We start from the raw sequence: 57,671 nt of genomic DNA, 5'->3' as shown, positions 1-57,671 counted from the left end.
CTAAAATCTAAAATTGTATGAATCATCAATCTTGGTTGACACTACTAAAAAAACACCGCGCGATCGCCGTCATTCGTTCCTCCGAAAAAGAACTCGCTCGGCAGATGGCATCATCGGTAGCAGCAGGCGGAATCCAATTTATTGAAATTACTTGGAATACCCACAAAGCTGCTGAATTAATTGCCGAACTCCGATCCGAATTCCCAACTTTTAGTATTGGAACCGGCACTTTATTAAACTTAGAACAGTTGCAGCAAGCAATAGACTGCGGCGCTCAATTTCTGTTTACTCCGCACACCGATGTAGCGATGATTAAAACAGCAGTTGACGCCGGAGTGCCGATCGTCCCAGGTGCTTTTTCTCCCACGGAAATTGTAACCGCGTGGCAAGCAGGCGCTACCTGCGTTAAAGTGTTTCCGATATCGGCTTTGGGAGGCGCGGCTTACCTGAAAAGCCTGCAAGGCCCCCTGGGAAACATTCCTTTAATTCCCACTGGCGGGGTGACGCTGGAAAATGCGAAAGTATTTATTGACGCCGGGGCGATCGCCGTTGGTTTAGCCGGAGAGTTATTTCCTAAACACTTAGTGGAAAATGGAGATTGGCGGGCGATCGTCCAAATTGCACGAGATATTACCCAAAACTTAACAACTTGTTAAGCCCTGTTTCCCAATCCAACATTTCAAATCTACAATCTAAAATAGGACAAGCCCATCTAAAATCTAAAATCTAAAATCTAAAATAGTACGAGGTGTAAGGAATGAACAGGATTATTAACTCAACTTACTTCCGTCGCGCTGGAACTTTCTGTGCCGGCTGCGCCCTCACTTTTGCTACATTCTGCGGCGGTTCAATGACCGCATTTGCCAGCGAACAGCACAACACAATTGCCAATAAAATTATGCAGTTGCAGCAATCCAGCGAACGCTGGATTGAAATAGATTTGTCAAGACAAAGGTTAATAGCTTGGGAAGGAAATACACCCGTTTACGCGGTGATTATTTCCAGCGGCAAATCAGCGACTCCCACCCGCACGGGAACCTTTGCCGTTGAAACCAAACACCGCGTTACGAGAATGACTGGGCCGGACTACGACGTGCCCGACGTTCCCTATACAATGTATTACGACGGAGGCATGGCAATTCACGGCGCTTACTGGCACAATTTGTTTGGCAATCCCGTTACTCATGGCTGCACCAATGTAGCTGTCAATCACGCTAAATGGCTATTTGAATGGGCCTCGGTGGGAACACCCGTGGTGGTGCACAAATCTCAGGTTTAGGGAATTGGGAATTGGGCATCGGGCATGGGGCATAGTCGAACATTATTAGAACTTATGCACCGGTGGTCAGAAACCGGGTTTTTTTGCGAAATACTGCGTTACAGCCCTAGATTCGGTCAAACACTCGGTTTCTTCGATCGGAGTTCATCAGTTCGGGTTTTTTTAGCTTGCTTACTTCATTACTGCCTTCAAGCACAATCCCAATTATATAAAACCTCACTAAAATCTAATTCTCTGAGTGCTGATTCATCAATAAAAAAGTTACCTACACCAGTGTCTCCCCACATGATATCTACTGTCTCATTGCAATCGGTATCCATTTGCAATAAAAGAATGTCTAGCTTGTGTTTTTGCTCGGAGTTACTACGATATTTTCTTACGTCCTCTTGTGTAAAATCAGGATAACCACCTATTTTATGACCAACGGATTGCGATATTTCTAGGTACTCATCCCAAATTTCCTGGTTCATAAATAACTCATGGATTTCCCCGCCTAAAAGTTCGGTAAATTGGTAGTCATTGGTACTAATCGGCGCATATTTTTTAGTAAATTGCAAGTTGCAGCAGCCATGCACGGGAAAATATTCTGGTTCCGGCAAAAAATCATAATTGGTAATAATGTTTTCAACTTGGAAGTCGGGCTGAGGAAAATAGATTATTTTGAATTTGTCTTCGATTGTATGATTATCTGCATTAGCAGAATTGTCCAAATTTAAACCATATAGGTCATCGTCAGCTATATAGAACTGCAAAATTCCCCGATCGGGAAAACCATCTAAAGGCGGTATTTCATCAAAGTTGAGTTGCGCTAGCAAAAATAAATATTTACCGTCAGGAGTTTTTGGATACTCAAAGCTTTTAGGTAAATAAGGCAATCCCCCAAATTTACTCTGCCACCAATTAACCTCATCATTATTCTGGGTTTGAATTTCGATGTAAGGTTTAATGGTAGCTTCGATTCTGCAGCGATAGTTTTCTAGTTCGGGAGAGAGTGGAAATTCTAGTTTGTAGTTCATCTGCTTTTAACAATTTTTTTTTTAACGCAATCAGTAGGGTGCACCGAAGCGCACCTTACCTGTAAAACCTATTCCTAACTTAGCTGCACCACGGGTTTATCCTCTAACAAAGTTTCATTTGTCAGCAAATCTTCCACGGTAATTCGCAAAAACCTTTGTTCGTCAACGCGGAACAAAACTTTTATGCGATCGCTCCCTGGATACCCAGGCGGCGTCAATTGAGCGATACTGCGGGCTCCTTCTTTATCATTTAGAGGCTGTACCGATGTTTGACCCGCGAGTTGGCGAGTAATTAGCCTGTCGCCGTCAAAATATATCTCCGTGCCGCCAGTTTCCGCTCCCAATTCGCCGATAATTAATTCTATACTTGGCTGATTTTCTAAAGAAGCCCCCAAGACTAATTCTACCGGTTCGCTCATCGGATAAGACTGGCCCGATTTAATTAAACTGTGCCAACTGTGGCAATTGTCGCGGCGGTTCCAGTAGCGAATGCCGTAACTGTGATAGAGAAAATCTTTGATTTCTATGCCTTGACTCAGTTGCAGAGCACCTTGCGCGATCGCCTCAAAGGGTTTGTCGCAGCGAATTTTTGCCGACTCGAAATATTGCTGCACCCAACTCTGAACAGCGGGAATTTGGACAGTACCGCCAACTAGCAAAACTGCGTCGATGTCGCCAATTTCTAAGCCTTGGCGCCGCGCTTGCTGCAATACTTGATTCATGCACTCGTCTAGTTTGTCAAAAAACTGATGTTCCGCGAGGATAGATTCAAAACGAGTTCGGTCTAATTCTAATTCGTAAATCTCAAAATTTTCGTCATCAAAATAAACCTCAACTGCCTGATTCACTAAAGATAACTGAATCTTTAACCGTTCTGCCAATCTCGTTGTAATGGGAGATTTTGCCAGCCCTTTTGTTTGCACAAAATAGTCAACTAGCCAATTATCAATATCAGAACCGCCTAAATTTTGTCCGGCTTTAGCCAAAACCCGGGCAACTTTTGTTTTTTGCGCTGAAGATTCAGCTAATAGCTTTTCGCCCCACTTAAGAATAAAACCGAGGGGCTTTTTGTTGGAGGAAGCGTCCAAACGCACCAAAGAAAGATCGAGTGTGCCGCCTCCGAAATCAATGACTAACAGATTTTCGCGATCGGCTAAACCGTAACCCAAAGCAGCCGCCGTAGGTTCGTCCAACATCCGCACCTGTTCTACTTCCAGAGATTGAGACACTTTGCCCAACCAATGGCGGTAAGCTTCAAAACTATCTACAGGCACTGTAAAAATCAAAGAATCTACGGGCAAAGGCACTTCGCGAATTGAGTTTACAATTTGGCTCAAATACCACTCGCCTACTTGTTCAAAAGTAATTAGTTGCCCGTCAATTTCCGGCACAAAACCCTGAACAGAAGTGCCAATTCCCCGCTTAAAATTGCGAAAAAACCGAGAATCTCCACTCAAATCCAGGCCTTTGTCGCGGACTTGCTGACCGAGTATGACTTTACTTTGAGCAGCGTCCTCAACGTAGAGTAAACTGGGAATTAGGGGCGGATTTTGAGCCGAGATTGCCGACAATCCCGGTAATTTTAAAGTTTCGGGCTGCTGGAGGGCTTGATTCCAGCGAGCGACGACGGTGTTGCTAGTTCCAAAGTCAATTGCGATCGTCATTCAGCCAAAATACACAGCTACTAGGGATTAGATTATAATATGGTATTTGGAGCGGCAAAGACCAACATAATATTATGACTCAATCCACTTTCTTTGAAACCGAGAACGAAGAGCCTGTACAGGGAATTACTGAAATTGCAGTATGCGGCTACAAGTCTATTTACGAAGAGTGCCAGATTGAAGTGCGATCGCTGACAATTCTAGCCGGTGCCAACAGTTCTGGTAAGTCTAGCATCATGCAGCCACTATTGCTGATGAAGCAAACGCTAGAAGCCCCTTACGACCCCGGTGGTTTAAAACTTGACGGGCCTAATGTTAAATTTACATCAGCAGAACAGGTATTGTCTAAACTTTCTCCAGAAAAATACAGGGATGAGTTTTCTCTCAGGCTGAATATAGACACAGATAATTTTTTTATCAGCTTATTCAGAAAGCAGCCCAAGCACGGGCTTAAAGTTGTTAAAGCGACTTACTGTATTCCTAATTTCGATGGTGAAAATATTACTATTTTTCCAGGAATGCAGCATCAAGAATTGCTGAAAATTATTTCCGAATATCTGGCTGAAACTTACAATTTATTGTTAGATTATAACTCCTACGAAGAACCGCCATTATTGAGTGTGAGTAATGTCCGATGTTTTCTAGATTTGCAATTTGGCGACAGTCAGTTTGATTCACCCTATTCGGCGAATTTCCCCAAACATATTCGCCGCATCGTCCACGTTCCGGGGTTGAGAGGCAATCCAGGACGCACCTACAATACCGCAGGAGTTGGCAGTGAATTTCCGGGTCTTTTTGAAAATTATGTTGCTAGTATAGTTAATTACTGGCAAGAAACAAAAGACGATCGACTGATAAAATTGGGTCAAGCTTTAGAGTTATTAGAACTTAACTGGAAAGTTGAAGCCAGACAGATTAATGACGTACAAATTGAACTGCTAGTAGGTCGTTTATCCCGCAGCGGGAGTGCAAGCGATACTGTTAGTATTGCTGATGTTGGCTTGGGAGTATCGCAAACTTTGCCTGTTTTAGTTGCCTTGCTAGTAGCAGAACCAGGACAATTAGTTTATCTAGAACAGCCGGAAATTCACTTGCATCCTCGCGCTCAAGTTGCTTTAGCACAAATCTTAGTGGATGCTGCAAATAGAGGTGTGCGAGTAGTTCTAGAAACTCACAGCGAATTGCTGCTTTTAGCAGTTCAATCGTTAGTTGCCGAGGGTAAAATACTACCGGATTTAGTAAAACTTCACTGGTTTAAACGGCGCGACGAGGGTGTTACAGAAGTCAGCAGTGCCGATTTAGACGAGACGGGAGCTTTTGGAGATTGGCCTGAAGATTTGGGCGATGTTTCTTTGCATCTAGAAAACCGCTATTTGGATGCAGCAGAAGCTGTTTTGTGGAAGCGTTAACATGGCAGATAAAGTTTCTAAACGCCTGGTAATAGATGCTTCTGTTGCGCGTGCTGCTGGTGGAGAAGATGCAACCTATCCCATATCGGTTTACTGTCGGGATTTTCTCGAAGCTGTCTTGGATCTTTCTCACCGAGTTGTGATGACTCCAGATATTAGAGATGAGTGGAACAAACATCAATCAAAATCTGCTCGTATATGGCTGCGCCGGATGGTGGCCAAGAAGAAATTATGTCCCTGCGATATCGCGGTAGATAATGATTTGTGGTGTCAAGTAGAAGCAATAGCCGAGAGCGATAAAGAGCGGGAAGTAATGGTTAAAGATTTGCGGTTGGTGGAAGCTGCGATCGCTACCGATCGCACAGTAATTTCACTTGATGACACAGTGAGACAAAGTTTTGCTAAAGTAGCAGTAGATGTCGATCTGCTTAAAGATATTATATGGGTAAACCCAGGCAAAATAGCAGAAAAACCCCTTGATTGGCTGCAAAATGGTGCTGAACCTGAAAGAGAACGATCGCTCGGATTTCAGAAAGCACACAACTGAGTAGATTTAGAGTAATTCCAAGTTAGTAGGATCGTCCGTGCGATCGCCATTTTACCAATTTTTCGTTGCCACAAAGGCGCGCCACTTTAATAAGCGGCACAAAACTCATACCATTTTACATTTTAGATTAAAAAATTGGGAATGACTAACTGCATAAGGGTTGGGACTTTGGGCCTACAGTTGCATTGTTTATTGAAAGTGGTATAACCTGTCCGCCGCCGCCAAGCTTTTACCTTTGATATTAATCCTATTTTTAAAGGAAGCCTGCAAAATGCTGGATATGGGCGATCGCAAAACAGCACTATTGGCTCTAACACTACTTGTCCCTGCGGCTAGTATGGGTATCATAGCAGCCTTGTATATTGCCCCTGGAAGCTGGGGACAAACACTGTCTGTCTTTTGTCAAGTTTGGTTGCTAGTTTTTCCGATCGCGTGGTCTGTTTTTGTCGATCGCAAAAAGCTCAGTTTATCCCTGCCCAAGCCCCAAGAATTGCTGGCTGGAGCTATTTGGGGAATATTCATGTTTGCGGTAATTCTGGGTATCTATAGCCTTTTTGGCCAGCACTGGATCGATCCTGTAGTTGCTAAAGAAAAATCGTACCAATTAGGTATTAGCAGCCCTACTATTTACTTGATTGTAGAAGCATATTTTGTGCTAGTTAACTCACTGATAGAAGAATTTACTTGGCGGTGGTTTGTGTGCAACAAGTGCCAGATTCTCATACCGGGCACAAAAGCAATATTTCTGAGTTCGCTATTTTTCACCCTCCACCACATTTTTGTAATAGCAGCTTACAGCGACTGGCAGGCTGTGATATTAGGTTCCTTAGCTGTCTTCACTGCCGGGATAATTTGGTCGCACTCTTATGTGACTTACCGTTCGCTTTGGTCGAGTTATATCAGCCACGCGATCGCAGATTTGGCCTTGGCAATTATTGGTTGGCAAATCCTCTTTAACTAGCTGCTTTTTCAGCGACTATCATCGGCAATTATACAGTAAAAATTGACACTTTTCCCAACTCGTTCTCCCGACTAATATCTCCCCCCATCATCTGACAGAATTTCTGGGCGATTGCCCATCCCAAACCCGTACCGCCGTATCGGCGAGTAGTAGACTCGTCCGCTTGCCTAAAAGCTTGAAATACTCTCTCAATTTGCTCTGTATTCATTCCAATTCCAGTATCGCTGACTGTGAAACTAATCCATTCTTCAGCAGCCGGAATATCCGAACTGGGTTCTTGACTGATGCTGTGCAATAATCTAACCTTCATATCTTCCCAAAGGAAGATGCTTTCCGTTCAGGCATCTGCTTTGAATTCTAGATTTGGTTTTGCTTGCGATCGCATAATTTTAGCTGCATAAAAACAGGCCAACCTATCGCTACCAGCATCGGCGGCCGGGCCCCCAAAAGCACACCGATTGTCATCTGGAATTGCCAACTTAGGAAAAATGATGCTTTCATAACATCAAATTTTTTGTAGGCGAACTCGTTTCCTACATACCACGAAGCTGCTGCTACTGCTTAGGAGTCAAGGTTTGCACGATATAGGCCGATCCCCCTTGAGTATTCCTTTGATCTTTATAGGGTCATTTGATAAGTTGCTGCTCAAGTTTTGTTACGGTAATTACTTAGACCGGAATTGGGCAGGAACGCTACATATACTCTGCCCGGCAGTGGCAGTTTCTTGTGGCAAATTTTTCAGGCGATCGCCTTTTATTAACACATTTAAAACTCAGGCAGCTAATTAAATTTATATCGGTGAAACTCTATGTTCTGTAGCACGATTGGGCAACCTATTTTTTCAAACAGTGGACGCATCAACCAGGTTTTTTCAGGAACATACGACAAGTGAGGGCGAGGGATATCGCTTGAAAAACAGGGTTTCTCCCCTCTTTCGCGCGTCCCCGACGCTGATTCGGGCGATCGCGCCCCTGCAGGTATCTGAGAAAACCACCATCTCTGAATCTTGAAAAAATAGGATAGTGTATCAAGCAATACCGACAGCACAGTTACCAAAAAATCACAGCCACTGATTGGTATTTAGATTTCTTAGTTCAATGGGGCAATCAACATTCTCAAGGTAAGAATTCCCCTCTTGAATCGAGTATAAAATGTTGCCAAAGGCGATGTCAATCTACTGCATATTGTTGTTAATGCTACCTTTATTCCCCACATTAAAAGTTGGCTGATATTCGGTTTCCCGTACATCCCTGTCTGTTGGATAGTAAATGATGTTATCTTTAACAGAGGGTGTTGTCTAGCTTGGTGTTTGTCGCGAACAAAGCTCCTATTTGATGAAGGATCTATCTTCAGGAGGAAAGTTCGCTGCTCGGCAACTTATCCCTATAGGAACTGTTTGGCGATCACATCAATCGTTATTATCAATGCAATGACAGTGAAGTTTTGGCAGATAGATGTTGGGGTGTTGCGAACAGTCGATCGGTTGGATTCTATGTAAACACCAGGAAAGCGGTAATTAATATTCACCCGCCCCTCTTTCCTTTTGGGCTCTAACATCAGCGCTGGTAGCAGCGCCGAAAGCGAGTTAAAGTCGTCAGCGGGACTTAAAAATGAAAATCACCTTTGTTCTTCCTACTCTGTCTCTGACTGGTGGAATACGAGTAATATCTATTTTCGCCGAACTTTTGAGAAAGCGAGGACACTCCGTGTTCGTTATCTCTGTACCCCGTCCCCAGCCGAGTATGCGCCAGCAAGTCAAGTCGCTGTTGCGGGGAGGGGGTTGGATTTCCCCACCTGAAAACGAACCCTCATTTTTCGATAACTTAGGTGTAGAACACAAAATTACCGATCGCTACCGCCCCGTAGAAGACAAAGATGTACCTGACGCTGACGTAGTAGTTGCCACCTGGTGGGAAACCGCCGAGTGGGTAGCCAAACTCTCTCCCAGCAAAGGAGCAAAAGCTTATTTTATCCAGCACCACGAAGTTTTTGACTATCTACCTCAAGGTAGAGTAGAAGCAACCTGGAGGCTGCCGATGCACAAAATTACGATTTCTGAGTGGTTAGTTGAGCTAGCTCGGACTAAATATGGCGATGACAAAGTTTCCTTAGCTCCTCCTACCGTGGACACCAAGCAATTTTACGCCTGTCCTCGCAACAAACAATCGGTTCCTACAGTTGGCCTACTGTACTCTACAGTCTACTGGAAAGGAACTGACATCGCCCTCAAAGCTTTTTCCCTAGCGGCAGAAAAGATCCCCAACCTGCGTTTGGTTGCCTTCGGTACACAGGCCCCATCCCCGGAATTCCCCCTACCGGCCCATGCCGAGTATGTAATTCAACCCGACCAAGACAAAATCAAAGACTATTACAGCAAATGCGATGCTTGGCTGCTGGCGAGTCGCTCAGAAGGCTTTGGCTTGCCAATTATCGAAGCGATGGCGTGCCGCACTCCCGTCATCAGTACCCCAGCAGGCGCTGCTCCTGAAATTTTGAGCGGCGGTACTGGCATACTTGTAAGACCAGAAGATCCCGAAGAAATGGCAAAAGCCATAGAGCGTATCTGTCAGATGCCAAATTCCAAGTGGCAAGCCATGTCCGAAGCCGCCTATGCCAAGGTGAACAATTATACTTGGGATGATGCCACGGCTCATTTTGAAGCGGCATTGAAAGTGGCTATAGACAAATCTAAACAGCGCGAGTTTGACATAGTTTCCTGTTCTCCCTACCTGGACCCAGTGCCGCAACCAATTCCGGTTGGTTAGATGCTAGCTGCAGCCATTGGAAATTCTGCGCTAGCTGCTCGCTGTGGCGCTGGATTCTCAGCATAAACTCAATATCGTTTGGTGGGGTGCTTCTGCCACAACTAAAATCGCCCGTGTCCTGTTTTCTACCCAGCAGTCTAGAGACGAATTCTGACCCCAGCGACGAGGGAATACTGGTTATAAATTGCTCGGCCAAAATCTGAACCAGAGGGCAAGGGAGGTTTTAAGGCTGGCTCCGTTACAGGTTAAACTTGTCTTGTCATCAAACATCTCCCGATTTGTAATTGGGAAAAGTCCCTGACGACAAAGTAAGATCGCCTCGACTATCAAGTGACGATCGCCTCCAGCAGAGATCCGCACCCCGCAGAAAAGCCAAACAGAGGCTGGTAAGTGCGAACTTTTTGTTATGGAGGAGTTTTAACCAGTATCAATCTTCAGCATCTACTCATGAAAATTACTTTTGTCCTTCCTACCCTTGGTCTTACAGGTGGCATGAGAGTTTTATCTATCTACACAAAAATTCTTCAAAAGCGAGGGCACAAAATACTGATCGTCTCCACGCCCCCGCGGCAACCGACTTGGCTCCAACAATTGCGCTCGCTGCTCAGAGGTAGGGGTTGGGAGTCCGCTCCAAAGACAGAACACTCTCACTTTGACAAGGTGGATGTCGAACACCGAGTTCTCGAAACCTACCGTCCAATTACCGACCTGGACGTACCTGATGCCGATATTGTCATGGCTACTTGGTGGGAAACTGCCGAGTGGGTGGCAAAACTCTCTCCGAGCAAAGGAACGAAAGTATATTTTCTCCAACACTACGAGGCTTTTGACTACATACCAAAAGGTCGAGTAGAGGCAACTTGGCGGCTGCCGATGCACAAAATCGCTGTGGCCCAGTGGCTGGCCGACATAGCTCGGAATGAATACGGCGATTTGTCTGTATCTCTCGTCCCTCCCACCGTGGACACCAAACAGTTTTACGACCCCCAGTCGCGAGCGAAGCAGCCGCGAGGCAAGCAATTAGTTCCCACAGTCGGGATGTACTATACTACAACTCCTTGGAAAGGCTGCGATCTTGCCCTGAAAGCTTTCTCTATAGCTGCTAAAAAAATTCCCAACCTTCGTTTAGTTGCCTTTGGTTCCGGCCATACTCCTCCTCCCAATTTGCTGCCGCCTGGCACTGAGTATAATAAGAAACCGACTCAAGACCAACTAAAAGAATTTTACAGCAAATGTGATGCTTGGCTGTTTTCCAGCAGATCCGAAGGCGTCGGCTTGCCAATTTTAGAAGCTATGGCTTGTGGCACTCCAGTCATCGGCACTCCTGCTGGTGCGGCTCCGGAACTACTTGCTGGCGGGGGTGGCATACTTGTCAAGCCAGAAGACCCAGAGGATATGGCAAAAGCGATCGAGCAGATTTGTCAGTTGTCTGATGCCGAATGGCGCGCCATGTCCAAGACTGCTTTGCAGACGGTGATAAATTATACTTGGGAGGATGCAACTAATCTCTTCGAGGCGGCACTATACACTGCTTTGGAACGTCCAGCACAATTAACGAACAAGACGTAAAATGGAGGTTGATTTAAAAGATTGGGATAGGGCGATCGTTTAAGCGAGAATTTTGATCCGGCAATTTGAGTTGTCTTTCTACAATTTTACTGCCAAAAAAGACCTATGGTTGCATTAATCCCACTTGCTATGTTCGGCTTTATTCCAGTCGTTTTTTACCTGTTTGTGAGGTTTCCGGCTCAGCGGGCAGTAATTATAAGTTTTGTGGTAGCGTGGCTGTTTTTGCCGCAAGCTTCTTATCCCATCCCCTCATTGCCACCGTATACCAAAATCTCTGCAGCTTGCTACGGCATTTTGCTGGGGACTCTTATCTACGATACTGCGCGCCTCACCTCTTTTAAGCCCGGTTGGCTGGACGTGCCAATGGTAATTTACTGTTTGTGTCCAATTTTTTCACAAGTTAGTAATGGTGGCAGCCCGATTTCTCCGACTATCAACCAAATCGTTACTTGGGGTCTGCCTTATTTTTTAGGACGCTTGTATGTGGGTAATTTAGACGGGCTGCGACAATTGGCGATTGGGATTTTTGCAGGTGGGTTAGCCTACATACCTTTTACTTTAATTGAAGGTGTTAAGGGTCCACTTCTGCACCAAATGGTTTACGGCGTCAATGCCTTTAATGACTGGGGTCAAGCAAGGCGTTTGGGGGGGTGGAGACCGGTAGTATTTATGCAGCACGGTTTGATGGTCGGCCTGTGGATGATGACAGCCGCCTTAATCGCAGTTTGGCTTTGGCAAACTGGGGTGCTCAAAAAGTTTATGGGCCGCAACATCAAGACTTTAGCAATTATATTAACTATCGCTTTTTTATTGTGCCGTTCTACTGGCGCCTACAGTTTATTTGGAATAGCGTTGCTCATATTATTCTCGGCCAAGTGGTTTCGCACCTCTTTGCCCCTGCTATTCATAATTGGATATATAGTGTTTTATCTGTACATAGCTGCATCGGGTCAATTTTCGAGCAAAGACGTGATTGATTTCATCACTCAAATATTTGGCGAAGAACGAGCCGGATCTCTGAAGTTTAGATTTGACATGGAAGAGATATTGGGGGAAAAAGCGCGGCAAAGATTTATTTTTGGCTGGGGGGATTCCGGCGGAAACCGCGTGTACGACGGGTACGGTAAAGATATCTCGGTCACCGACAGCTTATGGATTATTGCATTTGGCGTCAACGGTGCAGTCGGTTTAGTTAGTTTATTTTCTTCATTGTTACTTCCTGTTATCGTCTTTTGCGTGTTCAAGTATCCCGCCAGAACCTGGTCTAATCCCAAAGTAGCCCCCGCTGCCGCCCTGGGAGTAGCCTTAACTATGTACGTGTTTGACTGTGTTTTGAACGCTATGACTAACCCGATTTTTGCGCTGATTGCTGGAGGAATATCCGGTCTGGTCTTAAAAGCTCCAGAAAGTCTTAAGGCCAAGAAAACCAGTTCGCCACCAAGAAGACAGTCGCTGGTTCACCAAAAATCAGGATGATTTTCAGGAATGCGATCGCGGCTTCGCTCAAAGCTTGAAAATATCTTGCGTTCCCGGTAGACAAAAACTACAAAATCTACCATTTTTGCATGAAATCAAGTTCGGAAGTTGCGATATATTTCTAACTAGGCTAAAATTTAAATCTCATAAACTATTTTTTACCTTCATTGGCCGTGCTTCAACAAGTATGAGCACGGGATGGCTTTTTTATTGAAACTGTGTTGCGAGTTGTAAACTTAAAAAGGGGCTTTATACACTTTTTCTAAAACGAGCTGATTCTTTACATAATCTTTAAAAATCCTGACTAGACAGGTAGGGTCTAGGAGGATATACTGAGAAAAGTATGTTTACTGAAGCGCCCAAGTAGCTAAAACACGAAACTGTATTGTGGGTTATAATAGTTTGAGTTGTAGTTTAATATAAAGCGGGAAGGGCATCATAAATGAAAACAGTTAATTTATTGAATGTCTCGATAGATAACTTGTCAATAACAGAGTTGTTTGAAAAACTCGACTGCGAAGGTGGGGTCGTATTTACACCCAATGTAGACCACTTGATTAAGTTGCAGTATGACCGCGACTTCTATGAAGCTTACAATACATCTACTTATAGAGTCTGCGACAGTCAAATATTGATGTATGCCTCCAAGTTTTTGGGTACTCCTCTCAAAGAAAAGATTTCTGGTTCGGATTTGTTTCCGGCATTTTATATGTATCACAAAGATAACGAGAAGATTAAAATATTTTTGCTAGGAGCTGCTGAAGGTATTGCTAGGAAAGCTCAGGAAAAAATTAACCAAAAAATTGGTAGAGAAATAGTGGTTGAAGCACTTTCTCCTTCTTTTGGCTTTGAAAAAAATGAGGAAGAATGTGAAACAATAATTGACGCGATCAATAAATCAGGAGCGACTGTTCTGGCTATCGGAGTGGGAGCGCCCAAGCAAGAGAAGTGGCTGGTTAAATACAGGAGCAAATTAACACACGTCAAAATTTTCTTAGCCGTAGGTGCAACCATTGATTTTGAAGCTGGTTGCAAAGCCAGAGCTCCCAAATGGATGAGCGAAGTCGGCATAGAATGGGCGTACAGACTGTTAAGTGAACCGAGAAGGTTGTGGAAAAGATATTTGATTGAAGGTCTGCCTTTTTTCCGATTAATCTTAGAACAAAAATTAGGGTTTTATAAAATGCCTTTCATGGAGAGCAAAACCAGCCAGCTCGAATGGAAAGGTGGCTCCTAAAATGGTGAGCCACAAATCTCTAGCGTAAATTAAGCTGAGTATCGGAGAAAGTGGGTTTGACTTCAAGGTAAGACTGATGCAATCTCTGGAGAGTCCGATCGCACTTTCTCTCAAAATAATTCCTTTTTGCTTTCAAGTCCAGGTAAAATCGGAAAGAAACCTTTTGTGGAAAATCCTAATTAGGGATGCAACCGATGAATCTGCCTTCTTTCTTGTGGTTGTGGAAAATAGCGGCTTGGTCAATGGGTGTTTCCCTGTTGGCTTACCTGTTGCTGGCCGTTACTGGAACGTGGATGTTTGCCGCTAGGAGTACCAAAAAACAGCGCCCAAAATGGCTGCGTCCCTTTCATTTAGCCACTGGTGCGGGGATGGCGACTTTGGTAATTTTACTGCTGGGAATTGGTGTAGTCGGTACGCTAGGATACTACGGCAATTTGGGTCACTCGGCTCATTTACCGGCGGGGTTAGCTGTTGTGGCTTTGGTGTTGGTTTCTGTTGGAAGCGGGCTGCAAATTGGCCCTAAACGTCCTTGGGCACGTCCCCTCCACATCGGCACTAATTTGGCCTTGTTTGGGGGATTTGTGACTGTGTTGCTCACAGGATGGACGATCGTACAAAAGTATTTGCCGAAAGTTTGAAACCTGTCTATTTGACCTCAAACTATACCAAATGTGCAAGGGAAAACATATATTTAAGGTGCGCCGCAGCGCACCCTAGGTTTAATTTTTTTGCGTGAGTCCGCTTTTTGTGATGAATTCTAAAATATGCTGCGCGGTAATCTGTGGCTTTTCTAAGTGGGGAACGTGCCCGCAGTCGGGTATCCAAATTAGTTGAGAATTGGCGATCGCCCTTGCAAACTTTTCCGCATCCGCCGTCCCCAAAATCCGGTCTTGTTTTCCCCACAGAATCAGCGTCTGCTGCTGAATTTGCGATAATTTTCCCCCAAAACCACCGTAACCGCCGCTTTTGGTAAACGCAATTAAAGCTTGATTCCAGTTGGGCATTTCCAAGTGCAAAGCAGCACAAGTTTGAGCGTCTAGAGAAGCCAAATTTTTATCGAAATAAGCATTGACGCTAATTCGCTGGCGAATTTTGGGATTGCGTAAAAATGAAGTTGCCAGATATCCTAAAGGAGGAATTAAAAATTTTCCCTTATTAGAACTGATGGCAAAACCTGCGCTATCTATTAACACTAATTGTTTTACAGCTTCGGGATAATTGAGAGTGAAATCAATTGCTGCTGCACCTCCCATTGAAGCACCGACTAAGATTACAGGCTGCGAAATTAGCGTTTTCCAAAAATAGTAAAGGTGACTTTCAATTGCCCTCGCGCTGAATGCCAAACCTGCTGCTCTTTCTGTAAAGCCAAAACCCAACAAATCAACCGCCCAAGTTTCATTTTCGGCAGCCAGCAGCGGCAACAGGCGGCGGAATTCAAACAAGGAACTGTCGAAGCCGTGAAGTAGCAAAATCGGTGTGTTGCCGCTGCCTTGGCGCACGTAGGTTGTGGCAATTGGCCCAGAAGATAGGGGAGTTGTAATTGCCTCCCGTTGAATGCTTTGGGCTAAGGCAATTGAGGTAGATTCTGTGAGTTGTGCGATCGACTTTGGCAGAAAACTTGCTGGCATAATTCTTGATAAATTGTGAATCGGTAGGGGCGATGCCACTCTGTCCGCCCTAACATTTAAGTATATATGCTTGCTCGATCGCTATTTTAAGAGTTGGGGCGAGTCATTAAAATTCGATCGATATATCGATATTTAGTATCGCGCCGTCCCACCAATGGCTGATTCTGTTTCTGGTAACTATATTTGAGAATAGTTGCTAATAAACAATTTTTCAGATAAGATGCTTAAGAGCAGTAAGTTTTACCATCGCGCAATTTAACCGCAAATTGGCATCTAACCTAAGAGAGATTTCAACTCTAGATCGCAAAAAAAGCATCAAATTTCCGATCGCGGGGAACAACTGTATCCGAAATCTTCCCAGAAAACAAGTAGCCTGACAACCCAAGTTTGGCGATGCGTGCACTGCGGTGTAAAATTTATTGAGAATTTATCTCAATTGTTTCCTGGGAGTAACGCCAAACAACTTGCTGCTAAAACCGATCGACTGTGAGAAGAACCATGAAACAAAACCAAGAATACAGCGAACAGAAGCAAGAGTCAAACCCCAGACAGTTCGCGGGTTTCACCTTTTACGGCGAGACACCAGAAGTCTCTGGAAGCGAGTCTGGCAGCACCGAAACTCAGCCTGCGGTGGCGGGTGGTAAATCATTCCCCCTAGCAATGGCAAGCATCGGTGAGAAATTGCGGATTGTCAAACTCAAAGGTTCAGAAGGCACGGTGCGCCGTCTGATTGCTATGGGATTAGTCCCCGGAATCGAAGTTCAAATCATCAGCAATTCTGGCGGTTCTGTAATTGTGGCGATTGGCGACAACCGCATCGGTTTGGGGGCAGGTATGGCACAGAAAATTCTGTACACGAATCTTGTCTAGGGCAATTATCAAAAAATTGCATCAACAGCAATCTTATTGGATTTGTGAAAAAGATTTTCTTTTTTTTACCGCAGAGGGCGCAGAGGGCACAGAGAAAGACAAAAGAGAGATGTTGACACATTCTGAAAAAGTTGCTACCTTCAGGCCTTTAATTTAGTTTGTACCAATTTAGAGTCCATTAAAACAAAAGATGAGCGAGAAAAAACAATTAGGGGATTTAGCTGTTGGTGCAATCTGCCGCGTCATTGGCTATGAGAAAACAGCCAGAGGTTATAAAGGCAAAATGTTAGCAATGGGATTGACGCCGGGAACTGAATTTACTGTTAGTCGCTATGCACCTTTGGGGGATCCCGTAGAAATCCTAGTGCGCGGTTTCAAACTCAGTTTACGCAAAGATGAAGCCAAAACCCTATTTGTAGAAGAGGTTAAATAATGACTAAGCAAATTATTGGATTGGTGGGCAATCCTAACTGCGGCAAAACTACTTTGTTTAATGCCCTGACCGGTGCTAACCAAAGAGTAGGGAATTGGCCAGGAGTAACTGTCGAACGCAAAGAGGGAAAATACACTCACGATGGTTTAGCAATTACGATTGTTGACTTACCGGGAGTTTATTCTCTTGATGCGGAAGATGGAGATACTGGACTCGATGAATTGGTAGCGCGAGATTATTTGCTATCTGGGGAATCTGACTTAATTATTAATATTGTTGATGCTTCTAATTTAGAGCGCAATTTGTATCTCACTACCCAAATTTTGGAGATGCGCGTACCGACAATTTTGGCGCTGAACATGATGGATGTTGCCAAAGAACGGGATTTCAAAATCAAGGTCAATAAACTTGCAGAACGCCTCGGCTGTACGGTAGTGCCGATGAGTGCTTCCTCGAATGACGGAGTGCCTCTGTTGCGTGATGCGATTAATCGGGCGCTGTCTCAGCCGATCGTACCATCTGCCTATGTCGCTTATCCGGCTGCCATCGAAGATGCGATCGCCCAACTCATCCCGCACATCGAAAAACACAGCCCAAATCGCACCGTAGATGCCCGCTGGACAGCCCTGAAGCTGTTAGAATATCAGGATGAAGTCGCCCCGGAACTCGCCAGTACAGAACTCGAAAAAATCGTCGTTCCGCACCGCCGCCGAGTCCATGAAACCCTCGATGACGACCTCGATATTATCATCGCCGACAGCCGTTACACCTTCATCCGCAACCTAACCCAAGGCGTCACCGAATGTTCTAGAGAAGTCAAAACCAACGTTTCCGACAAAATTGACCAAATTGTTCTCAACCGTTTCTTAGGCATTCCCGTATTCTTAGCGGTAATGTACCTAATGTTCACCATTTCGATTAACGTTGGTGCAGTGTTTATCGACTTTTTTGACATAGCCTTGGGGACAATTTTTGTAGATGGTTTCGCTAAACTTTTAGAAAGTATCAGCGCACCAGGATGGTTGATTGGACTTCTCGCAAAAGGTGCTGGTGGTGGAATTCAAACCACATCTACATTTATCCCCCAAATTGGGATGATGTTCTTGTGTTTGTCTGTTTTAGAAGACTCCGGCTACATGGCGCGGGCTGCCTTCGTGATGGACAGATTGATGCGATTTGTCGGACTTCCTGGTAAATCCTTTGTGCCGATGATAGTCGGTTTCGGCTGCAATATCCCCGGAATTATGGCGACGCGGACATTGGAAAATAAGCGCGATCGCACAATGACGATTATGATGAATCCATTCATGTCTTGTAGTGCCAGATTAGCAGTTTACGCCCTATTTTGCGGCGCATTCTTCCAAGTCGGCGGTCAAAACATGGTATTAGGACTTTACCTAATCGGAATTCTAGCCGCTGTTCTCACCGGACTAATCCTCAAGAATACCATCCTCCAAGGAGAAGCCGCGCCTTTTGTTATGGAATTGCCGCCCTACCACATTCCCAAGCTCAAAGGAGTGTTACTGCGGACTTGGGACAGACTGAAAGCTTTTATCACAAAGGCCGGAATTGCGATCGTAATCATGGTGGTTATACTAGGATTCATGAGCTCAGTGGGCACCGACGGTTCCTTCGCCAAAGACAACAGCAAAGACTCAATTCTTAGTGCAGTCGGCCACGCGGCAACACCTGTATTTACACCAATGGGAATCACCCAAGAAAACTTGCCCGCCACCGTCGGTTTGCTAACAGGAATATTTGCCAAAGAAGTAATGGTTGGAACCTTAGATTCCTTGTACACCCAACTAGCAGACGAACAAAAAGCAGCAAGTGGAGAACCGGAGAAAGAAGAAGAATTTAGTTTCTGGGGAAATATCGGCCAAGCATTTTTTAGCATACCAGAGAATCTTACAAAACTTCCCGGTCAACTTTTCGATCCCCTCGGCTTAAATTCTACTAATATTACCGACCAAAAACAAGCGGAAGAAGACCAAGGTATCTCTGGTAGCACCTACGGACAAATGTCCCAGCGGTTCGCTTCCAATCAAGCAGCTTTTGCTTATTTGCTTTTTGTATTGCTGTACTTTCCCTGCGTCTCCGCAACGGCTGCGCTTTACCGCGAAACTAACTTGGGATGGACTGTATTCGCAGGCTTATGGACTACTGGTTTAGGTTACTGGATTGCAGTCCTATATTATCAAGTCGCGACATATGCAGAGCATCCAGAATCTTCAGTTATTTGGGTAGTGAGACTGGTAATAGCTATGGCGCTGACACTTGCGGGATTAAAAATGATCGGTGCAATACGCCCCAAGCGACGCGCAGCAATCAGTAGTTAGTTGACTGTTGACTGTTGACTGTTAACTGTTAACTACGTTTAAGAATCAAACAAAGGAGAAAAGCCATGATTTTAAGCGAAATCCAAAAATTTATTGCTGACAACAAAAGAGCCTCTATCGCGGATCTAAAAATCCACTTTCGCATGGATGGTGATGCTTTGCGCGGAATGTTAAATCGCCTAATTCGCAAAGGCAGAATTAGCAAAATTCCAGAAGCAAAAAAATGCGGCGGGTGTGGCAGTTGCGCCGACGATGCAACGGAGATTTATGTATGGGTAAATCCTGGCGAGTCGGTGTCAGCAAAAGAGCCAGTTTCTGCAACTTGCCATTAACAAATCAGGAGATGGCAGTGCCGTCTCCCTACAATTAATCACGGTATTACTCGTTACTAGGCAGAGCCTAGTAACGCATCTCCGGAGGCTCTGCCTCCAATTTTCCTGCTAGGATAGTGAGGCAGAGCCTCTAGATATTGATTCCCAGGCAGAGCCTGGGAACCAGTTAAAAAATCATAAAACATAGATGCACTAACTGATATTAAATTGATCAAGCCCTATTAACTCTGGCACAAACAAGCGGCTTCTTGGGTGCGGGCTTTAATCGGCAAATAAATCACAAACTCTGCTCCCTGCCCTATTTCCGAATTCACTTCTATTTTCCCTTGATGCTTCTCGATTATCTGGTAGGAAATTGACAGCCCTAAACCAGTTCCTTTACCCACAGGTTTAGTGGTAAAAAATGGGTCAAATAGCCTATTAATTGCATCCGGGTCAATCCCATTACCGTTATCTCTAATCTTCACCACAACTTGATTTACTCCTGCTATTTCTGTGAGGATTTCAATCTCCTTGTTTCGCAGATTTGGATTGCTCAACAGTGCATCAGCAGCATTGGCTATGATATTCATGAATACCTGGTTTTACTGCGACGGATAGCACTCTACCAAGGGCAATTTCCCATAATTTTTAATTACTTTAATCGCTGTTTTGATTTTGCTGTTTAAAATTAATAGAGTGCTGTCAATTCCTTCATGGATATCGACTGGTTTCATTTCAGCTTCATCTAACCTAGAGAAGTTTCGCAGGGACAAAACAATTTGCTGAATTCGCTCAGTACCCATTTTCATCGAAGATAGTAACTTCGACAAATCTTCTGATAAAAAGTCGAGTTCAATTTCCTCGATGCAGTCTTGAATCGGCGCGCTTGCATTCGGAAATTCCTGCTGGTAAAGTCCTACAAGCCTGAGCAAGTCTTGAGTATATTGGTTAGCGTGAGAGAGGTTGCCATAAATAAAGTTAACTGGGTTGTTAATTTCGTGAGCAATACCAGCCATCATCAACCCCAAACTGGACATTTTTTCGGCTTGAATTAGTTGAGATTGGGCATTTTTTAAATCGTGAAGCGTTTGTTGCAGTTGGTGCAATTGTAGGTTTAGTGTACGATCGCGATTTTCTACTTGTTCTATCATACAGTTGAAAGCTTCCGCAAGTTGACCTACCTCATCAGAGGAAGGAATGGGTACTCTACCAGAAAAGTATTCATTGCTTGCCATCCAATTCACATTTTGAGTTAAATCTAGAATTGGTTTTCCGATGATTCGGCTAACTACAGCACCAACAATCGTGGCTAGAATTACCCCTGCCCAAAAGAAACTATCTAGCCGTTGAGATAAAGTTAATTGCGTTTGCTGCACTGTCGCCATTGGGCTAAACACACCTAGAGCTATGCTATCGCCTATTTCGGAGATTTCTACCGTTTTCATTATGTAAGACAGGCGCTCAATATCTATTTTAGTAGTCGATGTCTGTGGTGTAGTTTTTTTCCAAGATTTAGAGCGAATTTGGGGAAAATTAGTAGCAATTAATTCTCCTGATTTAAAGATTGCGAAGTAGTTTTTACTCTTAGTATCAATGTTGATTTTCTGCAATTGTTCGTCTGTCACTAAGTCACCGACGAGTACAGCACCAATTATCCTATTCTTGCTTCTAATCGGTGCAAATCCTACTAGCAATGCTTGCGCTTTGCCATCAATGCTGACAAAATTTGATTTTTCTAAGCCTTTAAGTGCTGAATTTATCGTTGCGCTATTGATTAACTTCTTATCTATGAGCGAATCTTCTCGCAACTCTGCTACCATTTCGCCCCGCCCGTCTACTACTTTGACTAAATCTAGTTTAAATGTGGTTTTTAGAGATAATATATCTTGACGCAAGATGTCTGTGTTTTTCTTTTCTATAGCGCGAATAAGTTCGGCTTCTTCTGATAGCAGTTTGGCTTGCATTATCAATTGAGTCGATCGACTTTTGAAGTCTCGCACGGCTAAAAATGCTTGGTTTTCAACTTGATCGCGCACTCCTTTTTCGAGAGTGTTGGCAAATCCGATTTTGACTGTGTGTATGACTAATAACAATAGAGTGACGGATACACTTAGAAACGGCACGATAATTTTGAGGCTCAGCGGTACTCGAAAGTACGGCGGGATCTTGATTGAGCTGTTGTCGCCCTCGATCGCACTCCTTATATTTTTCATAATTATTAAGAAGAAGACTCATTAATATATCATAATACATTAACCGTAAATTTTCATTGCGGGAAGCTGCTAGTGCTGCAAAGTCTTGATATATAAAGAGTTGAATCTGTAGTAGATTTTGGCAGGCTGGCGAGTAGACTGCTTTTAGCACCCCAAAACTTGTTAGTTATTTATCTCAATAGTGGCGCGAATCTAGAACCTCAAATCTAAAATCGGTTGGCGGCTGTGTAGAGACAGCCAAAAGTTTAGTATTTCTTCCCCAACTTGTTCTGGATAGAAGTGATGAAAAAAATGTCTACCATCTTTACATTCCCAAAGTCGATCGCCCTTTTTCAGAAACTTAAGCCAGGGGCGCATGACAATAGGAGATACTACAAAGTCCGTCTTGCTACTGCATAACAACAAAGGTACTTCTACACCCCCATCGGATAAATTAGTCGTACTAAATAACGAGTGAGGCGAAGGCGAAAGTGCTAAATCTTCTTCAAAATATGATACAAATCTTTGATTGATATACTGATTTTGTTCTCCCAACATATCGCCAACCATTTGAGTTAAAATTTGTTCGCGACTCCAGGAAAAAGCTGAAAGATGTGTATAGTAATGAGCTTGCCAATTAATAGTGGATGGCAAGCCGACAGCTAAAAGTCCCAAAGAGCTGACTTTGTGAGGATAGCGGCGGGCATACATTAAACCAATTAGTCCGCTGGTACTGTGACCGATTAGATGAATTGGGCTATTCAGCGCTTTCAAATAGTGATGTAGTAGCTCAACGGCGACATCTAAAGAACAAGCTTCATCTTCCGTTTGTTCGTATTTCCATATTTGTATTGGTACTGACTGATTTAAGTAGTTAATGAGAGAAATATCGAAGAATTGCAAACTCGGACTGGCACTTAGCCATAGCACATCATCTGAAGTATATCTCATCACTTTTAAGTTAGAAAATGGAGCTATTAATAATTTTAACTGGTTCCCAGACTCTTCTTGGGAACCGATGTCCAAAGGCTTTGCATCGCGGAGTAAAATTGGAGGCAGATCCTGGTAACGAGTAATTGCAAAACCTGCCCACCATTAATCCTAGATCCCAAATTCTGTCTTGAGTTGAGATACCCAAGATTTTACCCGTGCTTCCGTCAGATCGGATTGGTTGTCTTCATCGATCGCAAGACCAAAAAATTTGCCATTAACTACCGCTTTAGATTCATTAAAATCATAGCCGTCTACCGGCCAATAGCCAACAGTTTCGCCGCCCTGTTCCGTGATTTTCTCAGCCAAAACCCCCATTGCATCCATAAAATTATCCGGGTAGCCCTCTTGGTCGCCAGTTCCCAAATAAGCCACCTTTTTGCCGCTAAAATCAATATCATCAAGTTCTGGGAAAAAGCCTTCCCAGTCGCTTTGCAGTTCGCCGATATTCCAGGTTGGACAGGCGATAATCAGACATTCGTATTCAGCAAAATCATCATTTTCAATGCTGCCTATCTCGTGCAAAGTCACGATATCGCCACCAAATTCATCCCGAATCATTTCAGCCACAGACTCAGTTTTGCCAGTTGTAGTTCCGTAGAAAAGACCAATTGATTTCGACATTGTTACTCCGAAGCTAAAAGTTGACAGGGTTTGAGATTTCTTTTTTTTGAGTCAGGATTTGGCATTTCCTGCCTGCAATTCATGCAAAAACAGTAGACGCGATTGTGGCGCACCTGAGAAATCAGGGAGTCAAGACAGCAAGGACACTGTTTTTTCATTGGGTTAAATTTGAAAATTCATCAACCAAGCTGACTCGCTCATGTCGGGGTCTGCTTCGCAGTCAATTAGTAACAGATTCAGCGTCGTTTGTACTTTTAGACTGCGCGGGATCCCTGCGGGTACAAACACAAATACTCCGGGTTTTAAAGTGACTGTTCGATCGCACACCGTGAGAGTTCCCCCTCCTTCTAAGACGGCGAGGGTTACATCTTTGGAGTTATCGAGGTCAGGTATTTCGGAATTTTTACCCAAACTCATCAGTTTTTGGCTGTCGGCGGGTTGTCCGTCGCTGATTCGATCGGCGGATGCGGAAACTATTGCTGCTGTCACGGTGATTGACCTCCAGGTACTGTTAACTTCCGGCACTTATTGCAATTAATATTCAATAAGCTACCATGCAATTTAGATAAATTGTCAAGAGTAAATCATTAAGATTTGTTACATAATGCTGTCATACTAGGTTTACACTCAGCACAAGCAGCCCCAAATTCACACGGAGCGCTGTTTGTGGACGCTAAGACAGCGCGACGCAAGGGCTTAACTTAAAAAATAGTTAGTAATTATTTGCAATTAATTCTTTAAATTACATTTGTAGCACGATCGCCAATATAGCAATTCTCAATTGCCCGCAATACAGTAAGGATAGGGCGCAGTGCCTACGGAATATGTGTATTGCACTCAACAGGATAAGGTGTACCGCTGCGTGCGTACCCTAAAAAATGCAATAGAGGCGGGTTTGAGCCGGATTTGTCGATCGCCCAAATCCGTCTCAAACTCGCCCCTAATGACAACAGTTAACAGTCAACAATCAACAATCAACAATTAACCGACTAATTCTTCGCCCCTACGCCCACATACATAATCGAAGTATCCTCATTAATTTGGATTTTAAACAACCCAGATTTTTTGTAATCAACATAATTACCGAAATTCGAGGTTAATGTTTGAGATGCTTGTTTCATCACACCAGCATCTGGAAATAGCTGCTTCCCACTCATCAAATTTCCCCAAAAACCATTCATCTGGGCTAAAAGAGCGCCAATCTCGCCAAACATATCAAAACCTTTAATTTCGATATTACCAAAACCAGTATCGCCCATCACCACAGACAGTTCCTCCGGCGTAATAAACTTGTCCCAATCGTGAACACCGCGCCTAATTTCCTGCAAGATATTTTCCATCAGCCCAATCATCACAACTTGCGACGAAAAAGTTCGATTAATTGTATCAAAAAAGAACAATCCTCCGGGCTTCAGAATTCTGTGAACCTCAGACACAACTTGTTTGTAATCAGCAACGTGTTCTAAAACATCCACGCAAATTACCACATCAAAGGTATTGTCATCGTAGGGCATATTTTCGGCAAAACCTTGCCTGTAGTCAATCTCAAAACCGCTGGTAACTGCGTGATTTTGAGCGGCTACAATACATTTCTCCGATCGATCTATTCCAGAAACAATAGCACCTCTCTCGGCCATAAACTCGCAAGAAAAGCCGCCCCCGCACCCGACATCTAAGGTTTTCAGCCCTTGCCAATTAGTCGCGTGTCTGTCGAAAAACTCAAATCTGGGTTTATTTAGGTGGTAAAGAGCATAGATTTTAGATTTTTCGTCCCACCAATTATCTGCATTTTCGTCGTAAAATTCTAAGTCATTTTTTACTTCAGTTTTTAGCACGGGTTATTTCCTACTTAGAATAACTTACATCGCCACAATTTATCATTATAGCAGTCGCCAAGGCTATATGGACACTTCGACCCTTCGACTACGCGAGCGGGCGACGCTACGCTTAGTGACCAGAAGTATCCTAACCATCTTGGCGGTTGCTATATAATACTTTTGTTATGAATTTTAACCAGATGGATCGCGTTTCTATTATCATCCCAGCCATCAACGAAGCGACTTGTCTGGAACGCACCCTCCGCCAACTCAGCATCCTTAATCCTCCCGCTTGGGAAGTGTTGGTGGTAGACGGCGGCAGTCAAGACGAAACAGTGGCGATCGCACTTTCCGCCGCCACCCGCGTTATTTCTAGCAGTACAGCCGGACGTTCCGTGCAAATGAACTTAGGTGCTCAAGTCGCCACGGGTGAAATTCTGTGCTTTCTCCACGCCGATACTTTAGTTCCCGACGACATTGTAGCAGTCATCCAGAAAACATTGTCCGATGCCGAAATTGCCGGCGGCGGGTTTATCTCCCTGATGGCTGGTTCGCAGCAAACAAGATGGGGTTTTTCTCTCCACAATTACCTGAAAACTTATTACGCGCCGCTGTTATTTCGACCTCATTTATTTTTCCAAGGATTGCGCCTGCTGTTTGGCGACCAAGTTATTTTTTGTCGCCGTACCGATTTTTGGGAATGCGAGGGTTTCGATGCTGCGCTGCCAATTATGGAGGAAGCAGATTTGTGTTTGAAGTTAGTGCGACGCGGGAGACTTAAGTTAGTCAATCGGGTAGTGGAAAGTAGCGATCGACGAGTGGCGAATTGGGGCGAATTTAAAGCAATTGCGATCTATCTTGCGATTGGTTTTTTGTGGGGTTTTGGCGTTTCCCCAAGGTATCTCCAGCAGTTTTATGAAGACATCCGCTGAAACCGAAAATTTGATTAAATTCCCAAAATGTACGACCTGTAATTTTTTGGCAAAACTTTTTCCAACAGATAAATAATCGCCAAACAACCTAACAAAGTCCCCGTAACTAAAAAGCCGAGCTTCAGCAGGGGATTTACCGGGTCAATAAACTTATAAAACACTAACAACACATATTTCACTACTGTCGAATCCAGGAGATATATAGGGAATGAGTAAGCAGCCAATATTTTGACTAACCCAGATACTCTACTGGGAAGTGCGATACTCTTAGAAAATGCGAGGATAGATAATACGAACAAAATTGCGTATCCTTGAGCAGATAGTTTAAAAAACGAGCGGAGAAACCATCCCTCCGAATTAACTCCACTTATCAGGTAATATTCCCAAATGCTCGCTAGATAAAAAAGGATTGTTGCCCCTAAAATTGGCATTTTTTTCCGTTCGAGAACGGGTTGAATTCTGTCATACGAGCTGCCCAAAAATAGACCTGTTGAAAATGGCAAAATCCAACTGAAAATCCAGCGCTCCATCAAAGGTAGAGGTATTGATATATATTTGAAAGCGGTTAAGTAGAAGAAAATTGTAAAAATTGCTTGAATTGTTAAGCCCAAAGCCAAAACTTTTCGGGGTTCTAAGAATCTTAATTTCACGAGAAGCCACCACCAGCCGTAGCATTGAATAATCACAACGATGAAGTAATAGGGAGGCATCACTGAACCCGTCAAGATATCTCTGAGTAATGAAAGTAAATCAAATTTTTGGAGTTCTCCCAAATTATTTAAGATGTACAAAGCTACTGACCAAAACAGATAAGGGGGTATAATTTTGGACAGTCTTTTTTTGACTACCAGTGCGGGATTATTTTGATTTTCCAGTTTGTTGGTGAGAAAAAAACCGCTCAACAGTAAAAATGCAGGTACGCAAAATAGTTGAAATGTATCGATCGCGACAAATAGAATTCTGCGATCGCGAAATGCGAAGAACCCAGCATGAGTAATCACAACACTGACGATGGCTAAAGCTCGGATCAAATCAAATTCAGCGAACCGATTAGAAACTTTTTGCATGGTAATAATTAGATTGTCAAAATTTGAATCAAGTTAGGAATTTTTTGTCTGATACCAAATCCCCGTTTGCTACCCCTTTTATCATTCGGCGGTTGAAACCGCTGCATAGAGTCAAACTTTCGTCCCAGCAAAGGGGGACTAAGAGATAAAGGGGGTCTTTAAGCCGGATTTGGTATGAGGATTAAAATAGCATAAAAGGTTATATTTGCTCCTATCTTCACAAAACTTATCTCTGCAAAAAATAAGTCACCTAGTGCTGGGACTGAGGAATAAAGACTATAGAGACTATTGCGAAAAAAAATCTACCTAAATTAGGTAGACTTTTAGAAATGTTCAAGCAATGAGTTCACTGTTGGCTAACCGTTGTTGTGATGGATGTGCGACGCAGAAACACTATCCAACTGCTCGCGCCCGTTGCGGATCACGCGCAGCATATCGCTCAACTTGTGCTCGATATTATCGAGCACTTGGTCGGCATAATCATCGGCTCCGTTTTGAATTTCCTCGCATTCAGCCATCGCCCTGACTCTCATCTCTTCCAATTCCTCTTGAGCCTGGTAGCGAATTTGTTCGACTTCCGCCAGCGTCGCCTGCTGAATTGCCTCGCAGTCGAGCAAAACTTGCTGCCGCAACTGATCTGCCTCTATCTTCGCCTGCTGAAGCAGGCCCATATCGTTTAAAATTTCTGCAGCTCGCTGTTCTGCTGCTTCTATCACTTCCTGAGCGTAAAGTTCTGCCTCTTGAAGCAAGTCGTCCTTGTGCCGGATGATCGTCTCGGCTTCCTGAAAGGCGATCGGCAAATTTAGCCTCACCAAGTCTAACTGATCGAGCAACTGTTCTTCATCCACCAGAGTGCGTCTGGTCATGGGAATTCGCGGGCTGTCGAGAACAATTTCCTCAAGCCGATTCAATTCCCGCTGGATGTCTACTCCTGCGGTTCGGGTGGGATCTCCGAAGGTGGCTGTGTTCTGAGGTGATTCGTTCTCAGTGCCGCGTCCGGTACTATCGGGTTCGATGCGAGTTGGTTCCTGCTGGCGTAACATTTGTAAATATCTAGGGCGACGTGTTTCGGAACAAGATGATCTACGGAGCCACCAAACTTGGCTATTTCTTTAACTACACTACTACTTAAAAAGCTGTACTCGTTAGAAGTTGCCAAAAAAACTGTTTCAATTTCACCCAGAAGGGTTTTATTGGTGTGGGCCATCTGGAGTTCCATTTCAAAATCTGTTAATACCCGGAGCCCCCGCAGCAGCACTTTGGCTTGTCGAATCTTAGCATAGTTTACTGTCAAACCCTCAAAACTGTCTACTTCTACATTTGGCAAGTGTTGGGTAGAGCGCAGGATCTGCTCGATCCGTTCCTCTACGGTGAACAGAGGGGTTTTGCTGGGGTTTCTGACTACGGTAACAATTACCCGATCGAATAGTCTAGATCCCCGCTCGATAATGTCTGCGTGACCGAAGGTAATGGGGTCAAAGCTGCCTGGATAGATTGCAATCACGAGTTTGGCTCAACGGAGTGAGGGGGAGTGGGGGAGTGGAGGAGTGGGGGAGTGGAGGAGTGGGGGAGTGGAGGAGTGGGGGAGTGGGAGAGTGGGGCTGTGGGAGAGTGGGAGAGTGGCAAAGCCGGAGATGTGGAAAATCTTCCTTCTTCCTTCTTCCTTCTTCCTTCTTCCCTCTTCCTTCTTCCTTCTTCCCTCTTCCTTCTTCCTTCTTCCCTCTACTTTTTCATGGAATGAGCTTTGTAGAAAGTTTCGAGGCTTTGCTTGTCGCCCACAAACCGCCAATGCCAAGGCTCGTAACTGACGCCTTGGCGATTGTTTTTGGGGAAGGACATTTCAAAGCTGAAGGCGACGGCGTTGGCTTCTAACCACTTGAATGCTTCGGTATTTTCAAAACTGGGGCTGAGGTTGTGTTCGGGGGCGCTGCCGTCGCCGATGTCGATCGCATAACCGGTGTGGTGTTCGCTGTAACCTGGTGGGGCGCTGACTTCGGCTCGCTTGCTGGCGTTTTGCCTGCGTTCGGCTTTCACGTCAAAAAATACGTGCTGTTGGTCTTGCAGGGAGCGAAAGCCGGATATGGGAGCGAAATAGATGCCTGATGCCGCTGCGGCGTTGACCATTTCCTGATATTTTGCTGCTGCTGAGGTGCGGAGTTTGACGCTACCGTCGGAGGTGACGCTTACCAAGTCTTTTGCTGGTGCTTCTGGGTACGGCAAGTGTCCCAGCAGGTTTTCTGGGATGCCGGGGGCGGTGGCTTTGGGGGTGGTAGCTGGACTCGCGACAGACGGAGACGCGGAACTGGTGGGCGCTGAGTCTTGTTGAGTTTGCTCTGCCTGACTGGTGGCTGGGAACAAGTTAAAGTTGAGGTGCAGCCAGATGCTGACCCCAAAGGCTAAGGCGGCCAACCCTAGCAGTTTCCAAATCAGCCCTTTTTTCTTAGACTGACTCTGCCCTGCTTCTGGGTATGGGTGATCTCGCACTGCTTCTGGAATTTCGTCGGCGACAAGCTCCGAGGCTTGCGGGGGTTTTCTTGACAGACTAGCGTTATCCAAGCCAGCTCCACTCCTGCACTTCAATAAGGCTCAACGTTACAAATTGTAGACCGATTTGGGCGATCGAACAGCTACAATTGCCGCTGAGAATATATCATCTCTTTCACACTTCGCCCCGTCCCATCCGCCAACTCTCGAATCTGTTGCTTGGGCCCACAGTCGATCGTCCCTGCGAGGCCGAACTGGTTGGCGCTGGTAGCGCTGGTTTATTTTAAGTGTAATTTGTTACTGTTCCACAAAATCTAACAATTCTTCGATCGACACATCAAACGTCCGCGCCAATTTTAGCAGAGCACCGATGTCAGCCATTGCCATACCGGGCGATCGGGCATAACTTTTAACAGTATTGTAGGATACTCCAGAGCGATCGGCTACTTCCTTTAGCGATCGGGCTTCGAGCGCCGTCAATGTCTAATTAGTAGCTTAAAGCTCGATCGACCCAAATCAAACCTTACCAACCTCAGCTAATTCTGCAACATCACTAACACAACCTTCGTCTTCCCCTTTCTCCCCTTCATCAACCGCAACCGTTAACTTCAATCCCAAAACCTTCAGCCAATTAGCCAAAGCATAAATTGTCGCGCTTCCATGATGCGACAGCAAAACATCTAATTTTTCCAGATGCAATGAGGCCTCCTCATCTGACATAATTGGTTCCCCAAGAGCCTCAAATACATTGCTAAGTGCTTTGAGCATGATTCCTAATTCCAAATCTCCTGATTCTTCCTCAAATATCTCTGTGAGGTAAGCCACAGCAAATAAGGGGTATTGGAGAAATTTAATTTTCAAGGGATGGTAAGGTACGCTTTTAGGCATTTTCTCGACTCCTGTATTCTTCGGAATCTTAAGGATTGCAAGCCTTGACGGAGTTAAGGAAATTGAATCTACTAATATCCATGAGTATCTAAATATTCTTCAAAAGTCTCGTCTGTTTCATCGCTATCATAGCCAAAAACAGCCTCCCTTGCCGCTCTAACTTCACCTTCGTCGAAACCCTGACCTTTGCGATCGTACACATCTACGTCCCTACAGCTTTCCACATCTGATGCCCTTTGCGATCTAGAGGGCTTCACCGCGCGAACCTTTCCCTTTGACAATTGCTCCAAACTTTTACCTACAGAGAGCCGCCAAGGATTCATTTCATTAGCTTGCCTCAGACACTCGATCGCATCTGCTGTTCTGTTCAACTTTGCCACAGCAAATGCTTCTCCAATCAGAAATATATCTTTTTCTTTTTCCTGTTTGAGTTCCTGAAATACTTGATTTGCCAGGTCGAATTTACCAGATCCCAAAAAAGAGCAACCCATTAAAAACTTAGAAGTTGTTTTATCTAAATTTCCTTTGTCCTTTAGCGCTTCTTGTAATTCTTTTCCTGCTTGCTCCGATCTACCTGACAATATTAATGCCATAGAGAAAGTATGAATTACATAGGAGTCTAATTTACAATTTCGGTACTTTTCAATAATTTTAATAGCCTTTGCATACTCTTCTTTTGTGATATAAAGTCTTGCCAGCCTTTCAGCGATGTAATCTTTTTTTTGCCTTTGCTTTTCCTGAGAACGAGGCAAGTTTAGCGACTGAACTAAATACTTTTCCGCTTGGTCGCGATAATCAATAGCTTCTGGTTTGTCTAACTGACCGTAACCGCTCAAAATCCAGTATTGAACAAATGCCGTTTTGCCGAGAGAATACAACTTATCAACACCCTCACAGACACCATTTATTGCAGTTGTGGCAGATTCACCCTCCGGCCTGTCACATTCCCAACACTTATAAAAATATCGCCACGCATTGTTAGCATTTTCTAAATCTTTGGGAACGTAAGTAATACAATCTTCCTCACGAATATTGTGACGCAATCTCAATGCAAAAACTGCTTTGTCCCACTCATTGACAATCATTTGATAGTAGGCAGATCCGATGCTGTATAGCGACTTGATATATTCTTTGCGACAACGGCTACGCTCTCGGTTTTGCTGTGGATTGCTAGGATCTAGTGATTCCCAAATTTGGAGAGCTTTCTCGAAAGATTCAATTCCTTCTAGACGTTTTTGTTTTGCAAGTTCTAAATTTCGCTCTTTCCAATAGGTGTTAGGTAGGACTTCTGCAAGTAAATACCCCTTTCGGTAGTGGTCTTTGATGCGATTAGGATCTAGGGAAATTGCCATATCGTAGTATTTGATCGCTCGCTCTGCCTCTTGTCGAAGTTTTCCATCACGCCTATTTCTAGGTGTTTTTAGTTCCATCGCATTCTGATAGTGTAAATATGCTATATTTGCTAAATAAGTAGGATTATTCGGCATTAATTCGACACACCGCTGGCGCAGCATTTCCGCTTCACGGCGATACTTACTCTTGCAATTTAAAAATTCAGTCTTTTCTGGCTCTTTTCTAGGAATATCTTCTACCGAAACCTCTGCTAACTTCCCACAGGCAAATCCGACTTCGCTCAACATTTCGGCATCTGTCCATAGGGGATGCTGACTGAGACCATCTAGGGGGGAAATTATGTTATATATACCGCCCCAATCACTTCGAGTTTTCAACAATTTAATTTCATTTTTTAGAGTTGAATTACCGGGATTAGGTAGTTTCATTAAAGCTCTCATTTGTTCGCTATCTAGCACACAGCAGAAAGGTAAATAAGCACCTTTTTCGAGCGCTCCTGCCCCGATCATTTGTCCCCGAAGACGTTTGTAAAAATCCCCCGACGTAATATTTAAATCAGCTACAACAGAAAACCGAATGATTACTTGCGAGTCTGTTCGATAAAACGAACTTACTCTGAGTTGTTTAGCTTTCCGAATATTCTCCTCTTTTTTCCAATAAATACCTATTACATCTTCAATAGAGTCAAGAGTGATAGCTGGGAAATTAGGGAACAACGCTACTATTTCATCTAAATATCTGCCTTGATAGGTGATTTGCCCTTGTTGAAACCGCGAATCGTCGGCTCTGGTTATAATTGTTACCACTTTTTTTAACTCCTGGATATAAAGACCCTGCGTAGCTGAAGTTAAATGCTTTACATATCAGCGTATCAGCTCTATAGCGCTGCTGAGCTACCGCAATCGCGATTGGCAGACACTGGTGCTTATTATAACTCAAGTTTCGCCAAGGCGGATCTCAGTAAGTCAGGCAAGAGGCCAATCCCGCAGATTGCTCGATCGGCCCTTGACTTCATGCGCTACAATTATTAAGAAATCTTTAGTTAGATCCGTTTAACGTTCCAGACGCATTATGAGTCTTCCCATTCGCAACGTCGCCATCATTGCTCACGTCGATCACGGCAAAACCACCCTTGTGGACGCTCTCCTCAGACAGTCCGGGATCTTCCGCGAAGGGGAAGAAATCCCAGATTGCGTCATGGACTCCAACGACATCGAGCGCGAACGTGGCATTACCATCCTTTCTAAAAACACCGCCGTCAGGTACGGAGAAACCCTGATCAACATCGTCGATACCCCCGGACACGCGGACTTCGGCGGAGAAGTCGAACGAGTTCTCGGCATGGTTGACGGCTGTCTGCTGATCGTAGACGCCAACGAAGGCCCGATGCCGCAAACGCGCTTCGTGCTCAAAAAAGCCCTCGAAAAAGGACTGCGCCCGATCGTCTTTGTGAATAAGATCGATCGCGAGCGAGCAGACCCCCACAAAGCCGTCGATAAAGTTTTGGATCTGTTCCTCGAACTAGGTGCTGACGACGATCAGTGCGAATTTCCCTATCTCTTCGGTTCCGGCTTAAGCGGTTACGCCAAAAAACACCTCGAAGACGAAGGGGTAGATATGAAGCCCCTCTTTGAAGAAATCCTCGACCACGTACCACCCCCTGTAGGCGACCCCAACAAGCCACTACAACTGCAAGTAACCACCTTAGATTACTCAGAATACGTCGGTCGCATCGTCATCGGCCGCATCCACAACGGCACGATTAGAATCGGCCAACAAGCAGTCTTAATCACAGAAAGCGGCGCGATTGTCAAATCAAAAATTACCAAATTGATGGGCTTTGAAGGCCTGAAGCGGATTGATATCCCAGAATCTTCTGCTGGTAATATTGTCGCCGTTGCCGGTTTTGCTGATGCGTATATTGGCGAGACAATTACCTGTCCCAACGACCCGCAAGCGCTACCTTTAATCAAAGTAGACGAACCAACTTTGCAGATGACTTTCTCTGTGAATGATTCGCCGTTCTGCGGTCAAGAAGGTAGTTTGGTAACATCGCGTCAAATTCGCGATCGGCTAATGCGAGAACTCCAAACCAACGTCGCCTTGCGCGTCGAAGAAACCGAATCTCCCGACAAATTCCTCGTATCCGGCCGTGGCGAACTCCACCTCGGAATCCTGATCGAAAATATGCGTCGCGAAGGATACGAATTCCAAGTATCTCAACCGCAAGTAATCTACCGCGAAATCGGCGGTCGTCCCTGCGAACCCTTTGAATGTTTGGTGTTAGACGTACCCGAAGAAGCAGTCGGCGGCTGCATCGAACGCCTCGGTCAGCGGAAAGCAGAAATGCAAGATATGCACGTCAGCAGCACCGGTCGCACCCAAATCGAATTTTCAGTCCCCGCTCGCGGTTTGATTGGATTCCGAGGCGAGTTCATGCGCTTGACTCGCGGCGCTGGAATTATGAACCACAGCTTCCTCGACTATCGCCCCCTCGGTGGAGAAATTGTCGCCCGTCGCAACGGAGTATTGATTTCCTTTGAAGAAGGAGTTGCAACTACTTATTCACTGAAAAATGCTGAAGACCGCGGCGTATTTTTCATTACCCCCGGAACCAAGGTTTACAGAGGGATGATTATCGGAGAAAACAACCGAGATGAAGACATGGAGCTGAATATTTGCAAGTCGAAGCAGTTGACAAACCACCGCGCATCTGGTGGTGAAGAATTGGCGCAATTGCAAGCACCAGTCGATATGAGTTTGGAGCGCGCTTTGGAATACATCGGCCAGGATGAATTGGTGGAAGTAACACCACAATCTATTCGTTTGCGGAAGGTTTCTAAGAAGTTGGTCAAACGCTAAAAACAGTCTAGGGCTGGCAATTTTGCCAGCCCTTAGTGTCAACTTCAAACTATTGATTAAAGATATAGATCGATATACGCTAAATTTTGAATAATTCTGGTTCTATGTATTGATGGGTAGAAAACGCGATATTAAACAGGTTGATGCGATCGCTAAGGAGTTTAAGATGGGAGGTGAATTAAGGATTGCTTTTGGTTTATTCATTGAGGAAGAAAAGAAAAATGGTTATGGTGGAACTTTAAACCGTAGAGGCGATTTTACTTATGAAGAACTCCGCCAGAAAGCAAAAGAATTTTTAGAGGATATTTAAATGGCTATTCAAACATCCATTGCTAATCAGAAGCCAAATATCGAGCAAATTATTTCAGTCATTACTAAACCGATAATCGGAGAAATTTGTCATCAGGTTATATTTAGTTATGGGGATGAATTACGGCTAGATTTCGGTGAGATGTCTGCCTATACTCACCCAAAATTAGCACATCTATGCAAAGGTAGTTGGCAATTTGGCACAAGGGCAACACCTTGGGTTTTCAAGCAAGGCGATCGCATTTTAACTTCTTCCTTGCCAGTAGATATAGATGAGCTAGAAATAGATGAGGTAGAAATAGATGCTGTCAAAAAAGTTTTGCAGCAATTGGAAAATAAAGAATTGATTGATTTTGTGATTTATGCTCATAATATTAGTCTCACTCTAGTTTTTGAGGGTGATTACCAACTAATTTTACAGCCAGATTTGCAAGATGATTCTGGACTTCCATATTGGGAATTGTTCATGCCAACAGAACAAGTTTTGACGGTTGGGCCTGGATTTTTTTGGGAATGTAAATCAATTCACGAAGGTTATTGATATTAAATTAAATTGAGGATGGCTTTATGCCTCTAAAATAGTGTGTTGTAGCCAACTCATTATAGTTTGAAGTAAATCGGGGTTATGGGAGGAGAAGGTTTGCAGGGGTGGATGAGGTGTGTCGGTGATGAGACAGAGAGTACCGTCGAAGCGGGTAAGGGCATTGAGCAAAGTAGGGCTCAAACCTTGGGCGGCGGGGGATGTGGGGTCTTGGTAAAAGATGAGGATGAGGTGTTTGTCGCTGTCGCGGCGGAGTCGATTCCAGTAGGATTTGAGTTGGGGGAGGGTTTCGGGTTCGCTGTTGGGGCGTTGGGGACAGTTTTGGTCGAGGAATTGTTCGTAGATGTCGAGGGCGGGGTTATCTGTGTCGATGAATTTGCTGGTATCGATGCAAATTAGCTGTACGGATTCGATTAATTGTGTGTCTGCAAGTCTGGCATCAAGGATGTTGGGTAAATCTGCTAAATTGAGGCTTTGGGTGAAGGGGGTAGAACCGACTCCTGTTGTTTCTGGGACTTCTGGATGGGGTGTGGTGAGTTGATGGTGCCATGCTTGATAGAAAGTTGGGTAAGGCAGATTTTGGGCGCAGTTCCAGAGGATTTGAAAGCAGTCTTTGTAGAGGTCAAAATTGGTTTCATGAGTCGTATCGGACAGAAAGTGTTGCAACGCTGAGACAACAGAAGGTATTTGGTCATTTTGCACAATTTTTTTCAAAATGTCAGCGACTTCCCAACGGGTATCCCGATCATTAGTCGTTGACATAATTTCGATTAAAGCAGTAGTGGCCTCTGGGTTGCCTGTGGCAATTTCACCTAAACTTTCAGCAACTCTACAACGGGTATCATCATCAGTAGTAGGTGAGAGAATTCCGATTAAAGCAGTGATCACCTTTGGGTTGCCTGGGTCAATTTCACATAAACTTTTAGCGACTATCTGAAGGATATCCTTATCAGTAGTCGCTGAGAGAATTTCGATTAAAGCAGCAATCGTCTTTTGGTTGCCTGGGTCAATTTTCCACAAACTTTCAGCGACTTTCCCACGGGTACGCTCATCATTAGTGGCTGACATAATTTCCGTTAAAGCAGCGCTTGCCTTTGGGTTGCCTATCGCAATTTTACCCAAACTGTCAGCGACAATCCAACGGCTCAAATTATCATTAGTTGCTGATATAAATTCAATTAAAGCAGCTATTGCCTCTGGGTTGCCTGTCGCAATTTTACCCAAAATATTAGCGACTTTCTCACGGGTCTCCTTATGATTAGTCACTGACATAATTTTGAGTAAAGTAGTGATAGTCTCAGGGTTGCCGGTCGCAATTTCACCCAAACTGTCAGCGACAACAGCACGAGTATGCCAATCAGTAGTCGCTGACATAATTCCGATTAAAGCATCGATTACATCTGGGTTTACTGGGTAAATTCCACGTAAATTGCAAGCGACATTCTTACGAATATCCTCATCATTAGTAGTTGATAGAATTTCGATTAAAGTAGCTATCGCCTCTGGATTGCCTGGGTCAACTCTAGCCAAAGTGTTCGCTACACTCTGACGCATATCCTCATCATTAGTCACTGAAATAATTTTGAGTAAAGCAACGATCACCTCTGCGTTGCCTATTGCAATTTTACCCAAACTCTCAGCGACTATCCTACGGGTAAACTCATTAGTCACTAAGAGAATTTCGATTAAAGTAGCAATCGCCTCTGGGTTTCCTGTGGCAATTTTACCCAAACTGTAAAGGATACTCCAGAGGATATTCGAATCATTCCTATGATCAGTCACTAAGAGAATTTTGATTAAAGTAGCGATCGCATCTGAGTTGCCTGTTGCAATTTCACCCAAACTATAAACGACTTTCCAAATGGTATACCCATCAGTAGTTACTGAGAGAATTCCGATTAAAGCAGCGATAGCCTCTGGATTTCCTGTTCCAATTTCACCCAATATCTCACCGACTGTCCGAATGGCATAGTCCTGTTCAGTCGTTTTCAGTAAATCAATGAGTTGGTTGACAGCTATACTATAGTTAGTCTGTAACAGTGCTGATCTTGCTTCCTCTTCAATAGGATTGAGAAATGTCTGCCATTTTTGTTTTTCAATATTGAAACAACCGCAACTCCACTTAATGATTTTTGCTACTATTTCCTGAACCCCCGAACAATCTTTAAACTCAGCTATCCCCGCAGCAGCTAGAAAATAGGATCGAAATCGATAAAATTCATTGCACCCATCCTCAAACCCAATCAATGCCTCAATAAACTCCTCCTTCTGCTTCCGATTCACACCCTCCAGCCCCAACCACAGCAAAATCACCTGCTTCCACTGCGCTGCAAAAATCCGATATTCCTTCCCCACCACCGGAAAATCAACATGATTCCGAGGTAAAAAATAATCCCAATCATCCACCGCCAACGCCGCAAAATACTCCTGAAACGTCGCATGATAAAACGCATAGACATATTCTTCCGGTTCATCAAAATCGATGCCTACCCGATTCAACCATCCTAGAGATAACGCTAATGATAATAAAGACGTTTCATCACTGCGTTCTCCTAAATACTCACTCACTAACCGATAGGACAAACGAAAACGACTGGATTTCCCATCAATTGCAGCTTTTGCTAATTCTCCTAACCCTTCATGTAAGAGTTTTTGGAGTTTCTGACACTTACTCAGAGTTTTGCCACATAGCTTTGCATAGCTTTTGATAAACTGCTCTTTCCAGCGATAGATATACTTAATAAAACTGGCATATAATTTTGCCTGAGTATCCGGTAAAGTTCCCTGTCTCGAACTCCAAATTTGACACAACATCCACAACCGCAACGGATTTTGAATCAACTCCTTCAGACGGGAATTCTCCGACTCTCCTAATTCCGCCTCCAAACTTTCCCCCGTCGCAGCATCCCCCATCCCCGCAAACCAACGGCGAATATACTCCGTAACTTGTTCCGCATTAAACTCCAAATTGCGAAACACATCAAACCCCGAAAAAGCATTTTTATCCGCCTCCCAAACATTCACCCGACAAGTCACCACCACCCGCGCCGCCTGCACCCATGACCTTAATAAGTCTTTCGCCAACTGCTGTATTCCTTGAGTGTGCGCCATTTCATCCACACCATCCAGCAACAACCAAACCCGATTAATTTGTGCTTCTAAATCACCGCGCGTCACTTCTCCTTGACACCGAAACAACCACACTTTTTCCAAATACTGACAGATATCTTGCTCCCCTAATTCAGCTAAATCTATCCAAATCGGCAACCCCAAATCTTGCTCTAAAATCCAATCGGCAATCTTCTGCAACCGCGTGGTTTTCCCCGCACCCGGTTCGCCAATAATCGCAATTTTTCGCCCTTGACTGATGTCGCTTTTCCCTTGTCGCAACACATCCTCAAAAAAGCGTTCTTCAGCAATGGGAATCAGTTTTTCTGTTTCTTTTTCCTTTTCTTCCTGCTGATTCCCAGGCTGAGGTTTGGGTTTTTGGCGTTCAACAATGGCTAAGGGAACATAAACCCCATCCAGTTGCGGAGTCATCCCGTTGGCGTTGGTAAAGGGATTGGTGGTGAGTTGCTGTTGTTGGGCGAGGTTTTGGCGGCAGATTTCTTGCCAGTTTAGGGACTTTTTTGCACCTCCAGAATTTTCAGCTTTTTCGACTGTGACAGAGCCAATTTTATCCTGCCATTGCTTCTCAATTACTTCTAAATTTTTTTTAGGCTTTGTTTGATGATCTAGTTTGAGGGAAAATTTCCAAAAACCTTGATTTCTTGCACTAGGTTCAAGGACAAGTATACCTAAGTCTTTCAGACAGTCCAAAACATCTTGGATTGCCTCTCCTCTTCTCTGGGCGTTATCGACATTCTTTTCATCCTTGGGTTGAGAGAGTTCTAACGCTTTTCCGAAACATTCCACCAACGTCCATAAATCTTCTTTAGTGATTCCTTTGTCAACGATTTTGGTTTGTTTGTTGCATTTTTGCTGAATTTTCCCGGATACCCGCAACTCCTTTCCATTTTGTACCCATTCCAGGTTAAACGTAGCTTTCAGCTTATCCTCCGGCACGGCAATTTCCTCATCCGCGAGGGCGAGTAAGGCCTCAACCAGTTTGAAAACGTTGTTTTTTGTGGTGGCGTTTTTCCCGTATTTTCGTGCCATCGCTACCTTTTGAATAAAATTCATCGTCGCTTGGGCAAGTTTGCCCAAACCAGTTGGTTTGCCCAAGCGCTTAACCCCGATTATACAAAGGTTTCAGAATTTTTGGTTTTTGCTTGATTGGGCAAAAGCCCAAAAAAACAATTTACCTCATAAGCACAAAACGAGGTGAATTATGAACGACCAAAAAGACAAAATCAAACAACGCGAAGCATTAGAAGATGCTTATGACAATTTTGTTCAACCCTACGTTAATCAATTTATTGAAGTTAACGCCCAGTCTTCACCCAATATTGATGTTGCGCTTCCTGGGTTTTGCTGTGTGTCGGGATGGTTGGTTTTGGTTGTATTGTATTGTTTTTGGACGCGCTATCGAATGTCATCAAAATAGCCTGTATTATTCGGCGGTTGAAACCGCGTCTACACAAACGAAGTCTGCCTCCGCAGACTAAGAGGTAAACGGGGTATTTAAACCAGGTTTGGTATAATATCGTTATACCAAACTGCTGCTATATGAGCTGATGGCAAAACTTTACTATCGTGGCATGGCAAGGTTGAATTATGGTTTGGAGTTAGTGAATTCTATTTACCAATGCCGTCAAATTTAGACTACAAGAAAATCCGAGAAATTCGCATCTTACCAAAAAATGAGAAATTCTATTTTGAAGGTTCGCATTTGGACTCTTCAAGAATCCCCGTCCCGGAGCGGGATGGGAATTATCAAACATCAGGGCGATCGCACGCTGAACTAAGTCACACAATATGTTTTAATTTATATTTGAGCAAAATCTAGACAAAACCAGCCATGAGTCCAAAATCAATAGCCGTAATCAACTTCAAAGGCGGTGTCGGAAAGACCACCGTCACTTGGAGTCTGGGAAATATTATATCCCAAGGAACCGACTTAGAAGTCTTGATGTTAGACTTAGATCCGCAAATGTCGCTCACAGAGGCGATCGGACTTAACGAAAATACAGGTCATTTAGATGACAAATTTGGTAAGTGGTACGAAAAATCTCTCAAGCACAGACTTACAATTTATGACGCTCTAGAAGTCTTTAAAAAAGCCGGACAGAACTTTAAATTTCCCGTTGGTTTCGACACCATTTATCAGATTGACGAACAGTTGCATTTTGTCCCTTCAGTTGAAGAATTGTATTGGTTGGATATCGATGGATTTGAGGGAAAAAGCGTTAAAGACTTCATCCGCCGATTCATCGGCAAAATCGCCAACTCTGCCAATCTCCCCAAATACGACTTGATGCTTTTTGACTGTTCGCCTTCCTTCAGTCTCCTCACCTACAGCGTACTCTCTTGCTGCGACTTAATATTAATTCCCGTCAATCCCGATTATTTTGGTTCTAGGGGATTGAGTTTAGTTTTAAACTCGCTTCAGAAACGGATTGAGCCTTATCCGTTTCCCAAGATAGCAGTCTTTATGAATAAAGCTAAAACCTATGGAGGATTGCTGACAAATGAAGTTCAGTTTTACATGAGAGAAGTAAAGAGACTTTGCGATGAGATATCCAAAGATAATAACATAGAAGTTAGATTTTTAGAATCGACGATTCGGGAAAGCGTCGGGCTAAAACGGGCGATTAATGAGGGAGAACTGCCGCGAGAATTAGTTAGAGAATTTGAAAAACTCTGGCGCGAGTGTGAGGAGTATCTGAAATGAGTAAAAAAGAAAGTTTGGCTGCTTCCGAACAAGAAAGCGGGGGGTTAGTTGAGGAAATTGGCGAACTTAAGGAAATCTTGCGGGACGTTGCTCGAAAATTAACCCGGCTTGAGACTCAAGTCAAGCGGGGAGTGATGTCTGCTGGCTCAAAAACTTCGGATATTCCCAGGGGTGCTGATGTTAATAAACCTGTTAATATATCGGCGGGAAATGTTCTAGAAGTTTATGAAGAACTGCGTTTACAAGCTAAGAATGGTAATGAAGAAGAGGTGAGGCAAAAGTTGTTGGCAATGAGTGCAACTGACTTGAACTTGATGTGTTGCGAGTTAGGGATGCCGCCCAGCAGCAAGAATCCGTCCCGCAAAAAAATGTTTGAGCTAATTATTGGCAGAATTAAACAGAGTTTGAGGCTGTCGCGGCATATAGACCGACAAACACTTTGAAAATTAGCAGAGAAATCGATAAAATGCGTTTTAACTTGCATTTCCCCCTGCGATATGGAACAGGCAAGATGCCCGTTCCACAAAAGCCTGTTCCACAAGATTTTCAGTTGAGTGTGGGGAGTAGGGGTTGGGCATCTTGGCCGCCCCTGAAAAGCTTGTGGCAAATTCTGCAACTTTTCAGCTTCCATAAATTATGGTCGATAAGTTCGATCGGCCTCATCTCCCTAACACTCTTAATCAGCTTGTTTTTGAGCCTTCACAGCCCTCCCCCAACCGCAGCCCAAAAACCAAGGATACTAGCGTTTACCGCCCTCCAGATGCGGGGCAGCGAGCCCAGAAACAGTTTATTTGCCCTCAATGCTACCAGTTCCGGTCGCCGCGAACTTACACCTAATATAGATGTTAACAGTCCCCTCGTGTGGTCGCCCAACGGCCAGCGACTGGCTTTCGTTGGCGGATACAGCGACATCTATACAGTCAATGCTGACGGTTCTCGACTAACTAAACAGTTTGCTGAGGCTGGTTGCAAAGCAGCTAATTTTGCAATAGGTTGGTTTTCCAACAGCCAGAAACTTGTTTTTGCCCGTTCTTGCGACGGTTTTACCTCTGATGCTCCCGGTAGCCAATCACTTTATACAAGCAACAATTCTGGCATTAAAGGAACTAAATTAGTTCGGGAATTGGAAGTAGGAGGAGAGCCGCCTAAAACAGAAATTTCATCACAATTTTACCTTGCGCCGGACGGTCAGCAGGTAGCATTTGTCAAGGATAAAAATATCTACAAAATGAATGCCGACGGTTCGGGAATGACCCAACTAACTAAAAGTGCCGGCGAATATATATCTGGCAGCAGTCAACTTGTTTGGTCGCCCGATCGCACAAAAATTGCTTTCCTGTTCGGTGCTTATCCGAAACAGCAAATTTACACAATTAATGCCGATGGAACAAACCTCAAAAATTTGACTAACAACCCGCAAAATGAGGTTTACAACGTCAAAATCTTTTGGTCGCCCGACAGCAGCAGCATTGCTTACTATTATAATAAACCCGGCGATTCATCAGGCGAACAGCAAGATATCTACCTGCTCGACATTAACCGGGGGACAGCCAAGAACCTCACCCAAAAACCCAGAAAATACGACGAAATTTCGTGGTCGCCCGATGGCAAATTTATTGCTTTCGTCGCCGGAGAGTTCAACAATCAAAAACTCTACACAATCAATGCTGACGGGAACCAGCTAAATCAACTAGCTACCAGGCTAAAACCGTCGGCGATTTCAGAATTAGCTTGGTCTTCTGACAGCAAGCAAATTGCTTTTATATATAATGAAATCCCAGGAGACAAAAGCAACTTGTATGTAATTAATCGCGACGGTTCGGCATTGACTAAATTGACAAATGACAAGGATTTGAATGCTAGCAATCCGGTTTGGCAACCGCAGTAAAGTTAAGAGCCAAAATATGCTGTCGGGGTGGGTTTTAGCACAGATAAACCCAGAAAGGCGGGCTATCTTTGCATCGCCTTGGAGCGAAAGCGGGTTACTTAACAAGAAACAATCCACCAAACTAAACACTCAAAACTATTCTCAAATTGGGGAAGACGCAATAATTTTTTTCTCCTTTAATGGCTGGTGAACTTGCAATTCCTTTGACTCAACTTCCTGGTGCTTTTCATCCTGCACCTGTTTATCAATTTTGGGCAACTTTAAAATCGCCCCCGCTAAAACCCAATAATACACGGACACTGGATCTACATCTAGCGGATAGTATTGAGTATTGATCGTAATAAATCCAACAAACACCCAAAAACTAGCTCCGTAACTCCGCAAACTTTTGTCCTTGACTGATCGGTAAGCTCTAAAAGTTAGAAAAGCTAAGTGTAAAAGCATCATCTGAAAACTAATCATTCCCGGATAACCGAGTTCGTAGATCAACTTAGGTTGGAAAGTTTCAATTAGCTGCGTGGTACCAAATATTCGCGTTGAATTAGTGGCTCGTCCCACACCTCTACCGAGAGGTTTGTCAATGATAAAATTGTTGCTCTGCTCGAACTGATTAAAGAGAAACTGCTGGGGCGGTGCAGCATTCCAGCGACTAACAAAACTCTCCCACCGCTGCTCGACAATTCCCGGGTTAATAGCTGCACCGACAAACAGCAGAATCGCCAGTCCGGCACCGACGGGAATAAATCGTTTTAAATTAACTAATTGACCGGTGAGAACTAGCAGGATTGCTGTAGCAACGGGAACCATAACTAAAGCAGCTCTTTGACCGGAAATAACTGCATTGGCAAATACTAATGCCATGCCAAATAAACCGATAACTCGCCACCAGAATGAAGGATCGCAAAAGGCAGAGGCAAAGGTTAAAAAAGCATTAGAAATTAAAAACCACGCCCACTGCCAAGGCGCGACAAAAGTTCCCGGCAAGCGGACAAACTTGACTTCTGGACTGAACACTAAAGAACCGCCGACAAAACATCTAGCTTCCAGCGTTGCTTTATATAATTCTGCTCCGATCATTCCTCTGGTTCCCGCACACTTTCCACTTTGCAGCAACAGGTACTGAATCAAACCGAGAAGGCAGCAAACGATCGCCAAAACGATGTGCATTCGACTAAAAAACACCAAATCCTTCTTAGTGCGGAGCAGATAATAGGTACAAGCAATCAGCGGTATGTAACCTATCAATACTTTTAAGCCGAGAATTCCTTGCAGAATTGGTTTGTCGCCGCCCCTAGGGTTGAGCTGCATCTCCCCGTTGACAAAAATTAAAGTCAGCATTGCCATCATCAACAGGATGCTGAAGGTAGAAAGCATTTGTTTGGGAATGAACAGGGGCAACTGTTTCTTTTTGCAGCTTTGAATTAGGGCGATGAGAGCTGGTATGTAGAAAGCATCTTTGGCTACTTGAAATGCAGCATTCCCGCCGCCAATTGCGTAGGTAATTGTACCGCTGAAAGGCAGGTAAATTAGAAAAGTCCACAAAGCTTGACGGGGGTATTTGTAGGAAAGCAGCAAGATGGCTGCGGCTGCGCCTCCTGCAATAGCAATCTTAGGGCCGACTACGAACAACAGGGGAATGCTGAGAGCAACGCTGACTAAGCAGCTTATGGCGATCGCCTGCACCACTTCATTGCGCTTTTCTGAAATTTTGCGTTTTTGTGCAGCTACTTCTTTTTTGCTTAGCGCTGTTGTTTTTTCGCTGTGCTTGTGTTTGGATTTCTTGGATTTGCGCTTGGTTTTCAACATATAGCAGAAGCAAGAAGGAAGAAGGAAGAAGGAAGAAGGAAGAGGAAGGGAAGAAGGAAGAAGGAGGGAAGAAGGAGGGAAGAAGAAAGAGGGATTTAGTTGCCTAAGAGAGAAAGAAGAAGCAATCGAGTCCTTATGTTTGTGCTATTAAGAAAGTCCTCCCCGTCAGGGCAGTTCCTATAATTTTTATAAGACACTTATGTATAAGGCGGAAGACACTCTGATATAGAAGGCTGGAGATGTAGAAGGTAGAAGGCAGAAGGAATAGAAGCGAACAGATTTTGGCAGATGTGGTAACTTATTTTTAAAGTCAAGATCGAGAAAAAGTCTCGGTCGAGATTGTCGGTGTGACGCGGGCACAAATTACACTGGCGACCTTGTAGAATATAACGGCTGCATCTATAATGTACAAAAATGTACAAATCTCGAAAAAATAATTTTAATCTAGCGGTGAATATGAAATTAACAAAATTTGTATCGATCGGCATTGCCCTAGTTTTAGGAGCAAGCGGGAGCATATTATCTAGCAGCAGTAGAGCATTAGGGGCAGAAAAAGTAGTCCTCACATTTGGCCCGATCAGACAAGCCATCAATGTCAGCGACTTAGAAGAATTTGCTAAAAACGGCACGACGACGCCAACCCTCCAACAAATTATCCGGTTCTCCAAAATGGACGCGCAAATGCTGCGGGGGTTCATGGGTTTAGAAATTGGTTTAAAGCCTGCTAATCTGGCGAGGGTAGTTTACAGCACCCCAGGAGAAAAAATCACTGACGACATCGGTCAAGCAATTCGGACTCAGCGCCGCACAGAAAGCGGGAAAGCTTTGCGGGCAGCGGTGATCCTGGCATCCGGGGATGACGGTAAGGTATCACTGCTAGAAATCCTGAAAAAGTATCCTCTCAACGAGGTTTACGTAGATGTTGCCAGCCTTCGCACCGCTGTTGGGAAAGTTCAGAGTATAGCCGGAACTCTGCGAAGCCTGCTTCAAGATGTGACGCGATCGACAACTCGCACAACTGAAACAAATCCCACCGAAAGTCCGATCAAACCTCGCCCCAGCGTGCAGCCCACAACTCCGCCTCCAGCGCCGCGCCGCGCCGCCCCCTTGCCAGCCCCCGCACCGCAGCCTGTGACACCGGTCAGAGGGCTTTGGTAAAAAAATCATAAATGTGTGCTAAAGGCGGGTTGAAGGGGCTGTTGTGGCATTCTGCCGACACTTTTGATATCGTTTCCGGTTGCATCAGAATCATAAAATCGAGTCAACAGTCAACAGTCAACAGTCAACAGTCAACAGTCAACCATCATTCCGGTGTAACCGGAAATGATATGAGACCATACCCGCCCCCGCCCCTACCCTTATCCCAACCCCCAAGAGGGTTAGGACTTTTGTGAAAACTCCCAAAGCAATCAATTTTTCTTGAGCAATTTTTTGAGCAACTTAGGAATCTCTGAAGGTCGAGCCGCCACAGGTATGTCGGCGTCTTCAAAGGCAGCCATTTTGTTTGGGGCCGAAACTCCAAAGGCTTTCTGGGCAGCAGCCCTAGAACTGATCAGGATGCCGGCGTGGCCCAAAGACGGCCCCTTGGGAGCGTAGCGGCCGGCTAGATAGGCAACCACGGGTTTGTCGATCGCCGAGGCGATGTAAGAAGCTGCAGCTTGTTCACTCCACCCGCCAACTTCCCCCACCAAAACTATCGCTTCCGTACTGTCGTCTTCGTCCAAAATTTGCAGCCACTGCATAAAAGAAGAACCGACAATCGCGTCGCAACCAATACAAACCGCCATCGACTGTCCCAACCCAGCCTCCGTCAGTTCTAGGGCAACTTCGTAAGTCAAAGTGCTGCTGCGGCTGATCACTCCCACCGGGCCCGGAGTGTAAAATTCCTTGGGGTGAGTTCCCAGCAGCAGTTTATCGGGCACAATAATCCCCGGACTGTTGGGCCCGATTACCAAAGTTTCGGTGGCTTCTGCTTTTCTGACTAAGTGCACCATATCCAGAGGAGGCACTCCCCCAGTGACGATCGCGATTTGCCGAATTCCTCCGGCGATCGCTTCTAGAGCCGCATCCAGCACCGAGTAAGCATCTACCAAAATTACCGCAGTGTCAACGTGACCCACTGCCGCCACTGCTTGTTCTACCAAATCAAAAATCGGAATTCCCTCCACTTCCAGCCCCCCCCGACCGGGACTGACACCGGCGACTACATTCGTGCCGTATGCTTTCATCATCAGGGCGGCGCGGGTGGACGCGGGAGATTCTGTAATGCCTTGTACTAGGACTTTGCTTTCAGGAGTTAAATTCATCTTTCTTCCCACTTGACACTCGATCTTTAAAAAGCAGAAGGCCTTCGTCTGTACAGAAATCTCGTTTTTTGCCGATCGACAGCCCCTACTTGGCGGAGGATACAGAAGCGGCCGCTGCCTCATCCAAAGTGCTAGCTAGCTGCACCGGCAACTGTCCCAAACGCTTTTTAACAGCATCAGCATCGAGCTCTACCAGCCTCAGCACAACCTGGATGTGGCGGTTAGCGCGAGCTTTCCGTTCCAAATAGCCGGCCACTGCAGCGATTATTTCCTCGGTCTTGGAGGCGCTGCCCAAAATATTTACAAGTATCACCTTAACGCTTTTATCCTGAGCGACTAACTCTAGACCCAACTCCACGCGATCGCGCAGGGCATTTGCTGCATAGTAGCGGTCTAGGGAACCAATATTCACAAAATTAGCTGGTTTTCCTCCTTGGTGGGTTACAGCATCTAAAGTTGCCATTGTCAGGCCCACTCCGTTGCACAAAATCGCGATATTCCCGTCTAGTTCGATTAATTGCAGGGATTCGGAATTCGAGATTGAAGATTTAGATTTGGGGTCAAACTCCGGCGACTGCTGAACCTTGGACTGGGAATGGGAGCGATCGCCAGAGGCATGGGGACTTCTTCTTTCCCGTGCCAACCCGCTGCTTTGCTTCTTCCCCGATAGTGCGGCCAAATCTGGATGTCGCCCCAAGGCATCGTCGTTGGCGGTGACTTTACCGTCTAAAGCCATTACCTCTCCCGTCGGACTGATGCCGAGAGGATTGATTTCTACTAGATCTAAATCTTTTTCGACAAACAGCCGATACATTTTTTCGACAATGGTGCTCACCGATTGAATCAAGTCTCCCTGCAATCCCATTTTCAGCGCGAGACGCCTCGCGTAGAATGGGGAAAATTCTTGATCTACGGCAACTTGCTGCATTTGCTCGATCGACCCTTCGACATCCATACCTCCTTGTCTCGATCCCAGAAGCACGGGGCGGCGCGCTACGGGGTCTAGGAGTACCGCTAAGTACAATTCTTGGTCGGCGTTGTACTTTGCTTCTGCCAGCAGGACTTGGGGATATTCCTCCTCGATCGGCAAATTAAAAATTGTTTGAGCGGCTGCTACTGCATCGATCGTATTTTCTACAAACTTGATACCGCCCGCCCTGCCCCGTCCCCCAGCCCGCACTTGCGATTTGAGTACAACGGGGTAAGGAATTTTCAGTCCTTTGAGGTCGGCGGGATTGTCAATCCGCTGCGACGGCAAAATCGGAATTGCCATCTGGCGAAATAAAGATTTAGCTTGGTACTCTAACAAATCCATTATCAATTACGGGTTACGGGTAGTTGGCAACAAGCAATTCGTCCTAATTGGCAATTCATAATTAATAGATAGTAATTGGTTTTTTGTCAAGTTAAAAGTTAAAAATTCTCGCTTTTATCTTTTAATTTTAGACTTTTGTATTGCCGATTACTTATTCGCTATTACCGCTCGCCGATTACCTATTACCTAAGCTGTTTCAAAGTGTTTTTTTCTCGGAATTTCCAAATTTTACTGTCGGCTCTGGCGGGGAGATATTTGGCGAGCGTTGGTGTTTTTTTGTCTCAGAAAATCTTCGGACGTTCGGCGATACTGTGCCGAGATATTTCTGCGAATTGTTTACTTGATGCTATTAACAGCGCCTTGATGGACGGTTTTGACCCATTTGAGCCGCTTGGGCCGTACCGCAATCCGAGCCGTCACAGTCCCTACCAGCAGCCAGTGGAACATATACACAGTACCCCGCAGCGTTTGCAGCAAGGTGAGAAAAACTCTTTTAACGTCAAATTTGGTCTCTTTGCGAGTGCGGCGCAAACCGACAAACATTCCCACCACCGACAAGGTAAGGGTCATAAAAGTTATGGGACTGGCGATCGGCATCCGGCGCAGCGCAATTGACATCACAAAGTCGGGTAGCGCTACTGTGGGTAAGAAATATTGAGATACCCAAAATCCAAATAAATCCCAAGTTTTCCCAGTTCCCATGCGGTTCCGCAAAATTAGCCGCCAGTAGTCAAGATAACGCTGATAGCCACCTTCTGCCCAGCGATTGCGCTGATGCCACAGAGCGCGAGCGTTAGTGACTCCTTCTTCTGACACGGCTGGGAAAGCGAGAAATTCAATGTCCCAGCGGTCTAGGTGCAGCCTCACCGTCAAATCCAGGTCGTCGGTAATCGTCTCCTCGTTCCAGCCTCCGCAGCTTTCCAAGGCGGTGCGACGCATGAATTGGCCGTTACCGCGCAATTCTCCAATGCCGCCGATCGCAATCCGCTGCTGCTGGAAAAAACTGTCGAGAGCCATTTCTGCTTCTTGGCCACGAGTCCAAAAATTTACCGAAGCATTGGCGATGGCTTTTCTGACTTGCACAGCGCCTACCTTTTCTCCATCGAACACTGGCAGCACCCGGCGCAGCAAGTCTGGCGTTACCGTCGCGTCGGCGTCAAATATTCCGACAAATTCCCCGCGAGTCAGCGGTAACACTTGATTCAGTGCTCCCGACTTGCCACCGCTGGCATTTGCTCCTCTGCGAAATACTTTGAGCTGGGGGTACTTTTTGGTTAGCTGTTCCAATACTAGCGGCGTGGCGTCGCTGCTGTGATCGTCGATCGCCCAAACTTCGTAGCGGTCTATCGGATAATCTACATTGCAGATGGATTCTACGAATCTGGCAATCACGGCTTCCTCATTTTTCGCTGCCACCAGCAGCGACACGTAAGGCCAATCCTCTCGACTTTCATCGGCAAGAGGTGGCAGTGCGGGCTTGGGTTCCGCAAACAAAACTCGAAATGCTTGCATCCACAGCAGTCCCGTCAACCCCCATACTACCCACGCACCCCAAGAAATCAAGTGCAGGGCGATCGTGCCGGCCCAAATCGCAGTCAGCACTGCGGCGGCTTTTCCGCGCCTTCCCCGGTACAGATTTTGAGGAAAAGAGGGAGTTCCCGGCACAGACACCGCAACCGGGAGCTCTGCTTTTGTTTCCGCGTCAAACACCCTGTCGCCAATGTCTGGTATAGCAAATACTTTGCTGAGCTTCGAGTTCGAGGTCAAACTCTTGAGCTCTTCTTGAGCTAAATCAGAGATGTCCAAGTTAAGCTCGCTGCGAGCGTCGTTTTCTGGCCAAGAACTCTCCTGCATAGGTTACTTGATTCAACCACCAATAGTTTTTGATTTTAGATATAAGCATCTACTGTATCAGTTTCTGGGCTTTTGTCGAAAGCGGACGGGAGGACAACCAGCGGGTTCGGTGCTTGTACGGCCCTGGTAAACGGGTACTGCATAGAGTATTTAGCTTGACTTTTGCTTGCGATCGACCTGGAATATCTGCTAGTTTTTTCAGGGGATCTAAACTATCTGTTAGTAATAATTGTCTGAGGTGGAAATATGTCTATTCCTCAACTCAAGCCAGCCGATGACAAAGAAGTGAAAGTCTACGCGCCTTTCTGTCAAGAGCCCAGGCGTAAGTTTTTACCGCACGCTATTGGCCTTTACAAGCTCAAAAGCTTGGAGGGGGCAAGAAAAATTGACGGCGGGGAGAGCGTGCCGTTTGTCGCTAGTTGGAATATCTCGTCGCTGCCGATCGATTTAACCCGCTGTCGGGTGTTGTTTGACGGCAATGCTGAACTCAGCTACGAAGTGACTATGCAAAGCTCTGAGTTTGTTAGTTGCTTAATTGAGGTTCTCCTGACTTTTCAGCGAACTCGTACCGTCGATTTTTCTAAAACGTTTTACCGCAAGCTGATGCGAATGGATGAATAACTTTCACCGCAGCCGCACTCCCGAAAGTCCGCAATTGACAATCAAGCAATTTAATCCGGGGCCCCCGGATTGATTCGTGGATCGAGAAAAAAGCTCCTCGCTCCCGATCGCCAGCCCCCGGATTTATCAGTGGGCTTGCTTTCTTCAATCTAAAATCTCAAATCTAAAATCTCAAATCTAAAATCGATTGACGGGCGCTATAACTGACGCACCAATAGTGTAAAGCCACGACGGCAACATTACATGATTTGTGCGCCTGTTTTATTTGAGAAGTGGAAAGAGTAAGTGAGTTGTTGGATCATTCTCAATAATCCCTTTGGGGGTCAGCACTTATCCCCATTCCTAAAGTAAATCTACCGCAGTTTTCAGTTGAGCGTGATACAGATTTCGCTACCTGTATTTCATCCAATTGAAAACTACTGTACTTTGTTGTGGAACAAGCCCAAAAGCCTATTTCGGACATAGGTGCTGTGCGAGTACGCGCGAGCGAAGCTATCGCCGTGAGGCGAATCGCGCCGTCCGATTTCGTTCAAATTTTGCGACTCTGTAGCTGAGAGGAAAGCGCTGTTGATCCGCCCAAGGAAACTCAATCTACAGCCCTTGAACTGCGATCGGGCTAGCATCGCAATCAGCCTTTAGGCTGCCGAAATGCCCGTCCACGCCGCCAGATAATTTATGGGTTGAGAAGCTAGAATCCCGATTCTCAGCAGCTTATTGCTTGCAGTGCCACCGCTCAGTTTGAACGCGGGCGATCGCACTAATAATTAATAACTAATCATACAACCTATCCATTTTTAATTATATGCAAAACTGCTTAGGCAAGCACCGTACTCTCTTCCTATACAATCCTCTATTTAACCACTAAAAAAACTATGTTCAACCCTATAAGTAGGCTTTCAAGGTAAGGCAAACCCTTTTTACCGTGTTATTTTTACTCTATAAGATTCGAGGTTGATATCTCAGCTACGCAATCCCAATGCCTAAAAATATTACAATTAAAATCTGTTGTTAAAGGAATCATGGGCGATAAATAATTATCAAAAACTGCTGGTAAAACAAACAATTTAAAAACTGGTTTGCCAAAATCAAGTAAAAAGAATGGGAAGAAAATGGTTGCGAACAGGTAAATAAAAATTTTTCGCCAAAAAACAATCTGCCCAAAAGCGACAAAATCGAGTATAATAGTATTGCCTAATTGAGTCGCAGTTCAGAAATACTGTAGAAAAAACTAAATTTATTGAAATAGACAGGTGCAAATTGAGGATTGAAGGCGTACCCAAATTGACTAAATATTTGCTGATCGGTTCCACAAAAGCTTACAGTGGCAAGTCTGCCATCGCCCTAGGGATGGCACTCGGACTCCGGGGAAAAGGACTGGCCGTCGCCTACGGCAAACCTCTGGGAACCTGTTTCAGCTCGCCAGGAGCTGGGATAGAGGACGAAGACGTGCGGTTCGCGGTAGAGACGCTGAAGCTCTCAGAAAGTCAGATGCCGTCAACACTGCTGTATTTGGATGAAGAGACGGTTCACAAGCGTTTGCGGGGAGAAGACAAGACAGATTACCGCCAGTCTTTAGCGCAATATTTGCAAGCTCCCAGCGGAGACTTGGCGCTGTTAGAAGGCCCAGCTAATTTGGAGGAAGGCAGTCTGTTTGACTTGTCTTTGGCTCAAATCGCTGAGACAGTTGATGCCTCTGTGTTGTTGGTAGCCCGCCCGATCGATCTGTATGTAGACGATTTGCTGTCGGCTAAACAGCGTTTGGGTTCGCGGTTGCTGGGCGTGGTACTCAATGACGTTCCCTCGGACAAACTCGAATCGGTAACGGCGACTGTGCGGCCTTTTCTGGAGGCTGCGGGTATTCCAGTTTTGGGAATGCTGCCGAGAAGTGCTTTGCTGCGAAGTGTCAGCGTCAAAGAATTGGTGCACCAATTGAAAGCTGATGTGCTGTGCCGTCGAGACCGTTTGGACTTGATGGTGGAAACCTTGACAATTGGCGCGATGAATGTTAGTTCTGCTCTGAAGTATTTCCGCAAAGCGAGAAATATGGCGGTGGTGACAGGGGGCGATCGCACGGACATTCAGCTAGCTGCTCTGGAGAGCTCGACTCAGTGCTTAATTTTGACAGGCCACTTGCCTCCTTCTCCCCTGGTGATTGGCAGGGCAGAAGAAATGGAAATTCCGGTTTTGTCTGTTGATTTGGATACCTTAACCACGGTAGAAATTATCGACAGCACCTTTGGCAGCGTGCGCCTGCACGAACCGATCAAGGTGGAATGCGTTACTCAGCTAATGGCAGAACATTTTGACCTTGATGGCATGATGGCATCCTTGGGCCTGAGCGATCGAGTCCATTAAGAAGAGAGCCGGAGCTGAGGGAAGAAGGTATTCGGCAGAGAGAACTTTTTGTTTAAATAAATAAAAAGGTAAAATTCTTAAATTCTCAATTTTTCTTGAATTCTACCTTGAGCTCCGGCTGCCGAATGTCTTGAGACATTCTGCCTTCAGGCGAACTCAAATCTCCATATCCTCTAGTCTGAGCCCGTCAATCAGCAATTCTTAACTTCTTTTTGGCGGCAATGGCTAGTGAGTCTGCTAAAATCCACAACGTAGTTTTATTTAATTTAATAAATTCTTTGAGTCAATCAATTGAGCTACCCAGAGTAGATGATTTTTTACAAGAACTTGCGGCGATCCAGCAAACCAGCTCCAAGCGGATTGCTCTTTTGGGTTCTCGCCACGTTCCTATTACCCACCAGCAGCTAATTGAGATGCTGAGCTACGCCATAGTTCTGGGAGGCAATCAGCTCATCACTTCTGGCGCTACAGGCACCAATTCAGCCGCAATTCGGGGGGCAATGCGAGCAGATCCTAATCTGCTGACGGTGATTTTGCCACAAAGCATGAGTCGCCAGCCTCGGGAGTCTCGCGACCAACTCGAACAAGTGATACATTTGGTAGAAAATCCCAAAAATGATAGCTTGTCTCTCCCGGAAGCAAGCGCCATGTGCAATCAGGAGATTATTTCTCGCTGTCAGCAACTGATCTGTTTTGCTTTTCACGAAAGCCACACTTTGCTGAAAACTTGCCAGGATGCGGAGGAACAGCGCAAGGTAGTTACTCTGTTCTATTTTGATTGAACTGCGAGGCGGATGATGCTGTTGGGATTACCTGTGTCGGTTATTCTGCTTGATTGTATTGCTGCTGCTGCTGCGCTGGTTTACGCACCGTTTTTGGTGGTTGCGTTCGCCCGCTTGCAGCTAGGCTATGACCAAGCAGCCCCCCGCGCTATGTTTGATAAGTTGCCGGATTACGCTCAGCGAGCAACTTGGGCTCACCAAAATTCGTTTGAGACGTTTATGCTGTTTTCAGCGGCGGCTTTGATGGCTTTTGTGACGGGGGTAGATTCGGAGGCGGCGGGCTGGGCTGCGATCGCTTTTACGATCGCCCGGTTGTTGTTTTCGGTTTTCTATATTCTGAATGTGCCGCTGGGGCGATCGCTCATGTTTGCGATTAGTTCTTCTTGCACTGTTTCTTTATTCTATTTCAGTTTAATGGCTGTTAACGGCTAATTTTCAGTAGTCATTGGTTATTGGTTATTGGTTATTGGTTATTGGTTAGTTGTTAATGCCCAATGCCCTGTTTGGCCAATGCCCAATGCCCAATGTCCTGTTTGCCCTGTTTGGCCTGTTTGCCCCATTACCAATTACTAATTTATGGCTGCTAGTTATTCCTTTGATATTGTCAGCGAGTTCGATCGGCAAGAATTAGTCAATGCTGTTGACCAAACAACGCGAGAAATTCAAAGCCGTTACGATTTGAAAGATACCAAAACCACTGTAGAATTGGGCGCGGAAGCAATTACTGTCAATACCGACAGTGAATTTACTCTCGACGCGATTCACACTGTTTTGCAAACTAAAGCCGCCAAGCGCAATTTGTCTCTGAAAATTTTTGATTATGGGAAAATTGAAGCTGCTAGTGGTACTAGAGTACGCCAAGAAATCAAACTGAAAAAAGGGATTGACCAGGAAATTGCCAAGAAAATCACTAAATTAATTCGAGATGAGTTTAAAAAGATTCAAGGCTCGATTCAAGGAGATGCAGTGCGGGTGTCTGCTAAGGATAAGGATGATTTGCAGTTGGTGATTCAACGCTTGAAGCAAGAAGACTATCCCGTGGCTTTGCAGTTTACCAATTACAGGTAAATTATTGAAAGCTAAGTATTGGATTGCCGGTGGTGCGATCGCATCTTTGAGTGCGATAGAACTTGCCTTGCGCTTGCTCGGATTCGGAAATCCTGCCTTGCTGCAAGCTGATGCTAATGCGGGCTATATATTTGCACCAAATCAACTTGTATATCGCTTTGGCAATAGAGTTGAGTACAATCAATTTTCTCAGCGTTCTGAACAAATCGATTCAGCAAAGCCTGAAGGTACTCTCAGAATTTTGATGATAGGAGATTCTGTTCTCAACGGTAATAATACCACCGATCAGAAAGAAACTATTTCAGAATTGTTTGAAGCGCGTTTGTTGGGCATAAAAAAGCAAGTTGAGGTGCTGAATGCTTCTGCAGGTTCTTGGGGAATTGGCAATCAATTGGGATATATTCGCAAGTTTGGCACTTTTGAAAGCGATGCTGTGATTTTGCAAATTGGTACTCACGATTTGCTACAATATCCAAGCAGCAGCGCGGGGGTGGGAAATGACCCGCTGATGCCGAATCGCAAACCATTATTGGCAATTCAAGAAGTGTTTCAAAGACACGTTATGCCCGAATTGTCAAGTATTTTTGTATCGAATTCTCCGGCGGCGGGAGTGCCGGTGTCGGAATCACAACAGTTTAGGGAAAATATGCAGCGATTTGAGCAAATAGTTGCTGTGGTGCGAGCTAAGAATATTCCGTTGTTTGTGTTGTATACTTGCGATCGAGCGGATTTACTGCCCGTACCGACTCAGCCGAAGTTTAAATCCGAGTTTGTCGATCGGCTAAAAGCTTTAAAAATTCCAGTCATAGACACTCATGCAGCCTGGTCAAAATTGCCGAAAACGAGGGTAGAAAGTTATTTTCGGGATGGCGTACACCCCACAGCCCCAGCTTATGAATCAATAGCAGATTTACTGTTTCAACAGTTGTGTATAGAGAAAAAATTGGTGGCGTGTGGCGGGAAGAAATAAGCTGCTTTATAGCCGAAGGAAGAAGGAAGATGTCGGTCGGAAGAAGGAAGATGTAATTCCTGAGAACTGGCAACTGACAACTGACAACTGATTGGTATTAAATATCTAAACCCGTCACTGTTAAGTCGGGAGGATGTTCGACAACAAACTGGTAATATAACTCTTGCTTTGCTTGCGGCGGCAGAGACATTATCCATTCTAGCAGTCCCATTTCACCTGCTACTATCTTCGGATTAGTGAGAGTCGATCGCACTTTAATTTGTTCATTCCGGCTGACTGGCAATTGCTCTTGTAGTGTCAGGTGTACCTGCACCTGCCGCAGGTTAGTCGCACTCAAACGATAGGCGTAACTCGTGCGCCGCTGATTGCCGATCAGTTTTTTATCTACTTGTCTTTCCACTAATTGTCGCTCTATTTTTAACCCTTCATCTATTCCTAAATTCAGTTTATATTCTTGGCCGGGGGAAACATTTTCTAACTGCACAGTACCGACAAAAGTGTTGTCGCGAAAGATATTTGCTTTACCAGGAAGCAGAGTAGCACCTGTCAGCGGATTGACAACAACTGCTTGCAAATAGGCAAAACTGACTAATCGCGGAACTGCAATATATTCAGGTTGAAAGGGATAATTATCGCTAAAAATAGTCACTTTTTGCCTCGAACTGTCGCTGGGAATCGTGGTATTTCCGCCTATTTGAAATGAGACTGTGCCGCCTTCTCTGGATACTTGAGCTGTTGCTATTTCAGCTTCTATGCGCCGTCCTCCACCGCGGAATGAATTGCCTGCATAACCTTCTTCTAGGATCTCTTCTAGGTCGAAGAAATCATCCTCTGATGAACCCCGGCCAGCGGGTTCCTTTAACTCGAATATCTCAATATACCAAGGCTTTAGTTGTGGTGGGAGACTTCCCAATCCGGGTTTGGCTGTAGATAATGTCAGCGCTACTCCTGTCCAATCTTCGCCTGTATTTTGTTTGACATCGGCTAAGTAATGGAGATTAATTTGGTTGTTGGTGGTATTGACTCGCAAGTCGTAAAGGGGAGTCCAAGATGCTCGCTTTACTACATAGGAAAGTTCGAGATCAAAGTTGCCGGTGCCGCTTGGTTCTATGGCGACAATGATTTTAAAACTTTGCTGGGAATGGGGAGTCCTTACTTGTTGTAACTTCTGCTGTAAAGCTTGTATTTGATTCTCTAATTCGTGCTGTTGTCTTTCATGTTGGGCGATCGCACTTACATATTTTAGGTAATTGGTTCCTAAAAAGTTGAGCAATTCGCCAGTTTCGTTTAAACCTACCTGCTGTTTG

General features: G+C 44.9%; 53 protein-coding genes (1 of these 53 only partly in view). 29 read left to right on the top strand and 24 right to left on the bottom strand.

Going from position 1 to position 57,671, the window contains the following annotated elements:
- Window positions 1-17: 17 nt before the first annotated feature.
- Complete coding sequence (locus tag QUB24_RS08930) at window positions 18-656, top strand: bifunctional 4-hydroxy-2-oxoglutarate aldolase/2-dehydro-3-deoxy-phosphogluconate aldolase (protein ID WP_333152567.1); 639 nt, start codon at window positions 18-20, stop codon at window positions 654-656.
- Between the two features lie 101 nt (window positions 657-757).
- Window positions 758-1,279, top strand: a complete 522-nt coding sequence (locus QUB24_RS08925; protein WP_333152565.1) for a L,D-transpeptidase — start codon at window positions 758-760, stop codon at window positions 1,277-1,279.
- A 188-nt stretch (window positions 1,280-1,467) separates the two neighbouring features.
- On the opposite strand, the gene QUB24_RS08920 is transcribed toward QUB24_RS08925, so the two are convergent.
- Together QUB24_RS08920 and QUB24_RS08915 are read right to left on the bottom strand one after the other, a co-directional pair.
- Window positions 1,468-2,295 carry a YwqG family protein gene (locus tag QUB24_RS08920; protein ID WP_333152563.1) on the bottom strand — a complete coding sequence of 276 codons (828 nt, stop codon included), beginning with the start codon at window positions 2,293-2,295 and terminating at the stop codon, window positions 1,468-1,470.
- A gap of 74 nt (window positions 2,296-2,369) precedes the next feature.
- On the bottom strand, window positions 2,370-3,959 hold the full coding sequence (locus QUB24_RS08915) for an Hsp70 family protein (protein WP_333152561.1): 1,590 nt from the start codon (window positions 3,957-3,959) through the stop codon (window positions 2,370-2,372).
- A 74-nt stretch (window positions 3,960-4,033) separates the two neighbouring features.
- Here QUB24_RS08915 and QUB24_RS08910 point away from each other — a divergent pair, with 74 nt between their 5' ends.
- The 3 genes from QUB24_RS08910 to QUB24_RS08900 all read left to right on the top strand — a co-directional run bounded on the left by QUB24_RS08910 (window position 4,034) and on the right by QUB24_RS08900 (window position 6,876).
- Window positions 4,034-5,368: an AAA family ATPase gene (locus QUB24_RS08910; protein ID WP_333152559.1), complete on the top strand. Its 1,335-nt coding sequence runs from the start codon at window positions 4,034-4,036 to the stop codon at window positions 5,366-5,368.
- Between the two features lies 1 nt (window position 5,369).
- On the top strand, window positions 5,370-5,915 hold the full coding sequence (locus QUB24_RS08905) for a hypothetical protein (protein ID WP_333152557.1): 546 nt from the start codon (window positions 5,370-5,372) through the stop codon (window positions 5,913-5,915).
- A gap of 271 nt (window positions 5,916-6,186) precedes the next feature.
- Window positions 6,187-6,876 (top strand): CPBP family intramembrane glutamic endopeptidase, encoded by a 690-nt coding sequence (locus tag QUB24_RS08900; RefSeq protein WP_333152555.1) that lies wholly within the window; start codon window positions 6,187-6,189, stop codon window positions 6,874-6,876.
- Window positions 6,877-6,904: 28 nt separating this feature from the next.
- Here the strand turns inward: QUB24_RS08900 and QUB24_RS08895 are convergent, their stop codons facing one another.
- Together QUB24_RS08895 and QUB24_RS08890 are read right to left on the bottom strand one after the other, a co-directional pair.
- Window positions 6,905-7,186, bottom strand: coding sequence for an ATP-binding protein (locus QUB24_RS08895; protein WP_333152553.1), 282 nt, complete (start codon window positions 7,184-7,186; stop codon window positions 6,905-6,907).
- A 27-nt stretch (window positions 7,187-7,213) separates the two neighbouring features.
- A complete protein-coding gene (locus QUB24_RS08890; protein WP_333152551.1) occupies window positions 7,214-7,354 on the bottom strand; it encodes a hypothetical protein in 141 nt (46 codons plus the stop codon).
- Window positions 7,355-8,486: 1,132 nt separating this feature from the next.
- On the opposite strand from QUB24_RS08890, the gene QUB24_RS08885 reads away from it, so the two are divergent.
- From QUB24_RS08885 to QUB24_RS08865, 5 genes are all read left to right on the top strand, one after another.
- Window positions 8,487-9,641: a glycosyltransferase family 4 protein gene (locus tag QUB24_RS08885; RefSeq protein WP_333152549.1), complete on the top strand. Its 1,155-nt coding sequence runs from the start codon at window positions 8,487-8,489 to the stop codon at window positions 9,639-9,641.
- Window positions 9,642-10,088: 447 nt separating this feature from the next.
- Window positions 10,089-11,210, top strand: coding sequence for a glycosyltransferase family 4 protein (locus QUB24_RS08880; protein WP_333152547.1), 1,122 nt, complete (start codon window positions 10,089-10,091; stop codon window positions 11,208-11,210).
- 105 nt (window positions 11,211-11,315) lie between these two features.
- Window positions 11,316-12,686, top strand: a complete 1,371-nt coding sequence (locus QUB24_RS08875; protein WP_333152545.1) for an O-antigen ligase domain-containing protein — start codon at window positions 11,316-11,318, stop codon at window positions 12,684-12,686.
- Between the two features lie 442 nt (window positions 12,687-13,128).
- Entirely contained in the window at window positions 13,129-13,923 is a 795-nt protein-coding gene (locus QUB24_RS08870) for a WecB/TagA/CpsF family glycosyltransferase (RefSeq protein WP_333152543.1), read from the top strand.
- A 194-nt stretch (window positions 13,924-14,117) separates the two neighbouring features.
- Window positions 14,118-14,561, top strand: coding sequence for a DUF4079 domain-containing protein (locus QUB24_RS08865; protein WP_333152541.1), 444 nt, complete (start codon window positions 14,118-14,120; stop codon window positions 14,559-14,561).
- Window positions 14,562-14,642: 81 nt separating this feature from the next.
- Here QUB24_RS08865 and QUB24_RS08860 read toward each other — a convergent pair whose 3' ends face one another.
- Window positions 14,643-15,551, bottom strand: a complete 909-nt coding sequence (locus tag QUB24_RS08860) for an alpha/beta hydrolase (RefSeq protein ID WP_333152539.1) — start codon at window positions 15,549-15,551, stop codon at window positions 14,643-14,645.
- A 498-nt stretch (window positions 15,552-16,049) separates the two neighbouring features.
- Here QUB24_RS08860 and QUB24_RS08855 point away from each other — a divergent pair, with 498 nt between their 5' ends.
- From QUB24_RS08855 to QUB24_RS08840, 4 genes are all read left to right on the top strand, one after another.
- On the top strand, window positions 16,050-16,421 hold the full coding sequence (locus QUB24_RS08855) for a FeoA family protein (protein ID WP_333152537.1): 372 nt from the start codon (window positions 16,050-16,052) through the stop codon (window positions 16,419-16,421).
- Window positions 16,422-16,611: 190 nt separating this feature from the next.
- Window positions 16,612-16,854: a FeoA family protein gene (locus QUB24_RS08850; protein WP_333152535.1), complete on the top strand. Its 243-nt coding sequence runs from the start codon at window positions 16,612-16,614 to the stop codon at window positions 16,852-16,854.
- Entirely contained in the window at window positions 16,854-19,193 is a 2,340-nt protein-coding gene (gene feoB / locus QUB24_RS08845) for a Fe(2+) transporter permease subunit FeoB (RefSeq protein WP_333152533.1), read from the top strand. Before QUB24_RS08850 ends, feoB begins: the two co-directional genes overlap by 1 nt.
- Before the next feature lie 65 nt (window positions 19,194-19,258).
- Window positions 19,259-19,525 (top strand): FeoC-like transcriptional regulator, encoded by a 267-nt coding sequence (locus QUB24_RS08840; protein WP_333152531.1) that lies wholly within the window; start codon window positions 19,259-19,261, stop codon window positions 19,523-19,525.
- A gap of 221 nt (window positions 19,526-19,746) precedes the next feature.
- Here QUB24_RS08840 and QUB24_RS08835 read toward each other — a convergent pair whose 3' ends face one another.
- The 6 genes from QUB24_RS08835 to ubiG all read right to left on the bottom strand — a co-directional run bounded on the left by QUB24_RS08835 (window position 19,747) and on the right by ubiG (window position 25,148).
- Entirely contained in the window at window positions 19,747-20,097 is a 351-nt protein-coding gene (locus QUB24_RS08835) for an ATP-binding protein (RefSeq protein ID WP_333152529.1), read from the bottom strand.
- A 12-nt stretch (window positions 20,098-20,109) separates the two neighbouring features.
- Window positions 20,110-21,720 carry a HAMP domain-containing protein gene (locus QUB24_RS08830; protein ID WP_333152527.1) on the bottom strand — a complete coding sequence of 537 codons (1,611 nt, stop codon included), beginning with the start codon at window positions 21,718-21,720 and terminating at the stop codon, window positions 20,110-20,112.
- Between the two features lie 192 nt (window positions 21,721-21,912).
- Window positions 21,913-22,650 carry an alpha/beta hydrolase gene (locus tag QUB24_RS08825; RefSeq protein ID WP_333152525.1) on the bottom strand — a complete coding sequence of 246 codons (738 nt, stop codon included), beginning with the start codon at window positions 22,648-22,650 and terminating at the stop codon, window positions 21,913-21,915.
- A 150-nt stretch (window positions 22,651-22,800) separates the two neighbouring features.
- On the bottom strand, window positions 22,801-23,313 hold the full coding sequence (fldA, locus tag QUB24_RS08820; RefSeq protein WP_333055432.1) for a flavodoxin FldA: 513 nt from the start codon (window positions 23,311-23,313) through the stop codon (window positions 22,801-22,803).
- Between the two features lie 162 nt (window positions 23,314-23,475).
- Complete coding sequence (locus QUB24_RS08815; RefSeq protein ID WP_333140865.1) at window positions 23,476-23,802, bottom strand: cupin domain-containing protein; 327 nt, start codon at window positions 23,800-23,802, stop codon at window positions 23,476-23,478.
- A 500-nt stretch (window positions 23,803-24,302) separates the two neighbouring features.
- Complete coding sequence (ubiG, locus tag QUB24_RS08810; RefSeq protein ID WP_333152523.1) at window positions 24,303-25,148, bottom strand: bifunctional 2-polyprenyl-6-hydroxyphenol methylase/3-demethylubiquinol 3-O-methyltransferase UbiG; 846 nt, start codon at window positions 25,146-25,148, stop codon at window positions 24,303-24,305.
- A gap of 167 nt (window positions 25,149-25,315) precedes the next feature.
- On the opposite strand from ubiG, the gene QUB24_RS08805 reads away from it, so the two are divergent.
- Window positions 25,316-26,062 carry a TIGR04283 family arsenosugar biosynthesis glycosyltransferase gene (locus tag QUB24_RS08805; protein ID WP_333152521.1) on the top strand — a complete coding sequence of 249 codons (747 nt, stop codon included), beginning with the start codon at window positions 25,316-25,318 and terminating at the stop codon, window positions 26,060-26,062.
- 14 nt (window positions 26,063-26,076) lie between these two features.
- Here QUB24_RS08805 and QUB24_RS08800 read toward each other — a convergent pair whose 3' ends face one another.
- The 7 genes from QUB24_RS08800 to QUB24_RS08770 all read right to left on the bottom strand — a co-directional run bounded on the left by QUB24_RS08800 (window position 26,077) and on the right by QUB24_RS08770 (window position 32,660).
- On the bottom strand, window positions 26,077-27,129 hold the full coding sequence (locus QUB24_RS08800) for an acyltransferase (protein WP_333152519.1): 1,053 nt from the start codon (window positions 27,127-27,129) through the stop codon (window positions 26,077-26,079).
- A 356-nt stretch (window positions 27,130-27,485) separates the two neighbouring features.
- Window positions 27,486-28,172: a DivIVA domain-containing protein gene (locus QUB24_RS08795; protein ID WP_333152517.1), complete on the bottom strand. Its 687-nt coding sequence runs from the start codon at window positions 28,170-28,172 to the stop codon at window positions 27,486-27,488.
- Window positions 28,055-28,633 carry a pantetheine-phosphate adenylyltransferase gene (coaD, locus tag QUB24_RS08790; RefSeq protein ID WP_333152515.1) on the bottom strand — a complete coding sequence of 193 codons (579 nt, stop codon included), beginning with the start codon at window positions 28,631-28,633 and terminating at the stop codon, window positions 28,055-28,057. The genes QUB24_RS08795 and coaD overlap by 118 nt, the downstream gene beginning before the upstream one ends.
- Before the next feature lie 218 nt (window positions 28,634-28,851).
- Window positions 28,852-29,685, bottom strand: coding sequence for a M15 family metallopeptidase (locus tag QUB24_RS08785; protein WP_333152513.1), 834 nt, complete (start codon window positions 29,683-29,685; stop codon window positions 28,852-28,854).
- Between the two features lie 225 nt (window positions 29,686-29,910).
- Window positions 29,911-30,093, bottom strand: a complete 183-nt coding sequence (locus tag QUB24_RS08780) for a helix-turn-helix transcriptional regulator (protein WP_333152511.1) — start codon at window positions 30,091-30,093, stop codon at window positions 29,911-29,913.
- A 36-nt stretch (window positions 30,094-30,129) separates the two neighbouring features.
- A complete protein-coding gene (locus tag QUB24_RS08775) occupies window positions 30,130-30,501 on the bottom strand; it encodes a transcriptional regulator (protein WP_333152509.1) in 372 nt (123 codons plus the stop codon).
- A gap of 71 nt (window positions 30,502-30,572) precedes the next feature.
- Window positions 30,573-32,660: a hypothetical protein gene (locus QUB24_RS08770; RefSeq protein WP_333152507.1), complete on the bottom strand. Its 2,088-nt coding sequence runs from the start codon at window positions 32,658-32,660 to the stop codon at window positions 30,573-30,575.
- Window positions 32,661-32,925: 265 nt separating this feature from the next.
- Between QUB24_RS08770 and typA the strand changes: the two genes are divergently transcribed.
- From typA to QUB24_RS08755, 3 genes are all read left to right on the top strand, one after another.
- Window positions 32,926-34,716: a translational GTPase TypA gene (gene typA, locus QUB24_RS08765; protein ID WP_333152505.1), complete on the top strand. Its 1,791-nt coding sequence runs from the start codon at window positions 32,926-32,928 to the stop codon at window positions 34,714-34,716.
- A 112-nt stretch (window positions 34,717-34,828) separates the two neighbouring features.
- Window positions 34,829-35,026 (top strand): hypothetical protein, encoded by a 198-nt coding sequence (locus QUB24_RS08760; protein WP_333152503.1) that lies wholly within the window; start codon window positions 34,829-34,831, stop codon window positions 35,024-35,026.
- Window positions 35,027-35,566, top strand: coding sequence for a hypothetical protein (locus QUB24_RS08755; protein ID WP_333152501.1), 540 nt, complete (start codon window positions 35,027-35,029; stop codon window positions 35,564-35,566).
- Window positions 35,567-35,590: 24 nt separating this feature from the next.
- On the opposite strand, the gene QUB24_RS08750 is transcribed toward QUB24_RS08755, so the two are convergent.
- Window positions 35,591-39,790: a HEAT repeat domain-containing protein gene (locus tag QUB24_RS08750; RefSeq protein WP_333152500.1), complete on the bottom strand. Its 4,200-nt coding sequence runs from the start codon at window positions 39,788-39,790 to the stop codon at window positions 35,591-35,593.
- Between the two features lie 106 nt (window positions 39,791-39,896).
- Between QUB24_RS08750 and QUB24_RS08745 the strand changes: the two genes are divergently transcribed.
- The 4 genes from QUB24_RS08745 to QUB24_RS08730 all read left to right on the top strand — a co-directional run bounded on the left by QUB24_RS08745 (window position 39,897) and on the right by QUB24_RS08730 (window position 43,287).
- Window positions 39,897-40,112: a hypothetical protein gene (locus QUB24_RS08745; protein ID WP_333152498.1), complete on the top strand. Its 216-nt coding sequence runs from the start codon at window positions 39,897-39,899 to the stop codon at window positions 40,110-40,112.
- A gap of 414 nt (window positions 40,113-40,526) precedes the next feature.
- A complete protein-coding gene (locus QUB24_RS08740; protein WP_333029965.1) occupies window positions 40,527-41,399 on the top strand; it encodes a ParA family protein in 873 nt (290 codons plus the stop codon).
- Entirely contained in the window at window positions 41,396-41,842 is a 447-nt protein-coding gene (locus tag QUB24_RS08735; RefSeq protein WP_333152496.1) for a hypothetical protein, read from the top strand. Before QUB24_RS08740 ends, QUB24_RS08735 begins: the two co-directional genes overlap by 4 nt.
- Before the next feature lie 68 nt (window positions 41,843-41,910).
- Window positions 41,911-43,287 carry a hypothetical protein gene (locus tag QUB24_RS08730; RefSeq protein WP_333152494.1) on the top strand — a complete coding sequence of 459 codons (1,377 nt, stop codon included), beginning with the start codon at window positions 41,911-41,913 and terminating at the stop codon, window positions 43,285-43,287.
- Window positions 43,288-43,428: 141 nt separating this feature from the next.
- Here QUB24_RS08730 and hpsL read toward each other — a convergent pair whose 3' ends face one another.
- Window positions 43,429-45,093 (bottom strand): hormogonium polysaccharide biosynthesis protein HpsL, encoded by a 1,665-nt coding sequence (gene hpsL, locus QUB24_RS08725; protein ID WP_333152492.1) that lies wholly within the window; start codon window positions 45,091-45,093, stop codon window positions 43,429-43,431.
- 456 nt (window positions 45,094-45,549) lie between these two features.
- On the opposite strand from hpsL, the gene QUB24_RS08720 reads away from it, so the two are divergent.
- A complete protein-coding gene (locus QUB24_RS08720; RefSeq protein ID WP_333152490.1) occupies window positions 45,550-46,251 on the top strand; it encodes an alpha/beta hydrolase in 702 nt (233 codons plus the stop codon).
- A 251-nt stretch (window positions 46,252-46,502) separates the two neighbouring features.
- On the opposite strand, the gene QUB24_RS08715 is transcribed toward QUB24_RS08720, so the two are convergent.
- The 3 genes from QUB24_RS08715 to QUB24_RS08705 form a co-directional block, all read right to left on the bottom strand.
- Window positions 46,503-47,399, bottom strand: coding sequence for a CoA-binding protein (locus QUB24_RS08715; protein ID WP_333152487.1), 897 nt, complete (start codon window positions 47,397-47,399; stop codon window positions 46,503-46,505).
- A gap of 85 nt (window positions 47,400-47,484) precedes the next feature.
- Complete coding sequence (locus QUB24_RS08710) at window positions 47,485-48,714, bottom strand: succinate--CoA ligase subunit beta (RefSeq protein WP_333152485.1); 1,230 nt, start codon at window positions 48,712-48,714, stop codon at window positions 47,485-47,487.
- Between the two features lie 336 nt (window positions 48,715-49,050).
- Window positions 49,051-50,568 (bottom strand): glycosyltransferase family 2 protein, encoded by a 1,518-nt coding sequence (locus tag QUB24_RS08705; RefSeq protein WP_333152482.1) that lies wholly within the window; start codon window positions 50,566-50,568, stop codon window positions 49,051-49,053.
- Window positions 50,569-50,814: 246 nt separating this feature from the next.
- On the opposite strand from QUB24_RS08705, the gene ebsA reads away from it, so the two are divergent.
- The 6 genes from ebsA (at window position 50,815) to QUB24_RS08675 (ending at window position 56,364) form a co-directional block, all read left to right on the top strand.
- Window positions 50,815-51,189, top strand: coding sequence for a type IV pilus biogenesis protein EbsA (gene ebsA, locus QUB24_RS08700; protein ID WP_006634686.1), 375 nt, complete (start codon window positions 50,815-50,817; stop codon window positions 51,187-51,189).
- Between the two features lie 1,257 nt (window positions 51,190-52,446).
- On the top strand, window positions 52,447-53,544 hold the full coding sequence (locus QUB24_RS08695; RefSeq protein ID WP_333152480.1) for a phosphotransacetylase family protein: 1,098 nt from the start codon (window positions 52,447-52,449) through the stop codon (window positions 53,542-53,544).
- 278 nt (window positions 53,545-53,822) lie between these two features.
- On the top strand, window positions 53,823-54,326 hold the full coding sequence (locus tag QUB24_RS08690) for a hypothetical protein (protein ID WP_039887610.1): 504 nt from the start codon (window positions 53,823-53,825) through the stop codon (window positions 54,324-54,326).
- A gap of 15 nt (window positions 54,327-54,341) precedes the next feature.
- Complete coding sequence (locus QUB24_RS08685; protein WP_333152622.1) at window positions 54,342-54,758, top strand: MAPEG family protein; 417 nt, start codon at window positions 54,342-54,344, stop codon at window positions 54,756-54,758.
- A 144-nt stretch (window positions 54,759-54,902) separates the two neighbouring features.
- Entirely contained in the window at window positions 54,903-55,394 is a 492-nt protein-coding gene (locus tag QUB24_RS08680) for a YajQ family cyclic di-GMP-binding protein (RefSeq protein ID WP_333152478.1), read from the top strand.
- Window positions 55,395-55,398: 4 nt separating this feature from the next.
- On the top strand, window positions 55,399-56,364 hold the full coding sequence (locus QUB24_RS08675; protein WP_333152477.1) for an SGNH/GDSL hydrolase family protein: 966 nt from the start codon (window positions 55,399-55,401) through the stop codon (window positions 56,362-56,364).
- 97 nt (window positions 56,365-56,461) lie between these two features.
- Here QUB24_RS08675 and QUB24_RS08670 read toward each other — a convergent pair whose 3' ends face one another.
- A protein-coding gene (locus QUB24_RS08670) for a mucoidy inhibitor MuiA family protein (protein ID WP_333152475.1) crosses the window boundary here: on the bottom strand, window positions 56,462-57,671 show its 3' portion. It continues 410 nt past the right edge of the window; the window shows 1,210 of its 1,620 coding nt (coding positions 411-1,620); its start codon lies off the right edge, out of view; the stop codon is at window positions 56,462-56,464.

Origin of the sequence: Microcoleus sp. B9-D4 (assembly GCF_036705105.1) — a bacterium.
Taxonomy (GTDB): Bacteria; Cyanobacteriota; Cyanobacteriia; order Cyanobacteriales; family Microcoleaceae; genus Microcoleus.
Note: the sequence above shows the minus strand (reverse complement) of the source record. Positions and strands in the feature narration are given on the sequence as shown.

Excerpts from the sequence above, each read along its gene's own strand:
- typA (WP_333152505.1), top strand. The coding sequence starts at position 32,926 with ATGAGTCTTCCCATTCGCAACGTCGCCATCATTGCTCACGTCGATCAC.
- QUB24_RS08705 (WP_333152482.1), bottom strand. The coding sequence starts at position 50,568 with ATGCAGGAGAGTTCTTGGCCAGAAAACGACGCTCGCAGCGAGCTTAAC.
- QUB24_RS08710 (WP_333152485.1), bottom strand. The coding sequence starts at position 48,714 with ATGGATTTGTTAGAGTACCAAGCTAAATCTTTATTTCGCCAGATGGCA.
- QUB24_RS08760 (WP_333152503.1), top strand. The coding sequence starts at position 34,829 with ATGGGTAGAAAACGCGATATTAAACAGGTTGATGCGATCGCTAAGGAG.
- QUB24_RS08680 (WP_333152478.1), top strand. The coding sequence starts at position 54,903 with ATGGCTGCTAGTTATTCCTTTGATATTGTCAGCGAGTTCGATCGGCAA.
- QUB24_RS08865 (WP_333152541.1), top strand. The coding sequence starts at position 14,118 with ATGAATCTGCCTTCTTTCTTGTGGTTGTGGAAAATAGCGGCTTGGTCA.
- hpsL (WP_333152492.1), bottom strand. The coding sequence starts at position 45,093 with ATGTTGAAAACCAAGCGCAAATCCAAGAAATCCAAACACAAGCACAGC.
- QUB24_RS08805 (WP_333152521.1), top strand. The coding sequence starts at position 25,316 with ATGAATTTTAACCAGATGGATCGCGTTTCTATTATCATCCCAGCCATC.
- feoB (WP_333152533.1), top strand. The coding sequence starts at position 16,854 with ATGACTAAGCAAATTATTGGATTGGTGGGCAATCCTAACTGCGGCAAA.
- QUB24_RS08895 (WP_333152553.1), bottom strand. The coding sequence starts at position 7,186 with ATGAAGGTTAGATTATTGCACAGCATCAGTCAAGAACCCAGTTCGGAT.
- QUB24_RS08875 (WP_333152545.1), top strand. The coding sequence starts at position 11,316 with ATGGTTGCATTAATCCCACTTGCTATGTTCGGCTTTATTCCAGTCGTT.
- QUB24_RS08775 (WP_333152509.1), bottom strand. The coding sequence starts at position 30,501 with ATGCCTAAAAGCGTACCTTACCATCCCTTGAAAATTAAATTTCTCCAA.
- QUB24_RS08755 (WP_333152501.1), top strand. The coding sequence starts at position 35,027 with ATGGCTATTCAAACATCCATTGCTAATCAGAAGCCAAATATCGAGCAA.
- QUB24_RS08850 (WP_333152535.1), top strand. The coding sequence starts at position 16,612 with ATGAGCGAGAAAAAACAATTAGGGGATTTAGCTGTTGGTGCAATCTGC.
- QUB24_RS08825 (WP_333152525.1), bottom strand. The coding sequence starts at position 22,650 with ATGAGATATACTTCAGATGATGTGCTATGGCTAAGTGCCAGTCCGAGT.
- QUB24_RS08930 (WP_333152567.1), top strand. The coding sequence starts at position 18 with ATGAATCATCAATCTTGGTTGACACTACTAAAAAAACACCGCGCGATC.
- fldA (WP_333055432.1), bottom strand. The coding sequence starts at position 23,313 with ATGTCGAAATCAATTGGTCTTTTCTACGGAACTACAACTGGCAAAACT.
- QUB24_RS08880 (WP_333152547.1), top strand. The coding sequence starts at position 10,089 with ATGAAAATTACTTTTGTCCTTCCTACCCTTGGTCTTACAGGTGGCATG.
- QUB24_RS08730 (WP_333152494.1), top strand. The coding sequence starts at position 41,911 with ATGCCCGTTCCACAAAAGCCTGTTCCACAAGATTTTCAGTTGAGTGTG.
- QUB24_RS08870 (WP_333152543.1), top strand. The coding sequence starts at position 13,129 with ATGAAAACAGTTAATTTATTGAATGTCTCGATAGATAACTTGTCAATA.
- QUB24_RS08685 (WP_333152622.1), top strand. The coding sequence starts at position 54,342 with ATGCTGTTGGGATTACCTGTGTCGGTTATTCTGCTTGATTGTATTGCT.
- QUB24_RS08795 (WP_333152517.1), bottom strand. The coding sequence starts at position 28,172 with ATGTTACGCCAGCAGGAACCAACTCGCATCGAACCCGATAGTACCGGA.
- QUB24_RS08735 (WP_333152496.1), top strand. The coding sequence starts at position 41,396 with ATGAGTAAAAAAGAAAGTTTGGCTGCTTCCGAACAAGAAAGCGGGGGG.
- QUB24_RS08855 (WP_333152537.1), top strand. The coding sequence starts at position 16,050 with ATGAAACAAAACCAAGAATACAGCGAACAGAAGCAAGAGTCAAACCCC.
- QUB24_RS08740 (WP_333029965.1), top strand. The coding sequence starts at position 40,527 with ATGAGTCCAAAATCAATAGCCGTAATCAACTTCAAAGGCGGTGTCGGA.
- QUB24_RS08800 (WP_333152519.1), bottom strand. The coding sequence starts at position 27,129 with ATGCAAAAAGTTTCTAATCGGTTCGCTGAATTTGATTTGATCCGAGCT.
- QUB24_RS08840 (WP_333152531.1), top strand. The coding sequence starts at position 19,259 with ATGATTTTAAGCGAAATCCAAAAATTTATTGCTGACAACAAAAGAGCC.
- QUB24_RS08860 (WP_333152539.1), bottom strand. The coding sequence starts at position 15,551 with ATGCCAGCAAGTTTTCTGCCAAAGTCGATCGCACAACTCACAGAATCT.
- QUB24_RS08925 (WP_333152565.1), top strand. The coding sequence starts at position 758 with ATGAACAGGATTATTAACTCAACTTACTTCCGTCGCGCTGGAACTTTC.
- QUB24_RS08745 (WP_333152498.1), top strand. The coding sequence starts at position 39,897 with ATGAACGACCAAAAAGACAAAATCAAACAACGCGAAGCATTAGAAGAT.
- QUB24_RS08915 (WP_333152561.1), bottom strand. The coding sequence starts at position 3,959 with ATGACGATCGCAATTGACTTTGGAACTAGCAACACCGTCGTCGCTCGC.
- ebsA (WP_006634686.1), top strand. The coding sequence starts at position 50,815 with ATGTCTATTCCTCAACTCAAGCCAGCCGATGACAAAGAAGTGAAAGTC.
- QUB24_RS08900 (WP_333152555.1), top strand. The coding sequence starts at position 6,187 with ATGCTGGATATGGGCGATCGCAAAACAGCACTATTGGCTCTAACACTA.
- QUB24_RS08830 (WP_333152527.1), bottom strand. The coding sequence starts at position 21,720 with ATGAAAAATATAAGGAGTGCGATCGAGGGCGACAACAGCTCAATCAAG.
- QUB24_RS08720 (WP_333152490.1), top strand. The coding sequence starts at position 45,550 with ATGAAATTAACAAAATTTGTATCGATCGGCATTGCCCTAGTTTTAGGA.
- QUB24_RS08910 (WP_333152559.1), top strand. The coding sequence starts at position 4,034 with ATGACTCAATCCACTTTCTTTGAAACCGAGAACGAAGAGCCTGTACAG.
- QUB24_RS08715 (WP_333152487.1), bottom strand. The coding sequence starts at position 47,399 with ATGAATTTAACTCCTGAAAGCAAAGTCCTAGTACAAGGCATTACAGAA.
- QUB24_RS08920 (WP_333152563.1), bottom strand. The coding sequence starts at position 2,295 with ATGAACTACAAACTAGAATTTCCACTCTCTCCCGAACTAGAAAACTAT.
- QUB24_RS08885 (WP_333152549.1), top strand. The coding sequence starts at position 8,487 with ATGAAAATCACCTTTGTTCTTCCTACTCTGTCTCTGACTGGTGGAATA.
- QUB24_RS08835 (WP_333152529.1), bottom strand. The coding sequence starts at position 20,097 with ATGAATATCATAGCCAATGCTGCTGATGCACTGTTGAGCAATCCAAAT.
- QUB24_RS08905 (WP_333152557.1), top strand. The coding sequence starts at position 5,370 with ATGGCAGATAAAGTTTCTAAACGCCTGGTAATAGATGCTTCTGTTGCG.